General features: G+C 48.9%; 45 protein-coding genes, 1 tRNA gene, 1 rRNA gene and 1 pseudogene. 43 read left to right on the top strand and 5 right to left on the bottom strand.

Annotation, left to right across the window (positions count from 1 at the left end):
* From rrf to rsmI, 12 genes are all read left to right on the top strand, one after another.
* A 5S ribosomal RNA gene (gene rrf, locus AC4EHJ_RS16645) occupies positions 1-69 on the top strand; the annotation flags it as partial.
* A gap of 154 nt (positions 70-223) precedes the next feature.
* Positions 224-1,654 carry an aminotransferase class I/II-fold pyridoxal phosphate-dependent enzyme gene (locus tag AC4EHJ_RS16650; protein ID WP_490976701.1) on the top strand — a complete coding sequence of 477 codons (1,431 nt, stop codon included), beginning with the start codon at positions 224-226 and terminating at the stop codon, positions 1,652-1,654.
* Positions 1,655-1,718: 64 nt separating this feature from the next.
* Positions 1,719-3,251: an exopolyphosphatase gene (gene ppx / locus AC4EHJ_RS16655; protein WP_490976738.1), complete on the top strand. Its 1,533-nt coding sequence runs from the start codon at positions 1,719-1,721 to the stop codon at positions 3,249-3,251.
* A 70-nt stretch (positions 3,252-3,321) separates the two neighbouring features.
* The gene (locus AC4EHJ_RS16660; protein WP_490976702.1) at positions 3,322-5,433 is read left to right on the top strand and encodes an RNA degradosome polyphosphate kinase; all 2,112 of its coding nucleotides are present in this window, start codon (positions 3,322-3,324) and stop codon (positions 5,431-5,433) included.
* A gap of 113 nt (positions 5,434-5,546) precedes the next feature.
* A complete protein-coding gene (tmk, locus tag AC4EHJ_RS16665) occupies positions 5,547-6,182 on the top strand; it encodes a dTMP kinase (protein WP_490976703.1) in 636 nt (211 codons plus the stop codon).
* Positions 6,183-6,269: 87 nt separating this feature from the next.
* Complete coding sequence (gene darA, locus AC4EHJ_RS16670; RefSeq protein WP_135502387.1) at positions 6,270-6,599, top strand: cyclic di-AMP receptor DarA; 330 nt, start codon at positions 6,270-6,272, stop codon at positions 6,597-6,599.
* 105 nt (positions 6,600-6,704) lie between these two features.
* The gene (gene holB / locus AC4EHJ_RS16675; protein ID WP_490976704.1) at positions 6,705-7,697 is read left to right on the top strand and encodes a DNA polymerase III subunit delta'; all 993 of its coding nucleotides are present in this window, start codon (positions 6,705-6,707) and stop codon (positions 7,695-7,697) included.
* Between the two features lie 4 nt (positions 7,698-7,701).
* Positions 7,702-8,514 (top strand): PSP1 domain-containing protein, encoded by an 813-nt coding sequence (locus tag AC4EHJ_RS16680; RefSeq protein WP_490976705.1) that lies wholly within the window; start codon positions 7,702-7,704, stop codon positions 8,512-8,514.
* A 10-nt stretch (positions 8,515-8,524) separates the two neighbouring features.
* Positions 8,525-8,881: a DNA replication initiation control protein YabA gene (gene yabA / locus AC4EHJ_RS16685; RefSeq protein ID WP_416143808.1), complete on the top strand. Its 357-nt coding sequence runs from the start codon at positions 8,525-8,527 to the stop codon at positions 8,879-8,881.
* Positions 8,882-8,988: 107 nt separating this feature from the next.
* Complete coding sequence (locus AC4EHJ_RS16690) at positions 8,989-9,726, top strand: tRNA1(Val) (adenine(37)-N6)-methyltransferase (RefSeq protein WP_490976706.1); 738 nt, start codon at positions 8,989-8,991, stop codon at positions 9,724-9,726.
* On the top strand, positions 9,713-9,982 hold the full coding sequence (locus tag AC4EHJ_RS16695; protein WP_490976707.1) for a GIY-YIG nuclease family protein: 270 nt from the start codon (positions 9,713-9,715) through the stop codon (positions 9,980-9,982). Before AC4EHJ_RS16690 ends, AC4EHJ_RS16695 begins: the two co-directional genes overlap by 14 nt.
* Positions 9,979-10,848: a 16S rRNA (cytidine(1402)-2'-O)-methyltransferase gene (gene rsmI / locus AC4EHJ_RS16700; RefSeq protein WP_490976708.1), complete on the top strand. Its 870-nt coding sequence runs from the start codon at positions 9,979-9,981 to the stop codon at positions 10,846-10,848. The genes AC4EHJ_RS16695 and rsmI overlap by 4 nt, the downstream gene beginning before the upstream one ends.
* Positions 10,849-10,898: 50 nt before the next feature.
* On the opposite strand, the gene abrB is transcribed toward rsmI, so the two are convergent.
* Entirely contained in the window at positions 10,899-11,177 is a 279-nt protein-coding gene (gene abrB / locus AC4EHJ_RS16705) for a transition state genes transcriptional regulator AbrB (RefSeq protein ID WP_135502400.1), read from the bottom strand.
* Between the two features lie 332 nt (positions 11,178-11,509).
* Here abrB and metG point away from each other — a divergent pair, with 332 nt between their 5' ends.
* The 18 genes from metG (at position 11,510) to AC4EHJ_RS16795 (ending at position 31,647) form a co-directional block, all read left to right on the top strand.
* Positions 11,510-13,471 (top strand): methionine--tRNA ligase, encoded by a 1,962-nt coding sequence (gene metG, locus AC4EHJ_RS16710; protein ID WP_490976709.1) that lies wholly within the window; start codon positions 11,510-11,512, stop codon positions 13,469-13,471.
* 180 nt (positions 13,472-13,651) lie between these two features.
* The gene (locus tag AC4EHJ_RS16715; protein ID WP_490976710.1) at positions 13,652-14,419 is read left to right on the top strand and encodes a TatD family hydrolase; all 768 of its coding nucleotides are present in this window, start codon (positions 13,652-13,654) and stop codon (positions 14,417-14,419) included.
* An 89-nt stretch (positions 14,420-14,508) separates the two neighbouring features.
* Positions 14,509-15,828, top strand: a complete 1,320-nt coding sequence (locus tag AC4EHJ_RS16720; RefSeq protein ID WP_490976711.1) for a ubiquitin-like domain-containing protein — start codon at positions 14,509-14,511, stop codon at positions 15,826-15,828.
* Positions 15,829-15,982: 154 nt separating this feature from the next.
* A complete protein-coding gene (gene rnmV, locus AC4EHJ_RS16725) occupies positions 15,983-16,543 on the top strand; it encodes a ribonuclease M5 (protein WP_490976712.1) in 561 nt (186 codons plus the stop codon).
* Positions 16,540-17,421 carry a 16S rRNA (adenine(1518)-N(6)/adenine(1519)-N(6))-dimethyltransferase RsmA gene (gene rsmA / locus AC4EHJ_RS16730; protein WP_490976713.1) on the top strand — a complete coding sequence of 294 codons (882 nt, stop codon included), beginning with the start codon at positions 16,540-16,542 and terminating at the stop codon, positions 17,419-17,421. The genes rnmV and rsmA overlap by 4 nt, the downstream gene beginning before the upstream one ends.
* Before the next feature lie 159 nt (positions 17,422-17,580).
* Positions 17,581-17,844 (top strand): biofilm formation stimulator Veg, encoded by a 264-nt coding sequence (veg, locus tag AC4EHJ_RS16735; RefSeq protein WP_071152415.1) that lies wholly within the window; start codon positions 17,581-17,583, stop codon positions 17,842-17,844.
* A gap of 148 nt (positions 17,845-17,992) precedes the next feature.
* A complete protein-coding gene (ispE, locus tag AC4EHJ_RS16740; protein WP_490976714.1) occupies positions 17,993-18,856 on the top strand; it encodes a 4-(cytidine 5'-diphospho)-2-C-methyl-D-erythritol kinase in 864 nt (287 codons plus the stop codon).
* 56 nt (positions 18,857-18,912) lie between these two features.
* Positions 18,913-19,740, top strand: a complete 828-nt coding sequence (gene purR, locus AC4EHJ_RS16745; protein WP_490976715.1) for a pur operon repressor — start codon at positions 18,913-18,915, stop codon at positions 19,738-19,740.
* A 1-nt stretch (position 19,741) separates the two neighbouring features.
* Positions 19,742-20,119: a RidA family protein gene (locus AC4EHJ_RS16750; RefSeq protein WP_490976716.1), complete on the top strand. Its 378-nt coding sequence runs from the start codon at positions 19,742-19,744 to the stop codon at positions 20,117-20,119.
* Between the two features lie 241 nt (positions 20,120-20,360).
* Positions 20,361-20,645, top strand: a complete 285-nt coding sequence (spoVG, locus tag AC4EHJ_RS16755; RefSeq protein ID WP_135502416.1) for a septation regulator SpoVG — start codon at positions 20,361-20,363, stop codon at positions 20,643-20,645.
* A 193-nt stretch (positions 20,646-20,838) separates the two neighbouring features.
* Positions 20,839-22,212, top strand: a complete 1,374-nt coding sequence (gene glmU / locus AC4EHJ_RS16760; protein WP_490976717.1) for a bifunctional UDP-N-acetylglucosamine diphosphorylase/glucosamine-1-phosphate N-acetyltransferase GlmU — start codon at positions 20,839-20,841, stop codon at positions 22,210-22,212.
* Between the two features lie 15 nt (positions 22,213-22,227).
* The gene (locus AC4EHJ_RS16765) at positions 22,228-23,196 is read left to right on the top strand and encodes a ribose-phosphate diphosphokinase (RefSeq protein WP_135502420.1); all 969 of its coding nucleotides are present in this window, start codon (positions 22,228-22,230) and stop codon (positions 23,194-23,196) included.
* A 120-nt stretch (positions 23,197-23,316) separates the two neighbouring features.
* On the top strand, positions 23,317-23,964 hold the full coding sequence (locus tag AC4EHJ_RS16770) for a 50S ribosomal protein L25/general stress protein Ctc (RefSeq protein WP_490976718.1): 648 nt from the start codon (positions 23,317-23,319) through the stop codon (positions 23,962-23,964).
* A 114-nt stretch (positions 23,965-24,078) separates the two neighbouring features.
* Positions 24,079-24,642, top strand: coding sequence for an aminoacyl-tRNA hydrolase (pth, locus tag AC4EHJ_RS16775; RefSeq protein WP_490976719.1), 564 nt, complete (start codon positions 24,079-24,081; stop codon positions 24,640-24,642).
* Positions 24,643-24,718: 76 nt separating this feature from the next.
* A complete protein-coding gene (mfd, locus tag AC4EHJ_RS16780; RefSeq protein WP_490976720.1) occupies positions 24,719-28,252 on the top strand; it encodes a transcription-repair coupling factor in 3,534 nt (1,177 codons plus the stop codon).
* 39 nt (positions 28,253-28,291) lie between these two features.
* Positions 28,292-29,884: a putative polysaccharide biosynthesis protein gene (locus AC4EHJ_RS16785; RefSeq protein ID WP_490976721.1), complete on the top strand. Its 1,593-nt coding sequence runs from the start codon at positions 28,292-28,294 to the stop codon at positions 29,882-29,884.
* A gap of 6 nt (positions 29,885-29,890) precedes the next feature.
* A complete protein-coding gene (gene yabN / locus AC4EHJ_RS16790; protein WP_490976722.1) occupies positions 29,891-31,354 on the top strand; it encodes a bifunctional methyltransferase/pyrophosphohydrolase YabN in 1,464 nt (487 codons plus the stop codon).
* Positions 31,355-31,356: 2 nt separating this feature from the next.
* Entirely contained in the window at positions 31,357-31,647 is a 291-nt protein-coding gene (locus tag AC4EHJ_RS16795) for an RNA-binding S4 domain-containing protein (protein ID WP_490976723.1), read from the top strand.
* Between the two features lie 99 nt (positions 31,648-31,746).
* Here the strand turns inward: AC4EHJ_RS16795 and argF are convergent, their stop codons facing one another.
* Genes argF through AC4EHJ_RS16810 form a run of 3 tightly spaced genes read right to left on the bottom strand, consistent with a single transcriptional unit; the run spans position 31,747 to position 36,852 of the window.
* On the bottom strand, positions 31,747-32,691 hold the full coding sequence (gene argF / locus AC4EHJ_RS16800) for an ornithine carbamoyltransferase (RefSeq protein WP_490976739.1): 945 nt from the start codon (positions 32,689-32,691) through the stop codon (positions 31,747-31,749).
* Between the two features lie 2 nt (positions 32,692-32,693).
* Positions 32,694-35,789 (bottom strand): carbamoyl-phosphate synthase (glutamine-hydrolyzing) large subunit, encoded by a 3,096-nt coding sequence (carB, locus tag AC4EHJ_RS16805; protein WP_490976724.1) that lies wholly within the window; start codon positions 35,787-35,789, stop codon positions 32,694-32,696.
* Entirely contained in the window at positions 35,782-36,852 is a 1,071-nt protein-coding gene (locus AC4EHJ_RS16810) for a carbamoyl phosphate synthase small subunit (protein ID WP_490976725.1), read from the bottom strand. The genes carB and AC4EHJ_RS16810 overlap by 8 nt, the downstream gene beginning before the upstream one ends.
* A 279-nt stretch (positions 36,853-37,131) precedes the next feature.
* On the opposite strand from AC4EHJ_RS16810, the gene AC4EHJ_RS16815 reads away from it, so the two are divergent.
* Together AC4EHJ_RS16815 and AC4EHJ_RS16820 are read left to right on the top strand one after the other, a co-directional pair.
* The gene (locus AC4EHJ_RS16815; RefSeq protein WP_490976726.1) at positions 37,132-37,554 is read left to right on the top strand and encodes an FtsB family cell division protein; all 423 of its coding nucleotides are present in this window, start codon (positions 37,132-37,134) and stop codon (positions 37,552-37,554) included.
* 131 nt (positions 37,555-37,685) lie between these two features.
* Entirely contained in the window at positions 37,686-38,117 is a 432-nt protein-coding gene (locus AC4EHJ_RS16820; protein WP_490976727.1) for a S1 domain-containing RNA-binding protein, read from the top strand.
* Positions 38,118-38,283: 166 nt separating this feature from the next.
* On the opposite strand, the gene AC4EHJ_RS16825 is transcribed toward AC4EHJ_RS16820, so the two are convergent.
* Positions 38,284-38,357, bottom strand: a tRNA-Met gene (locus tag AC4EHJ_RS16825).
* Positions 38,358-38,479: 122 nt separating this feature from the next.
* On the opposite strand from AC4EHJ_RS16825, the gene tilS reads away from it, so the two are divergent.
* From tilS to lysS, 11 genes and pseudogenes are all read left to right on the top strand, one after another.
* On the top strand, positions 38,480-39,889 hold the full coding sequence (gene tilS / locus AC4EHJ_RS16830) for a tRNA lysidine(34) synthetase TilS (RefSeq protein WP_490976728.1): 1,410 nt from the start codon (positions 38,480-38,482) through the stop codon (positions 39,887-39,889).
* Between the two features lie 14 nt (positions 39,890-39,903).
* Positions 39,904-40,455 (top strand): hypoxanthine phosphoribosyltransferase, encoded by a 552-nt coding sequence (gene hpt, locus AC4EHJ_RS16835; protein ID WP_490976729.1) that lies wholly within the window; start codon positions 39,904-39,906, stop codon positions 40,453-40,455.
* Positions 40,456-40,575: 120 nt separating this feature from the next.
* Positions 40,576-42,585, top strand: coding sequence for an ATP-dependent zinc metalloprotease FtsH (gene ftsH, locus AC4EHJ_RS16840; RefSeq protein ID WP_490976730.1), 2,010 nt, complete (start codon positions 40,576-40,578; stop codon positions 42,583-42,585).
* A 114-nt stretch (positions 42,586-42,699) separates the two neighbouring features.
* Positions 42,700-43,479 (top strand): annotated as a pseudogene (locus AC4EHJ_RS16845) (type III pantothenate kinase).
* A 1-nt stretch (position 43,480) separates the two neighbouring features.
* Positions 43,481-44,362, top strand: a complete 882-nt coding sequence (gene hslO, locus AC4EHJ_RS16850; protein ID WP_490976731.1) for an Hsp33 family molecular chaperone HslO — start codon at positions 43,481-43,483, stop codon at positions 44,360-44,362.
* Complete coding sequence (locus AC4EHJ_RS16855) at positions 44,346-45,293, top strand: peptidyl-prolyl cis-trans isomerase (RefSeq protein ID WP_490976732.1); 948 nt, start codon at positions 44,346-44,348, stop codon at positions 45,291-45,293. Before hslO ends, AC4EHJ_RS16855 begins: the two co-directional genes overlap by 17 nt.
* Positions 45,294-45,421: 128 nt before the next feature.
* Positions 45,422-46,360 (top strand): cysteine synthase A, encoded by a 939-nt coding sequence (gene cysK, locus AC4EHJ_RS16860; protein ID WP_490976733.1) that lies wholly within the window; start codon positions 45,422-45,424, stop codon positions 46,358-46,360.
* A gap of 126 nt (positions 46,361-46,486) precedes the next feature.
* Positions 46,487-47,293, top strand: a complete 807-nt coding sequence (folP, locus tag AC4EHJ_RS16865) for a dihydropteroate synthase (protein ID WP_490976734.1) — start codon at positions 46,487-46,489, stop codon at positions 47,291-47,293.
* Positions 47,293-47,658, top strand: a complete 366-nt coding sequence (gene folB / locus AC4EHJ_RS16870) for a dihydroneopterin aldolase (protein ID WP_490976735.1) — start codon at positions 47,293-47,295, stop codon at positions 47,656-47,658. Before folP ends, folB begins: the two co-directional genes overlap by 1 nt.
* Positions 47,655-48,143: a 2-amino-4-hydroxy-6-hydroxymethyldihydropteridine diphosphokinase gene (folK, locus tag AC4EHJ_RS16875; RefSeq protein WP_490976736.1), complete on the top strand. Its 489-nt coding sequence runs from the start codon at positions 47,655-47,657 to the stop codon at positions 48,141-48,143. Before folB ends, folK begins: the two co-directional genes overlap by 4 nt.
* Positions 48,144-48,281: 138 nt before the next feature.
* The gene (lysS, locus tag AC4EHJ_RS16880) at positions 48,282-49,766 is read left to right on the top strand and encodes a lysine--tRNA ligase (RefSeq protein WP_490976737.1); all 1,485 of its coding nucleotides are present in this window, start codon (positions 48,282-48,284) and stop codon (positions 49,764-49,766) included.
* Positions 49,767-50,095: the final 329 nt, after the last annotated feature.

Genomic DNA, 50,095 nt, shown 5'->3' on the forward strand with positions numbered 1-50,095 from the left:
GGCAGTTAAGCTCTTTTGCGCCGATGGTAGTTGGGGGTTTCCCCCTGTGAGAGTAGGACGTCGCTGGTCTAGAGAAAGAAAACCGTTGCCTTAACCGGCAGCGGTTTTTTTGTGCGTCCGGATATCATCCGGATCACTGAGCGCCTAACGGTCCGCTGCATTAGTGAAAAATATGTGGATTCGATATAATGGACATATTCTTAACCACAGAAGGATGAAACCTATGACACAGCGAAGACCTTTAGTTGATGCTTTGGTGAATTTTCAGCAGCAGCATCCGATTTCCTTTCACGTGCCGGGCCATAAGAACGGCACGCTTTCTGGACTTCCCGACGCGTTCAAGTCTGCGCTTGCATATGACTTTACGGAACTTACGGGTCTGGACGATCTCCATTATCCCGAAGAAGCGATAGATGAGGCACAGAAGCTCCTGGCAGAGGCTTATGGGGCACAACAGAGTTTTTTCCTGGTTAATGGATCGACCGTCGGCAATTTCGCGATGGTCTTTGCGGTATGCGAAAAAGGGGACATGCTCCTCGTCCAGCGAAATTCGCATAAATCCGTATTCCATGCACTTGAATTGGCTGGCGTCGAGCCAGTTTATCTGGCCCCGGAATGGAACGCCGATTCCTTGTCAGCGGGCTCTCTGCGACTGGAAGACGTGAAGAAAGCAGTAGAAGCCTATCCAAAGGCGAAAGCCCTTATGCTAGCGCATCCCGATTATTACGGCATGGCAGCGGCAGACCTGGGCGCGATCATCCTGTATTGCCACGGGAAAGGCATGCCAGTATTGGTTGACGAGGCGCATGGCGCCCATTTCCTGGCGGGTCAGCCTTTTCCAGAATCTGCGTTAACTCTCGGAGCTGATGCTGTCGTCCAGTCAGCCCATAAGACCCTGCCGGCAATGACGATGGGGTCATTTTTGCATGTGCAGGGGAACTTGGTGGCAAGCCGGAAAATCAAAAAGTATTTGCGGATGCTGCAGTCAAGCAGCCCTTCCTATCTCATAATGGCATCGCTTGACGATGCGCGGGCATACATCGAAAATTATTCGCAGCCCGACATGCGCAGCTTTTTAGAAAAACGTAAGCTATTTGTGGAAGCGCTAAAAAGCATTCCGCAACTTGAAGTGTATGAACCTGACGATCCGCTAAAGTTGATGCTAAGGGTTGCGCACCACAGCGGATTTCAGCTGAAAGAGCAGCTTGAAGAAATGGACATCCACCCGGAATTGGCGGATCCGTACCAAGTGCTGCTGATTTTGCCTTTATTGAAACAAGTGCATTCGTATCCTTTTGCGGAAATACGGAGCCGTGTGAAAGAGGCGGTCCGGGCTGTACTGCAAGAAGAGCGGAAAACAGTAGGCATGGCAGTGCCAGAATTGCCGAAAATCAGCATACCGGATATGCCGTTCGGCGCTCTCGATATGGAAGAGACGGAATGGATTCCTTATGCAAAAGGGCTTGGACGGATTTCAGCGGAGATGGTTGTGCCTTATCCGCCCGGAATTCCACTGGTGCTGCCAGGAGAACGATGGACGCTTGATAAATTGGAAATCTTGGCTGATTATTTGGCAGCGAGCGCTCAAATTCAAGGTGAACACCGCCTTGAAGAAAAATTAATCTGTGTACTGACGGCTGAGAAAGGCCGCTAAACCTGTAAATTCGGGTAAAGTAAGGTATATCGAAATTTCAACAGGTCAGGATGTGGGGAACATGATGGATAAGGATAAATACGCAATCGTCGATATCGGCTCCAATACAATGCGTCTGGTTATTTACACGCGTGACAAAAGCGGACGGCTGACAGAAACAGAAAACGTCAAAGCGGTGGCCCGCCTGCGCAGCTACCTGTCAGAATCAGGCAGTATGGAAGACGAAGGAATTGATGTACTGGTGGATACATTGAAAAGTTTCCAAGAAGTGACGAGGCACCATAATTTGGATGAAGTTAAATGCGTCGCGACAGCGGCCGTTCGGCAGGCCAATAACCAGCAGGACATAGTGGCGCGTGTCAAAAAAGAGACGGATTTCGACATTCGGGTGTTGTCTGAGTATGAAGAGGCCAATTACGGCTTTTTGGCTGTCGTCAACTCGACGCCGTTTGAAAGTGGAGTTACCGTGGATATCGGGGGAGGCAGTACAGAGCTGACGTTCTTTGATAACCGCAAATTAATTTATTTTTATAGTTTTCCGTTCGGCGCATTGTCGTTGAAAGAGCAGTTTGTCAAAGGCGATATGCCGACAGGGGATGAGCTTAAAAAGCTGCGTGCTTTTTTGAAAGAACAGTTCCAGACCTTGCCATGGCTGAAAGATAAAAAACTGCCGCTTATCGGCATTGGGGGAAGTGCGCGGAATATGGCGCAGGTCCACCAGGAATACATTGAATATCCGCTCGCAGGCGTCCATCAATACAAGATGTCAGCTGCCGACGTTAAAATGGTCAATAAGATGCTGCTGTCGATGGATTTTCAGGAGATCCAGCGCGTGGAAGGATTGTCGAAAGACCGTGCCGATATCATCATTCCGGCTATTGAAGTGTTTACGTACTTGATGGATTACATCAAGGCGGATGTGTTTGCTTTAAGCCGCAAGGGGCTGCGGGACGGCGTCTTCTACGAGCAGCTGACAAAAGATTTCGAGATGCCGATTTTCCCGAATGTCGTTGAGGAAAGTTTTTATGAGCTGGCCATCGATTACGACATCAATTTAAAGCATGCCTCGCAAGTTAGTACGAATGCGATGATGATGCTGCATGAACTGGAAAAGCACGGAATCGGTCCGATGAGCCAAAAAGATGAAAAGTTTATCCGGTTAGGCAGTTCGCTGTACAATCTCGGTTCTTATATCGATGCAGAAGCGAGCCATCAGCACACATTTTATCTGCTTGCGAATCGTACGATTGACGGATTATTGCATAAAGAACGCCTGACGGTAGCGCTGATCGCCTCGTTCAAGAACAAGGAACTCTTCAAGCGCAATGCGACGCTTTACCAGGATTGGTTCGGGAAAGATGAGCTTTCGAAATACAGCTTGTTCGGCTCGATTGTCAAATTGGCCTATAGCTTGAATGCCACTAAACGTGACATCATCCAATCGATTTCCGTAGAGCCCGAAGGCGGCGATTTGGTATTCCAGATCCTATGTGACAACGATTGGGGACCGGAGCAATACCAGGCGGAAAAACAGAAAAAGCATTTGGAAAAACAGCTGAAGAAATCCATTGAACTGAAATTCATCCGGAAAAACTAGCCGTACCGCCCGGTCAGGATTGATTGATGGGAAGAACGATGGAAATTTCAAATAAAAGGTGGTGGAATTTGTGGGTACGACCAATAAACAGGCTGTCGACTTGAACGATCCTTCCTATTACAATAACCGCGAACTTAGCTGGTTGGCGTTCAATGAACGCGTGCTGCAAGAAGCGCTGGATGAGCGGAATCCTTTGCTGGAACGAATGAAATTTTTGGCGATTTTCAGTTCGAACCTTGATGAATTCTTCATGGTGCGTGTGGCAGGGCTGCAGGATCAAGTGAAGGTTGGATTCAACAAGCCGGAAAACAAGGCGGGTATGACGCCTCAGCATCAATTGAAGGACATCGCCAATACGACTCACCAGTTAGTGGATGTGCAATATGAGACATGGAACAATGTGCTGCTTTCGCAATTGAAGGAACAGGGAGTCAGGTTTCTGAAAATCGCTGAATTGAGTTCCAAAGAACTGAAAGATGCGGAAGCTTATTTTGACGAACAGATTTTCCCGGTGCTTACGCCTATGGCAATTGACGCTTACCGGCCATTCCCCATGCTGCTCAATAAAAGCATAAACTTGGCGATTGTGCTGAAAGATAATGACCATGAGGCGGAAATGCGCTTTAAAACCGCCATTGTCCAAATGCCTGCTGTATTGGACCGGCTGGTGATTTTGGGAGGGAAAGCGGGAAAAGAGCGCATCGTCTTGCTTGAAGACATCATCGGCCATTTCATCGGCAAGCTGTTTCACGGCTTTTCGGTTTTTTCCGTATCGGTATTCCGGATCACCCGCAACGCTGACATGGCCATTCATGAGGAAGGCGCGCGGGATTTGCTGAAAGAAATCGAGAAAGAGCTGCGGAAACGAAAATGGGGCGCTGCAGCGCGGCTTGAAATACAAAAAGAGGGCTTTGATCCTGAAGTGCTTGCTTACCTTATCGACGAACTGGAAATAGACCAAAAAGATGTCTATGAAGCCAAAGGACCGATCGATTTGACGCTGTTTTTTAATTTTTATAAGAAAATGGCTAAAACCCATGGCAAGCTTGTGTTTGAAAATCGGATATCCCAGCCTTCCCGCGACTTGGAGTCTGACGAAAACATTTTTGACAAAATAATGGAACAGGACATCTTTCTCCACCATCCGTACATATCGTTTGAACCGGTCGTGGAGTTTGTTTCCGGGGCTGCAGATGATCCGGACGTCTTGGCGATTAAGCAGACGCTGTACCGTGTCAGCGGGGATTCCCCGATCATCAAGGCGCTGAAAAGAGCGGCGGAAAACGGCAAGCAAGTGACCGTGCTTGTGGAGCTGAAAGCCCGCTTTGACGAGGAGAACAACGTCCAATGGGCGAAAGAGCTCGAACAGGCCGGCTGTCATGTCATTTATGGCATGACGCATTTGAAAACACATAGCAAAATCACCTTGGTGGTGCGCAAGAAAAACGATCAAATCGAGCGCTTTGTACATCTAGGCACTGGCAATTACAACGATCAGACAGCGAAAGTCTATACCGATATGAGCTTGTTCACGTCAAAAAGAGAGTTTGGGGTCGATGCCACGAACTTCTTCAACTTTTTGAGCGGCTATACCGAAAAGCCGGAATTCCACCATTTATCGGTTGCGCCGTTCACAATACGAAAAGATTTTGTGCGCCTGATAGCGGAAGAAATCGATTACCACAATAAATACGGCAACGGCCGCATCATCCTGAAGATGAATTCATTGACGGATAAAACATTGATCAAGCGCTTGTACGAAGCTTCGATAGCAGGCGTCCAAATCGATTTGATTGTACGGGGCATCTGCTGCTTGCGCCCAGGGATCAAAGGCATCAGCGACAATATCCGTGTGCGCAGCATTGTGGGCCGTCTGCTCGAACATAGCAGGGTCTTTTATTTCTATCACAACGGCGAAGAAAAGACCTATTTGTCATCCGCGGATATGATGACGCGCAATATGGAAAACCGTATCGAAATTCTATTCCCTGTCTATGACGCCAAGATTAAAGCGGAAGTGAAGCACATCCTGATCATTTCTCTGAAAGACAATGTCAAAGCGCGTGAACAAGACAATAAAGGGCAATACCAGTACGTCAAACGCAAAGGCGGAGAAAAAGAGATCAACTCCCAGGTGATCCTATACAACGAAGCCTATCAAGTCGCGGAAGATGAAGAATAATGCTGGGGAAGGGCGCCTAATTGGCGCTTTTTTATTGCAGGCGGGCGAAAAAAAACGGCAATTGCTGTATAGTTGAAAGAGTTTAGAACAACAGGAAAACAGGTGAAGACAGAATGGGTTATTTGATCACACTGGAAGGCGGAGAAGGTTCCGGCAAAACCAGTATTTTAAAATTAATGGCGGACATTCTCGCACAGCAAGGGCATCAAATTGTCTGTACGCGGGAACCGGGCGGCATTGAAATTGCCGAACAGATCCGCCGGGTCATCCTTGACCGCAATAATTCAAGCATGGATCCGCGCACCGAAGCGCTGCTTTATGCAGCGGCGCGCCGCCAGCATCTTATAGAAAAAGTCATACCGGCGCTGGAAGCCGGGAAAATCGTTTTATGCGACCGCTATATCGACAGCAGCCTCGCCTATCAAGGGTATGCTAGAGGCCTTGGCATCGAGGAAATCTATACGGTCAATAAATTTGCCATCGATGACTACATGCCGGATTTGACGCTGTATTTTGACGTCGAACCGCAGGTGGGGCTAGCGCGGATTGAAAAAGATGCGGGGCGTGAAATCAATCGGCTGGATGTGGAATCGATGAAATTTCACGAAACCGTGCGGGAGGGCTATCAAATTCTGGTCGGCCAATATCCAGAGCGCATCCAGGTCATTGATGCCGGCAACAGCATCGGAAAAGTCCTCGAAGATGCCCTCGCCGTTGTAGCGGATTTTATGGGCAGCCGGAAGAACTGATAACACGCCGGAAAGATATACAGCGTAAGTATTTGTTCATGTTATAATAGAGAAAGTAGAAAACATTTCTTAAGGGAGTGAGTGCTGATGAAACTCGTCGTAGCAGTCGTGCAGGATCAAGATAGCAACCGTCTATCCAATGCGTTAACAAAAAATGATTTCCGGGCTACCAAACTTGCCAGTACGGGAGGTTTTTTACGCTCAGGAAATACGACTTTCCTAATTGGTGTCGATGACGGGCTCGTGCCGAAATTGATGGATTTGATCCGCGATAATTGCCGTGCGCGCGAGCAGATGGTAGCACCTGTTTCTCCGATGGGCGGCAACGCCGATTCGTATATTCCGTACCCGGTGGAAGTGGAAGTTGGCGGAGCGACGATTTTCGTCTTGCCAATCGAGCAATTCCATCATTTCTAAACTTTGCAACCACACATCACCGGCCCTTTTCAAGCCGGTTCATGACACGCCCGTGCTCCATTTGGAACACGGGATTTTTTACAACGTAAGGATGAAGGTGACATTGTGCAAAAAACGATAGAAGAGCTGCAAGAAATTCAGCCCGTGGTCATGAAGAGGCTGCAAGGCGCTTTTGAAAAAGACCGCCTTGCCCATGCATTTCTTTTCGAAGGCCCCGCCGGCTCCGGCTTAACGGAAATTACACACTTTTTCGTTAAACTCCTGCTGTGCGAAACGCCTTCGCAAAATGTTCCATGTGAAACATGTCGAAGCTGCCATTTATATAATACAGGAAACCATCCGAACATCGTTTTCATCAAACCGGATGGCCAGAACATCAAAATCGACCAGATTCGTGAGTTGATTTTTAGCATGAATAAGACGGGCTTTAGTTCGGGCCGTAAAATATATGTCATCGAAGAAGCGGATCGCATGAACAACGCGTCCGCTAACGCACTGCTGAAATTTTTAGAGGAGCCGGAATTCAATGTGACGGCAATCCTACTGACGGAGCGGGTCAATGCCATCATGTCGACGATCCGTTCGCGCTGCCAGCTCGTGTCATTCCAGCCGTTATCGAGGCCGAAGCTGATTGAGCAATTGCTCGCAGGCGGCATGACGGGTTCAATGGCGGCGACGGTGAGTATGCTGACACAGAGCGAAGAAGAGGCCGTTGAGCTAAGCTTGGATGAAGCATTCATCCAGCAGCGCAAGACTGTGTTAAAATTAGTGGAAACCGTCAATGGCAATGTCCACGAAGCTCTTTTATTGCTGCAGTCGGAATGGCTTCCGCTGTTTAAGGAAAAAGAAGATGCCGAAAGAGGGCTGGACATGTTATTATTTGCATATCGGGACATCGCTTCGGCAAAAGCGGATCTTGAAACCGCTCGGACGTATCCGGATATGGAACAAACTTGGAAGCAGATGGCGCTTCAGCGTTCTTTTGCGGTATTGTCCAAGCAATTGCAGGCCATTTTATGGGCCAAGCAGCAATTGCCGCGCAATATGAATCGGACGCTGCTGATGGAGCAATTGATGCTGAATCTGCAGGAGGGGTAAGCGAGTGTATAATGTCATAGGTGTCCGCTTTAAAAAAGCGGGTAAAATATATTATTTTGACCCAGGTGAATTTGCGATTGAAAAAGACGATTACGTCATCGTTGAAACGGCTCGGGGAGTGGAATACGGCAAAGTGGTCGTACCGATGAAAGCAGTCGGGGAAAACGATGTGGTATTGCCGCTTAAGCAAGTGGTGCGCGTAGCAAGCGGCCGCGACCGCCAGCAGGTGGAAGAAAACCGCCTGGAAGCGGGGCGCGCTTTTGAAATGGGAACGGACAAGATTGAAGAGCATAAGCTGGACATGAAGCTCGTGGATGTTGAATATACATTCGACCGCAATAAAGTGATCTTTTACTTTACTGCTGAAGGGCGCGTCGATTTCCGCAACTTGGTGAAGGATTTAGCGTCGATTTTCCGGACGCGCATCGAGCTTCGCCAAATCGGCGTGCGCGATGAAGCGAAAATGCTTGGCGGCATCGGCCCTTGCGGACGCATGCTTTGCTGTTCGACATTCCTCGGCGATTTTGAGCCGGTGTCGATCAAAATGGCAAAAGACCAGAACTTATCGCTGAACCCGTCCAAAATTTCGGGTCTATGCGGCAGGCTTATGTGCTGTTTGAAATACGAAAACGATGAATATGAATTAGCGAAAAAAGAAATGCCGGATGTCGGCAGCCGTGTGGGGACACCGGATGGCGACGGCCGCGTGGTCAGCATGAACATTTTGGAACGTGTATTGAAAGTTCGCCTGGCTGAGCAGGAACAGACACTTGAATACGCATTAAGTGAGATAATGGACCAAGGAACGAGAGCGTGAGGTGGTTTAAGTGAAAGATAAGAATTTTTTAGATACGGTCATGGAATTCGAGCAGCAATTGGAATCGATGCAAGAGCAGTTCCGGGAATTGAAATCGGTCGTGGCGCATACGATGGAAGAGCATCATGCGCTGCAGCTGGAAAATCATCACCTGCGTGCTCGTCTAGATGAACTTCATCAGGCGGTGCCGGAAGCTGTTGCAGATCCGGTGAAGTTGAAAAAAGCGGTCATGGATATCGGCGAAGGCTATGATAACCTGGCGCGCCTGTACCATGAAGGCTACCACGTCTGCAATGTACATTTCGGCAGCTCGAGAAAAGGCGACGATTGCCTGTTTTGTTTATCTTTTTTAAACAAGCAAAATTAAGGCTGGATTTGCTGCGTGCTTTAAGCACCAGCACGGCTGACCAATAAGAAAGGCTTCCGACACCTTGCGTGGCGGCAGCCTTTTGTTATGTAAGAGGAGTTGGAAAGATGTTATTGGACGACGAAAGGCTCGATTATTTATTGGCGGAAGATTTGCGGATTATTCAAAGCCCCTCGGTCTTTTCCTTTTCGCTTGATGCGGTGCTGCTGGCGCGGTTTGCGTATGTGCCGCTGAAGCGCGGGGCGATTGTGGATTTGTGCACTGGCAATGGCGCCATTCCGCTGTTTCTCAGTGCACGGACGGAAATGCCGATTATCGGGGTGGAGCTGCAGGAGCGCTTGGCCAATATGGCAAAGCGCAGCATCGACTATAACGGGCTCAGCCACCGCATCGACATCATCCAAGGCGACGTCAAAGAAATACCAGCGCAGTTGGGCATTGAAAAATTTGATGTAGTGACTTGCAACCCTCCGTATTTCCCGGCGCATGAAATGAGCGACAAGAACATCAGCGAGCATATGGCGATTGCGCGCCACGAACTGCACCTGACACTCGATGAATCGGTTGCTGCCGCGAGCAAGCTGCTGAAGCAGGGAGGCAAAGCGGCATTTGTCCACCGTGCGGGGCGTCTTATTGACATCATCACAGCAATGCGCGCCAATCGGCTGGAGCCGAAGCGGGTTCGGCTGGTTTACCCGAAAGCCGGAAAAGAGGCGAATACGCTACTGATTGAAGGCATTAAAGACGGCAAGCCGGATTTGAAAATTCTGCCGCCGCTGATTGTCTACGGCGATGATGGGGAATACACAGAAGAAGTGAGAGCGTTGCTATATGGAAGCCAATAAGCATTATTTTTACGTGCTGGAATGCGCGGATGGTTCCTATTACGCCGGGTACACCAAAGATTTGGAGAAGCGCCTGGAAGCCCACAATTCGGGCAAAGGCGCAAAATACACACGGGCGAGAGGGCCTGCTGCTTTGATTTACCAGGAGCAGTTTGAAACGAAGCCGGCCGCGATGAAAGCGGAGTATGCATTCAAGCAATTGCCGAAACCGAAAAAAATCCGCTATATCGCGGACAGAAAGGAAGACGGCCAATGAAATCGCAAAAAAGTTTCCAGGAAGACCAAGCGACCTTGTATCTCGTAGCAACGCCGATCGGCAATCTCGAAGATATGACCGTGCGTGCTATCCGGATTTTGAACGAAGTCGCAGTTATCGCGGCGGAAGATACACGCAATACAAAAAACCTCTGCAATTATTTCGATATCCAGACAAAGCTCGTCAGCTACCACGAACACAACCAGGAAAGCGGCGGCTATAAGATCCTGTCGTACTTGCGGGAAGGGAAGTCGGTGGCATTGGTCAGCGACGCTGGCATGCCATGCATTTCAGACCCCGGAGAAGACATCGTCAAGCGTGTACTTGAGGAAGATTACCCGGTCGTGCCGGTACCGGGTGCAAATGCAGCACTCAGTGCGTTGATTGCTTCCGGCATTGCGCCCCAGCCGTTTCTGTTCTACGGATTCTTGTCCCGCGGAAAAAAAGACCGCCTCACTGAATTAGAGGCATTGAATCAGAAATCGGAGACCCTGATTTTCTATGAAGCGCCGCACCGCTTGAAAGACAGTTTGAAGAGCATGCAAAAAGCATTTGGCGATGAACGGCGAATCGTGCTGGCACGCGAAGTGACGAAGAAATTCGAAGAATTCCTGCGCGGCACGGTCGGCGAAGCGGTGGAATGGGCGGATGAAAATACAGTCCGCGGTGAATTTTGCGTCGTTGTCGAAGGCAATGCTGAGCCTGATGTGGTGGAAACTGAGAAATGGTGGACGCATCTGCCGATTGCGGAGCATGTTGCCGAAGTGATGGAGAAAAAGGATGTCTCATCGAAAGAAGCGATCAAAGAAGTGTCAGTTGAGCGGGGCCTCTCCAAAAGGGAAGTGTACCAAGCGTATCACATATGAAAAAACCGGAGTGCACAGGCACTCCGGTTTTTTACGATAATAGCTGGGTTTTATTTTTTTAAGTGGCCTTGAATTTCTTTGACAAGCATTTCTGCGCCTTCAGGGCTTAAAATCAATTTTCCGCCTACAAGTTGCATGTTTTCATCTGACACTTCGCCAGTAACTGCACAAGTCATATTCGGCAAATACTTTTTCAAAATAATTTTATCGTCATCTACATAAATCTCCAAAGCGTCTTTTTCAGCGATTCCTAGCGTGCGTCGCAATTCGATTGGAATTACCACTCGTCCTAGTTCGTCTACTTTACGTACAATACCTGTTGATTTCATATCATTCTCTCCCCTCAAATTTGTCGGATGTTTTCGCCAAAATTCGACAATTACCACTTCCTGTCATAAATCATACCAAGTAATGGCAATTGGGTCAATAAAAAACTATCGCTCTCATAATAAATTTTACAAAAATGTGACGCTAAATTGATAAAAAGACTTTTTATCTACTATTAATTTCCAAAATAACTAAATTTGCTCTTTATTTAACAGAAAAATAAATAATCTGAAATATGAGATATTGTCGAATTGACATTCTGATATGAAATATTGTACAAAATTGGCTCTTTCGTTAAAATAAGAACTATACCAAAAAACTGGAGGAATTTTTCGTGACTGCTAAAAACAATACTTTTTATATAACGACCCCGATTTATTATCCAAGCGGAAAATTCCACATCGGTACGGCTTATACAACCGTCGCTTCTGATGCAATGGCTCGCTATAAACGCTTGAAAGGTTTCGATGTCCGGTTTCTTACCGGAATGGATGAACATGGCCAGAAGATTGAGGAGAAGGCAAAGGAAGCCGGCAAAGCGCCTCAGGCTTATGTTGACGAAATGGCGGAAGCTGCAAAAAAAGTATGGTCAATCATGGACATCAGCTATGATGACTTTATCTGCACGACCGAAGAGCGCCATAAAAAAAGCGTCGAAAAAATCTTCCAAACGTTCTTGGACAACGGCGACATCTATAAAGGGGAATATGAAGGCTGGTATTGTACGCCGTGTGAGTCTTTCTATACAGAAGCTCAGCTTGTCGACGGCAATTGTCCGGATTGCGGGCGCCCGGTCCATAAAGTGAAAGAAGAATCGTATTTCTTCAATATGAAGAAGTATGCAGGCCGTTTGCTGGATTATTATGAAAACCATGCAGAATTCATCGAACCGGAATCGCGCAAAAATGAAATGATCAATAATTTCATCAAGCCGGGCCTTGAAGATCTATCGGTATCCCGCACGTCGTTCGACTGGGGCATTCCGGTTCCTGGAGATCCGAAGCACGTTATCTATGTGTGGGTCGATGCGCTATCGAATTACATTACGGCGCTTGGCTACGGTTCCGAAGATAACACGCTGTTCAATAAATACTGGCCGGCAGATGTCCACGTGGTCGGCAAAGACATCGTCCGTTTCCATACAATTTATTGGCCGATTTTCTTGATGGCACTTGATCTTCCATTGCCGAAGAAAGTTTTTGCCCATGGTTTTATCATGATGAAAGACGGCAAAATGTCGAAATCAAAAGGCAATGTCGTATATCCGGAAATGCTTGTGGAGCGTTACGGTTTGGATGCGACGCGTTATTTCCTCTTGCGTGAGCTGCCATTTGGTTCGGACGGCGTGTTCTCGCCGGAATCATTTGTGGAACGCACAAACTACGATTTGGCGAACGATCTCGGAAACTTGTTGAACCGCACCGTCTCGATGATCAATAAATACTTCGACGGCGAAGTGCCGCAAATTAAAGGGCATGTCACTGAATTTGATGCAACGCTTCAGCAAGTGGCGAAGCGCACGGTCGGCGTCTACGAAGAACATATGGAAAAAATGCAGTTCAGCATCGTGCTAAGCGAAGTGTGGACATTGATTTCGCGCACCAATAAATATATAGATGAAACGCAGCCGTGGGTTTTGGCGAAAGATGAAAGTTTGAAAGCGGAATTGGCTTCTTCGATGGCTCATTTGGCGGAGAGCCTGCGTATGGCAGCCGTTATGCTGCAGCCGTTCCTGCCGAACGCACCGAAGCAGATTGCAGAGCAGCTTGGTTTGTCCCAAGACGCGCTGGCATGGGAGACATTGGAGCATTTCGGCTTTATCCCCGAAGGCATCAAAGTTGTTTCCAAAGGGACGCCGATTTTCCCGCGCCTTGAAGTAGAGCCGGAAGTGGCGTATATCCGCGATCAAATGCGCGGGGATATAACACCTGCAGAACCGGAGCAAGCAGCAGAAGAACTGCCGGAGCAAGAGCCGGAGATCAGCATTGATGACTTTATGAAAGTGGATCTTCGCGCAGCGACGGTAATCGCTTGTGAAGCGGTGCCGAAAACGTCGAAATTGCTGAAATTGCAGCTCGATATGGGGTATGAACAACGCCAAGTGGTGTCGGGCATTGCCGAGCATTACAAACCGGCCGAATTGGTCGGCAAAAAAGTGGTGGTGGTCGCTAATTTGAAGCCGGTGAAATTGCGCGGCGAATTGTCTCAAGGGATGATTTTAGCAGGTCAAAAAGACGGGTTCTTAACGCTGGCGGCAGTGGATGCAAACCTGCCAAATGGCGCGAAAATAAAATAAACATTATATTGGTTGCTCTTCTTTTTACTAGGAGAGCGCCTTTTTTATTTGTATTTTATTAGGCGAATATTAGTAAAATGATATATAAAAAACATGTTTTGTTATACAAATGTAATGTTGGTGTGAAGAAAGACACGGAAAAAACAATTAAAATAAGGTTTAATGTGAGGAGAATGCTTGATGTTCGTTGATACCCATGTACATTTGAATGCAGACCAATACGATGAGGATTTACAAGAAGTCATCGATAGAGCTTTAGAAAATAATGTTACTAAAATGATTGTGATTGGGTTTGATCGCAAGACGATCGAACGAGCCATAACGCTTGCTGAGCAATACGATTTTATATATGCAGTTGTCGGCTGGCATCCAGTTGACGCAATCGACTGCACCGAAGAAGATTTGCGCTGGATCGAAGAGCTGGCGGCACACGGCAAGGTTGTCGGAATCGGAGAGACTGGCCTGGATTACCATTGGGACAAATCACCGAGAGACATTCAGCAAGAAGTGTTCCGAAAGCAGATTCGCCTCGCGAAAAAAGTGAAGTTGCCGATTATCATACATAATCGAGAAGCTACGGAAGATGTACTCCGGATATTGAAAGAAGAAGGCGCCGAAGAAGTCGGAGGCGTTATGCATTGTTTCGGAGGCAGCGTAGAAACTGCGCGTGAAAGCATTGCAATGAACTTTATGATCTCGCTCGGAGGGCCGGTAACGTTCAAGAACGCTAAAAAGCCGAAAGAAGTGGCGGAAGCGATTTCTTTGGACCATCTGCTGATTGAAACAGATGCGCCTTATCTGGCTCCCCATCCATATCGCGGAAAACGCAATGAACCATCTTATGTCCCACTTGTCGCGGAAGAAATCGCTCGGCTGAAAGGCATTTCAATTGAAGAAGTGGCAGCCGCCACAACCAAAAATGCCGAACAGTTTTTCAAACTGGCATAGAAAATCATCCAAGAGGTTCAGAATTGCTTGGATTTGCGCCTTGAATTCGGGTCTTTACAATCACTCAAGTGAAAGAGGAGGAGTTATTTTTGACGAAGTCATCAACTAATGGGAAGTCTGTAAATGCGTTAAAGGGTAAATCAATTGTTGTCGCCATTGCTACGGTTTTGATGTTTGCAGCTGTTTTAACGTTCGCGATTTATGAAGGAACTAAAAACACGGTGTCCATCACGGCTAATGGTGAAACGACAGAAGTGAAGACCCACGCAGAAACAGTTGGGGCTTTCCTGAAAGAGCAGGAAATCAAAGTTTCCGAACATGATTATTTGAGCCATACTGCCGATACGGCAATTGAGAAAGATATCGCGCTCGAATTTGAGCAGGCGAAAGAATACACAGTAAATGTTGATGGCAAAAAAGCTGCGGCATGGACAACAAACAATACCGTAAGAGAGATCTTGAAGAAAGCGGCTATTGAAATTACCGAACATGATAAAGTGTCACCTGAATTAGATGAAGAAATAGATGCGGATACAGCTGTTTCTGTAGAAAAAGCTTACGAGGTTACAGTCCTTGATGGTTTGGAAGAGAAAAAAGTATGGTCCACTTCGACTACTGTCGCTGACTTTTTAAAGCAAAACAAGATTTCTTTAAGCGAACTTGATCGAGTTGAAAACGGAATGGATGAAATGGTTCTTCCGAATTCAGAAGTTAAAGTTGTTCGTGTAGAAAAGGTCACCGATGTAGTTGAGGATTCTGTAAAGTTTGCTGTTGAATCGAAGAAAGATTCTTCAATTCTTAAAGGCAAAGAAAAAGTTGTCCAAAAAGGCCAAAACGGCGTTGTTTCAAAAACTTATGAAGTTATCAAAGAAAACGGCAAAGAAGTAAAACGTGAACTTAAAAACAAAAAAATAGTAAAAGAGCCGAAAAAACAGCTGACGGCTGTCGGCACTAAAGTTATTGTTGCAAGCGTGTCGCGTGGAGCAAGAACAAAAGCTGAGGCGCCAGCGCCAAAAGCAGCGGCGCCAAAAGCAGCGGCACCAAAAGCATCCGCGCCAAAAACAGCGGCACCAAAAGCGGCAGCACCGAAAACAGCTTCAGCACCTGCTGAGCCGGCTGGCAGAACTTTGATCGTTTCTGCAACAGCTTATACAGCTAGCTGCACAGGATGCTCGGGCATTACAGCTACAGGCATCAACTTGAAAGCGAACCCTGGATTGAAAGTCATCGCTGTAGACCCTAACGTAATTCCCTTAGGCTCTAAAGTATATGTGGAAGGCTACGGCTATGCTGTCGCTGGAGACACAGGCGGCGCAATCAAAGGAAATAAAATCGATTTGTTCATGGCGAAGCAATCTTCGGCAATCGCCTTCGGACGCCAACAAGTAAAAGTAACAGTTTTAAATTAATTCAAAAACACCAAAGGCTTTCCCGGGTGCTCCCCGGGAAAGCCTTTTACATGTTTAGCAGCGCAGGTGTAAAATAGAAGGAAACTTCAGTGGAAAGCCTCTTGCCGGGAAATCGGAAGGTGGCGAAATACGATGCTTGAAATGAGGAAAATAGATGAAGATCAAAGAAATAATCGTGGTGGAAGGCAAAGATGATACAGTAGCTGTCAAAAGGGCAGTGCATGCCGACACCATTGAGACGAACGGTTCGGCCATTTCGAAATCGACGCTTGAGCAAATTGCGCATGCCCAGAAAAAACGGGGAGTCATTGTTTTTACCGATCCGGATTATCCGGGCCGTCGGATCCGTGCTATTATTGAAGAACATGTGCCGGCGGTCAAGCATGCTTTTTTAGCGAAAGAAAAGACCATAGCGAAAAATGGCAAAGGTCTTGGCATCGAGCATGCAGCGGATGAAGACATCCGCGAAGCCTTGTCAGCGGTCTACACAACGATTCAAAATGGCGAAGCACCGGAAATCACCATGGAAGATTTGATTGAAGCGGCGCTGGTTGCGCACCCGCGTGCTAAAATGCGGAGAACACAGCTCGGGGAGATGCTGCAGATTGGTTATACCAATGGCAAGCAGCTGCAGAAAAGGCTCCACATGTTCGGCATCACGAAACAGCAATTCATCGAAGCGGTAATCGCTTTAAACCAGGAGGAACACGAATGAACAAAGATATAGCAACACCGATCCGTACCCAGCAAATAATGGCCAAACATGGTTTGACGGTCAAAAAGAGCCTGGGGCAGAATTTTTTGATCGATCCTAATATCCTGCGCAATATTGTCGGCAAAGCGGAGCTGACGAAAGAATCGGCGGCTATTGAAATCGGCCCAGGCATCGGCGCGCTAACGGAACATTTAGCGCGTGCCGCAGGCAAAGTCCTGGCGTTTGAAATCGATCAACGGCTCTTGCCAGTTCTGGAGGATACGCTATCGCCTTACGATAACATCTCCATCATCCATTCCGACATCCTTAAAGCTGATGTGGAAGCGGCCATAGAGAAAGAGCTGGCGGGTTATAAAGACATCGTGGTGGTAGCCAATCTGCCTTATTACGTGACGACGCCGATCATTATGAAATTATTGCTGGAAAAATTGCCGATCCGCGGCTTGGTGGTCATGCTTCAAAAAGAAGTCGCTGAACGCATAACGGCAAAGCCAGGAACAAAAGCGTACGGTTCGCTGTCGATTGCCATCCAATACTATACCGATGCGGAAATGGCGCTGACTGTACCGAAAACGGTGTTCATGCCACAGCCTAACGTAGACTCTGCTGTCATTCGTATGGCGAAGCTGCCTGAGCCCCGCGTGAAAGTCATCGATGAGGATTTTTTCTTCACCGTAACGCGAGGATCATTTGTCCAGCGCCGCAAAACCATTTTAAACAACCTTCAAAGCGCTATGCCGAATGGCAAAGAAAAGAAAGAGTTGGTTTTAAAAGCGTTGGAAGAGGCAGGAATCGAGCCTTCACGCCGCGGAGAGACATTATCGATTGCGGAATTTGGGCTGTTGGCGGATAAATTGTATCCTTATTTCGCGCAATAAGGGAGAATCTGTTACAAAAATGGCACATATAACCCGTTTTTTGAGATATTTCGGATAAAAAAATATTGACATTATCAGTAGAACGCTGATAAAATTAGAAATTTGCTTGACTAAAGGGTCGAATTCTGTTAAACTTTGTCTATAGTGAGGTGTAGACAAATGCCCAAAACTTTGGCGGATATTAAAAAATCGTTAGACCTGCATTTAGGGAAGCGATTGCTTTTAAAGGCAAACGGAGGACGCAAGAAAACGGTCGAACGCGCCGGAATCCTGCGCGAAACGTACCACTCCGTGTTCGTAATTGAGCTTGATCAAGATGAGCATGCATTTGAACGCGTGTCTTACAGCTACGCAGACATCTTAACAGAAGCAGTAGAAATTACTGTGTATGAAGGAACAGAAGACGCACTCGTTGTTAAATAATGAACTATATCCATAATTTTCTTTAAAAAACTCACCGCCTGTTGCACTCAATAGGCGGTGAGTTTTTTTGTTTATTTGCCCCAACCCTCCCGAAGCGTGCCCCGTGTGTTAAAATAGTTTTCATTAGACTATAAAAGGAGGCAGTGGGATGCTCTACGTAAAGGCACCTGCCAAAATCAACTTAACCTTGGACGTTTTATACAAGCGGCCAGACAATTACCACGAAATTGAAATGATCATGACCACAGTCGACTTGGCTGACCGGATTGGCCTAAAAGCGACCGAAAGCGGCATACATATTGAATCCGCCGACCGTTTCGTGCCGAACGACTCGCGCAATTTAGCGTATCAGGCTGCCCAATTATTGAAAGATACATTCAACATCAAATCGGGCGTCATCATTTCGCTCGATAAGCAGATTCCGGTAGCTGCAGGCCTTGCAGGCGGCAGCAGCGACGCCGCGGCGACATTAAAAGGCCTTAACCAGCTCTGGCAGTTGAACTTGTCGTTGGATGAGCTGGCGGAACTCGGCGCTAAAATCGGTTCGGACGTTTCGTTCTGCGTTTATGGCGGCACGGCCCTGGCGAAAGGCCGCGGCGAAATCATTGAACACCTTCCCGCTCCGCCGCATTGCTGGGTCGTCTTGGCAAAACCGACGATCGGCGTTTCCACAGCAGACGTTTACGGTGCGTTCAAGCCTGCCAATGCAGAACATCCGGACACAGGCAAAATGATCGAAGCGCTGGAGCAAGGCGATTACCAGGCAATGTGCGATCATTTGGGCAATGCGTTGGAAAGCGTAACGCTGGAAATGCATCCCGAAGTGGCACAAATCAAAGAACAGATGAAAAAATTCGGTGCAGACGCTGTATTGATGAGCGGCAGCGGACCAACCGTCTTCGGACTGGTACAGCAGGAAGCACGGATCCCTCGCATCTATAACGGCTTGCGCGGCTTTTGCGGCGAAGTCTATGTGGTGCGCTTGATCGGTGAACGGGAGACACTTGCCTAAAGACGTACATTTATGGTAAGTTTTCTATAAATTATTCGTGTTTAGGAGAGTGCAAAATGAAGTGGAAGCGCAGTGAACGGTTAGTTGATATGACACATTACCTTTTAGACCATCCGCACAAGCTCATCCCGCTGACTTATTTTTCAGACCTCTACGATTCCGCTAAATCCTCGATCAGCGAGGATTTGGGAATCATCAAAGAGACGTTTGAAGAACGCGGGATCGGCTTGTTGATGACAGTGCCGGGAGCGGCTGGAGGCGTTAAATACGTTCCGAAGCTTCAGGCAGACGAAATCAAAGGCATTATGGCTGAATTGATAGAAGAACTGGGCCATTCCGATCGGCTGTTGCCAGGCGGCTATCTTTACATGACAGACGTTTTGGGCAATCCGGGCATCATGAACCGGGTAGGGAAAGTGTTCGCTACGGCATTTGCTAATGAGAAAATCGATGTCATCATGACGGTGGCGACAAAAGGCATCCCGATTGCACATGCGATTGCCCGCCATTTGAACGTGCCAGTCGTTATCGTCCGCAGAGACAGCAAGGTGACAGAAGGATCCACCGTCAGCATCAACTACGTCTCAGGCTCTTCCCGCCGCATCCAGACGATGGTACTGTCCAAACGCAGCATGAAAAGCGGCCAGCGTGTGCTGATCACCGATGACTTCATGAAAGTCGGCGGAACGATGAACGGCATGAAAAATCTGCTGGAAGAATTCGATTGCACACTGGCTGGCGTAGCAGTGCTCGTCGAGGCGCAGCATTCCGATGAACAGCTTGTAGAGAAATACCTGTCACTCGTCAAATTGCACGAGGTCAGCGAAAAAGAACGGACCATCGCATTGGAAGAAGGAAACTATTTTACTAATGGAGGTTTTTGATATGGAATTTGTAGCAACGGATAAAGCAGCGGCAGCCATTGGACCTTATTCGCAAGGGGTCATTGCGGGAGATATGTTTTACAGCTCAGGCCAGATCCCATTGACGCCAGAGGGCAGCATGGTCGAAGGTGCTATCGGCGAACAAGCGCATCAAGTGTTTGCCAATCTGCAGGCAGTTTTGGCGGAAGCAGGTTCTTCGCTAGGGCAAGTGGTGAAAACGACGGTCTTTATCAAAGACATGAACGATTTTGCTGAATTAAACAAAGTGTATGCTTCTTATTTCGGCAGCCACAAGCCGGCGCGCTCAACTGTAGAAGTGGCGCGCTTGCCAAAGGACGCAAAAGTTGAAATCGAAGTCATCGCGTTGATCGCGAAGTAAATCTAATCGAGTACAAGAAGCTGCCGAGAAAATTCTCGGCAGCTTTTTTCGTCTAAATATATTGAATAACTTGAACTAGAGAAGTTGATGTTACGTGCAACTCCGGACGCTCTATCCCAATTAATTAATTTTTCTAATAAATTATGTAATTTTTAAAGGAGTTTAGTCCTTGAAAGCGAATTAGTTAATTAGCAATAAAAAAGGCAATAGAAAAGCATCTTAGACGAAAGGTGGTGAGAAAATGGAAGTAACTGATGTCAGGCTCCGCCGGGTCCAAACCGACGGCCGCATGCGGGCGATCGCTTCCATCACGCTGGACAACGAGTTCGTCGTGCATGATATCCGGGTGATTGACGGCAACGAAGGGCTTTTTGTAGCAATGCCGAGCAAACGCACACCGGATGGAGAATTCCGGGACATTGCGCATCCGATCAATTCGGGTACCCGCAATAAATTGCAGGAAGCGATTTTGGCTGCATATGAACAAAGTGAAAATGAGCCGGTTTTTGAGGAAGCTGGCGTATAAATGTGAGACCTCTAGAGCCTTCTGTTATTAGAATAGGCTCTTTTTTTATTGGACAGCTTTTTGTCATTGTATTGTCATGCTCTGAAACCTTGAAAAATCAAGGTTTTTCCGCTATAGTCAAGAAGGAAATAGTGACAAGATCTACTATAGAGAGAAAATAGATAATACATTTCACGTTAGGAGGAGCACCCAGATGACCAATACATATGCAGTGATTTTAGCAGCAGGGCAAGGGACGCGCATGAAATCGAAGCTTTATAAAGTGCTTCACCCTGTCTGCGGCATGCCGATGGTGGAACATGTCGCAAATAACGTCAGCCGGTTGGGCGTAGAAAAAATCGTCACGATTGTCGGCCACGGCGCTGAAAAAGTACAGGAACAGCTCGGCGCGAAAAGTGAATACGCGCTTCAGGAGGAACAGCTTGGAACGGCGCATGCCGTGCAGCAGGCCGCTTCCATGATTGAAGGGCTGCCAGGGACGACATTGGTTGTTTGTGGGGACACACCGTTGATCCGCACTGAAACGATGGAAGCTTTGCTAGCACACCATAAAGAACAACAAGCAAAAGCGACAATTTTGACAGCGATTGCAGACAATCCGTCAGGCTACGGCCGCATTATCCGTGGCGAAGCGGGCGAAGTTGCGAAGATTGTTGAGCAAAAAGACGCTTCTGCGGAAGAACAGCAAGTAAAAGAAATCAATACAGGAACTTATTGCTTCGATAACGAAGCGCTTTTTGAAGCGTTGAAATTGGTATCGAATAACAATGCCCAAGGCGAATATTATTTGCCGGACGTTATTGAAATCCTTCAAAAACAAGGTGAAGTTGTCGCTGCCTACGCAACGGACAGCTTCGATGAAACACTCGGCGTCAATGACCGCGTCGCGTTGAGCGAAGCGGAACGCTTTATGCGTGCACGCATCAACGAAAAGCATATGAGAAACGGCGTGTCGATCATCGATCCCGCAACAGCCTATATCGGCGCTGAAGTAGAAATCGGGCGCGACACCGTGCTTCAGCCGAACGTCATCCTTGAAGGCCGTACGGTCATCGGAGAAGATTGCTTTATTTCTTCGGGGACCACGATCTCCAATAGCGCAGTCGGCGACCGTACAAGCATCCGTTCATCGCATGTCTATGACAGCTCGATTGGACAAGACGCGGCAGTCGGTCCATTCGCGCATCTGCGTCCGGAAACGGAACTCGGCAACGAAGTGAAAATCGGCAATTTCGTCGAAGTGAAGAAAGCGACACTCGGCAATAAAAGCAAAGTCTCCCACCTGAGCTATATCGGAGACGCGAAAGTCGGAACCAACGTCAATATTGGCTGCGGCACCATTACAGTCAATTACGATGGCCAAAATAAATTCCTCACTACTATTGAAGATGACTCGTTTATCGGGTGCAACTCGAACCTAATTGCGCCCGTAACAATAGGCCAAGGCTCTTATGTCGCTGCGGGATCTACAATTTCCAAAGATGTGCCAAGCGAAGCGCTTGCCATCGCACGTGCCCGCCAGGAAAACAAAGAAGGCTATGTTAACAAACTACACCTTAAAAAATAGGAGGCTACACACAAGATGAGTTATCAAATTGATCCAGCAACTACAAAAATGAAAATTTTTGCTTTGAATTCCAACCAGGAACTAGCGGAGGAGATTGCCAAAGAAGTTGGCTTGCCGCTTGGAAAAAGCTCGGTAACCCATTTCAGCGACGGCGAAATCCAGATCAATATTGAAGAAAGCATCCGCGGCTATGACGTCTTTATCGTCCAATCGACTTCACAGCCAGTAAATGAAAACTTGATGGAGCTTTTGATCATGATTGATGCGGTCAAACGCGCTTCTGCGCGGACTGTTAATGTGGTTATGCCTTATTACGGCTATGCCCGCCAAGACCGCAAAGCGCGTTCACGCGAGCCGATCACTGCTAAACTCGTGGCAAACCTGTTGGAAACTGCTGGCGCTACACGCGTCATTGCACTGGATCTTCATGCACCTCAAATTCAAGGGTTCTTTGATATCTTGATTGACCATTTGTTGGCCGTTCCTCTTATTTCGGATTATTTCCTGAAAGAAAGCGGCATCGACCTTGCCAATGTCATTGTCGTATCGCCAGATCATGGCGGAGTGACACGCGCGCGCAAAATGGCAGACCGCCTGAAAGCGCCGATTGCCATCATCGACAAACGCCGTCCACGGCCGAATGTGGCTGAAGTCATGAACATCGTCGGAAATGTTGAAGGCAAGACGGCCATCATCATCGATGACATTATCGATACAGCTGGAACAATATCCATCGCTGCCAGCGCTTTGATCGAAAGCGGTGCGAAAGAAGTCTACGCTTGCTGTACGCATCCTGTACTTTCAGGTCCTGCAGTCCAGCGCATCAATGATTCTGTCATCAAGGAATTGATCGTAACGAACTCGATCGCGCTTCCGGAAGAAAAGCGTTCACCTAAAATCAAGCAGCTTTCCGTAGCGAAATTATTGGCGGAAACGATTGTCCGCGTACACGAGCAGAAATCCGTCAGCACGCTCTTCGACTGATAGCTGGACGGCATCTGGAACTTCCAAAGGTTTGAATTAGCAGCTGGAAGGGTACTTCACTATATATGACTATATAATGGTATACTGAACATGAACAATATAACTGGAGGATGAGAACATATGGGTACAAAATTATCAGCACAACAAAGAGAAAGCAAAACACCAAATTCACAATTAACGGAACTTCGCGGTAAAGGCGATGTGCCGGGCGTAGTATACGGATACCAGACTGAAACACTTTCGGTTTCTGTATCTGAAGCTGATTTGATCAAAACATTGCGTGAATCAGGACGCAACGGCGTTATCAACTTGGAATTAGGCGGAAAAACTTTGAATGTCGTATTAAGCGATTTCCAACGCGATGCTTTGAAAGGCAGCTTCAAGCACGTTGACTTTTTAGCGGTTAACATGAGCGAAGAGCTTGAAGTAGCAGTAGCAGTCCACACAACTGGCGAAGCAGCTGGCGAAAAAGAAGGCGGCGTTGTGAACCAGCCAAATCGTGAAGTTAATGTAAAAGTGAAGCCTTCGGATATTCCGGATTCACTTGAAGTTGATGTATCGGCACTTGAAATCGGCGACCATTTATCTGTCGGCGACATCCGCGACAAAGTATCTTATGAAATTTTAGATGAAGACGACTTCCTATTGGTTTCTGTTACAGCACCGACTGTAGAAGCAGAGCCTGAAGAAACGGAAGAAGGCGCTGAAGGTGAAGCTGGAACTGAAGCAGCTGAAGGCGAATCTACTGACGAGTCAAAAGAAGCGTAAGCGAATCTGCATCATTGAAAACAAGGGGCTGTCATCTGACAGTCCCTATTTTTCTGCTTTAAAGCGCCTTTATGGTAAAATGGTAGACAGCGAAAAAGCAAAGGAAGATTAATGATGAAATTAATTATCGGCTTGGGCAATCCAGGCAAGGCATATGAACAGACGCGCCACAACATCGGGTTCAAAGTGATCGATTACTTGGCAATGAAATGGAACGCTCCGCTCACGCAGTCGAAATTCAAGGGCATGTATTCCGTCATTCATCGGCCTGAAGGCAAAGTGATGCTGTTGAAGCCGCTGACGTTCATGAACCTGTCCGGTGAAAGTGTCAGCGCCTTGATGGATTATTATAATATAGATATAGACGACATTGTCGTCATTTACGATGACCTGGATTTGCCGACGGGGCAATTACGGCTGCGCCAAAAAGGCAGCGCTGGTGGCCATAATGGCATCAAGTCGCTGATTCAGCATCTCGGATCGCAGCAATTCAACCGGATGCGCATCGGCATCAGCCGTCCGCCAACCGGCATGAAAGTGCCCGATTACGTGTTATCGCGGTTTTCTGACGCCGAAATTCCTGAGATGGTGCAAGCCGTGGAAAAAAGTGCGGACGCTTGCGAATTGTGGCTGTCCAAACCTTATGTAGAAGTCATGAACCAGTTTAACGGCTCATAAAATTGCTTTGGCGCAAAATGCGTACAGAGCTTTTTGTTGTTTGCCGACCAATTGCATGTTGAAAGGAGGAATCTTCATGGATCCGATATTGCAGGTGTTTTCAGAGGATTCTCATACGCAGAAATTCATTACGGACTTGCAGAATGACCAAGACCATCAGCTAATTTCCGGACTTTCCGGCAGCGCACGTCCGGTATTTTACCAGACGGTCTGGGCGCAGACCCAAGCGCCGCTGCTGATTGTCACACCGAACTTGCTGCATGCGCAGCGCGTCTATGACGATTTGACGAAATTGATGGGCGACGAAATGGTGCACCTTTATCCGGCAGATGAATTGATTGCAGCGGATGTATCATTTTCAGGACCGGAATTGCGTGCCCACCGCATAGATACGCTTGACCACATGGCGAGCAACGGCAAAGGCATTTACATCACACCAGTAGCAGGCATGCGCAAATTGATGCCATCGCATAAGCAGTGGGCAGATTCCACATTGCGCGTCAAAGAAGGCGAAGAGCTTGATACGGAACAATGGATGCTCAAACTGGTGGCAATGGGCTACTCGCGCACGCCAATGGTGACGACACCTGGAGAGTTTGCGCTGCGCGGCGGAATCCTCGATATCTACCCGTTGAACTTTGAGCATCCGGTACGCATTGAATTGTTCGACACGGAAGTCGATTCAATCCGCTCATTCTCTGCGGAAGACCAGCGTTCGCTCAAAAAGGTCAAGTCGCTGTGCATCCTGCCGGCGTCTGAATTGGTCTTATCGAAGCCGCAGCGTTTGCAGCTTGCCGACAAGATTGAAGCGCAGCTCGCGAAATCGCTGAAAACAATCAAAGCAGAAGATACGAAAGAAGCATTGCTGCTGCATATCCAGCATGATATCGCAATGCTGCGGGAAGGCAATGTGCCCGACCAGGTAGCGAAATATGCGGCGCTTGTGGAAACGCAATCGGCCTTTTTGGCGGATTATTTCCCGGCAGACGGCTTTATCTTTTTTGATGAGCTCGGACGCATCCAGGAAATGACCGAAACGCTGGAACGCGAAGAAGGCGACTGGATCGTATCGCTGCTGGAAGAAGGCAAATTCCTGCATGACCTGAGGCTGTCTTACACGTTCCGGGAAGTGCTCCAAAAAACCAAGCAAAAAGTGACGTTCCTTTCGCTGTTTGTCCGGACATTCCCATCCGTTCAGGTCAAAAAGTCAATCGTCTTTTCGTGCAAACCGATGCAGTCGTTCCATGGCCAGATGAATTTATTGAAAGCGGAAATGGAACGCTGGCAGCTCGCGAAATTCCAGACCTTCATCATTGCGGAAGGCAGTGAACGTTTGGAAAAAGTGCGTTCGGTGCTCGAAGATTATGGTATGGAAGCGGAAATTTTCAATCTGCAGACAGAAGTGCAGGGCGGCCATATTTATTTGGTCGACGGTGATTTGTCGTCTGGTTTTGAAATGCCGCTGCAGCGGATTGCGGTCATTACAGACGCAGAGATGTTCAAGCAGCAGGCGAAGAAAAAGAGCCGTCCGCAAAAGCTGACGAATGCTGAGCGCATTAAAAGCTATTCGGAAATAAAACCAGGAGATTACATTGTCCATGTCCACCATGGCATTGGGCGCTATGTTGGCATCGAGACGCTTGAAATCGGGGGCACCCACAAAGATTACTTACACATCATTTACAAAGCCGATGATAAATTATTTGTTCCGGTCGACCAGATCGACCTGATTCAGAAATACATCGCTTCGGAAGAAAAAGAGCCGAAGCTCCATAAGATGGGCGGGGCGGAATGGCAGAAGACGCGCAGGAAAGTATCGGCTGCCGTCCAGGACATTGCGGATGACCTCATCAAATTATACGCGGAACGCGAAGCCCAGAAAGGCTACGCGTTTGCCGAAGAGCAGGACATGCAGCGCCAATTCGAGGCAGAATTCCCATATGAGGAAACTGTCGACCAGCAGCGCTCAATCAATGAAGTAAAGCGCGACATGGAAAACGAACGGCCGATGGACCGGCTTGTCTGCGGCGATGTCGGCTATGGCAAGACCGAAGTGGCGATCCGCGCGGCATTCAAAGCCGTGCTTGACGGCAAGCAAGTGGCCTTCTTGGTGCCGACGACGATTCTTGCGCAGCAGCATTTCGAGACAATGACTGAACGCTTCAAGGATTATCCGATCACGGTAGGGCTCATGAGCCGCTTCCGTTCGAAAAAACAGCAGGCGGAGACGTCTAAGGGCTTGAAGAACGGCACTGTCGATGTCGTAGTCGGGACGCACCGGATCTTATCGAAAGACATTGCCTACAAAGACCTAGGCCTCTTGATTGTCGATGAAGAGCAGCGTTTTGGCGTAACCCATAAAGAAAAGATCAAACAAATGAAAACCAATGTCGATGTGTTGACGCTGACGGCAACACCGATTCCGCGCACGCTTCACATGTCGATGATCGGTGTCCGTGATTTGTCTGTCATTGAAACGCCGCCGGCAAATCGCTTCCCTGTGCAGAGCTATGTCATGGAGCATAACGGTGCATTGGTGCGCGAAGCCATTGAACGCGAAATGGCGCGCGGCGGCCAGGTGTTTTATTTGTATAACCGCGTTGATGATATGACCCGTAAAGTGGAGGAAATCCAGGCGCTCGTGCCGGAAGCGCGTGTTGGCTATGCGCACGGGCAGATGTCGGAATCGGAACTGGAATCGACGATTCTCAGCTTCCTGGACGGCGAATATGACGTCTTGGTGACGACGACGATCATTGAGACGGGCATCGATATTCCGAACGTCAATACGCTCATCGTCTACAACGCCGACCGCATGGGCTTGTCGCAATTGTACCAATTGCGCGGCCGCGTTGGCCGTTCGAACCGTGTTGCGTATGCGTATTTCATGTACCAGCGCGATAAAGTGCTGACGGACGTCGCTGAAAAAAGGCTGATGGCCATCAAGGAGTTCACAGAACTGGGCTCCGGCTTTAAAATCGCCATGCGCGATTTGTCGATCCGCGGAGCGGGCAATCTGCTCGGTTCGCAGCAGCATGGCTTTATCGATTCGGTCGGCTTTGACCTTTATTCGCAGATGCTTGAACAAGCGATTGAAGAGCGCCGCACGGGCAATAAGAAGGAAGTGGTACCGGAAATTGAGATTTCACTCGATGTTGATGCCTATATTCCGGACAGCTATATCGGCGACGGCTACCAGAAAATCCAGATGTACAAGCGCGTAAAAGGCATTACCGACGTCGAAGAAGTGGCGGAGCTGCAGGATGAGCTCATTGACCGTTTCGGCGACATGCCGATCGAAACGGACCGCCTGCTGCGCGTCGCCCGCATGAAAGTATGGGCACGTGTTGCGGGAGTAGAATCGATTAAGCGCACTAGCACAATCACGACGGTCAAACTGACCGAAACCGGCACGACTTCGATCAACGGCGGCAAATTGGTGGAACAATCCGCTGTATTTGGCCGCGCCGTCGGCTTCAGAATGGCGGGCCAGCAATTGGCGATGTCGATTGATGACGCGAAGACCGGCAAAATACATCCATTCGATGTTCTTGAAGGCATGATCAAGCTGCTTCCAGAATCATTGAAAGAAGAAAAACCAGTCGGTTAATTCGAATGAATGTTAAAACGAAGGAATGGGTGGAGCCCGTTGAACAATGAAGGAACGATGAAAACATTCATGAAAGGCGCTGTGCTGCTGACGCTAGCGGGCTTCGTCGTCAAGTTGCTCAGTGCGGTCTACCGGGTGCCGTTCCAGAACATGGTCGGCGATCAAGGCTTCTATATTTATCAGCAAGTGTATCCGTTCATCGGAATTTTCGCGGCTTGGACATCGTACGGTTTTGCTGTCGCGGTGTCGAAAGTGCTGGCAGATGCATCTGACGGCGACCAAGGCGGGATTTTACGCATCGCGTTCGGCTTTATCGCGGCCGTTTCGATCCTGGTGTTCGGAGGGCTGTATTTCGGCGCTGGCCGCTTGGCAGACTGGATGGGCGATCCCTTGCTTGCACCGCTTCTGGAAGCTGGTGCTTTCGCCGTGCTGCTGATGCCTGTGCTCGCCGTGCTGAAGGGGCTCTTCCAGTCGCGCAACGACATGGCGCCAGTCGCCTATGCGCAAGTGGCGGAACAGGCGGCCCGTGTGTCGGTGATTCTGATCGGTACATGGATTGTAGTCGCAAACGGCTTTTCGCTGTATGTCGCCGGCCAGACAGCAATGTTCGGAGCGGCAGCCGGCGGTATTGCCGGTGCACTCTTGCTGGCCGTCTTTTTCAGAAAAAGGCTCATTCCTTTCCCGCGGGCGTCCGCTTTAAAAAAATGGCCGATCATCAAAGCTTTAGTGGCTGTATCGCTCAGTGTCAGCATGAGTTCACTGATTTTATTGTTTTTTCAGCTCGCGGATTCATTTATGGTATTCCGTTTATTGACGGAAAACGGCATGGGGCGCATGGCGGCGATGGAACAAAAAGGGGTTTACGACCGCGGCCAGCCGCTCGTCCAATTCGGCTTGCTGATTGCGTCGTCGCTGGCGCTCGCAATCGTGCCGCTCGTCGCCCATATGGCGAAAAAGCAAGGCGGCCGTTCGGCGGAAGTCTATGCGCAGCTCGCATTCCGCATTTCGTTTCTGTTTGCGGTGGCCTCAGCGGCAGGCTTGGCATTTGTTATGCCTTATGTTAATGAAATGCTGTTTCAGACGCGTGACGGCTCGGCGGCATTGATTGTTTTCAGCTGGCAAATCGTCTGGATGTCGCTCATCCTCGTCATGGCCGCCATGCTGCATGGACTCGGTAAAGTGAAAGTGCCGGCCCTGCTATTGGCAGGTGGCCTGGCGGTGAAAGTTATTGGCAACGCCTTGCTGGTGCCGTTATGGGGAGTGTCCGGTGCAGCGCTGGCGGGTAATATCGGCTTAGCGGCAATTGTTGCAGGCTTGTTCTGGTATTTTAAGCGGGTCTGGCCGATCCGTTTTGCGCCGCGCCGCTATTACGGCTGGATTTTTCTGGCTTCAGCTGCGATGGGAGTGATTGTCACAGGCTGGGCTTTGTTTGCGGACTTGGTTCTGTTTGAGGCTTTTTCCAGCCGCATGCAAGCGCTTTGTACGGCATTGACAGCAGTGGCCCTCGGTGCAGCCGTATTCATGGCGTTGATTGCGAAAAGCCGCATCATCACGGAAAAGCAATGGTACATCATGCCATTCGGCCGTAAAATAGCGGGGCTCCAGTTACTGATCAGAAAACAGAAAAGGTGATGACAAATGAACACCATACATGTAATCGGCCTCGGCGCTGGAGATTTGGACCAGCTGCCATTCGGCGTTTATAAAAAATTAAAGCAAGCAACGGAATTATATGTACGGACTGCGGACCATCCTGTCTTGGGCGAATTAGCGCAAGAAGGCGTCAGTTGGACATCGTTTGACGAGGTCTACGAAAAGCATGATGCGTTTGAGCCGGTTTATCAAGAAATTGCCGATACGCTCATCGCGCTCGCGCAGCAAGGGACGGTCATGTATGCAGTCCCTGGCCACCCGCTCGTTGCGGAGCAGACGGTGCAGCATTTGATCACAGCAGAAAAAGAAGGGCGCTGCCGCTTGTCAATCGAAGGAGGGCAAAGTTTCCTCGACGCCATATTTGGGGCATTGCGCATCGATCCGATCGAAGGCTTTCAATTGCTGGACGGCACAGCGATGCACAGTGATGACGTCAATATGGCGCAGCATGTGCTGATCGCCCAAGTCTACGATTCCTTCAGCGCTTCAGAAGTGAAGCTCGCGCTGATGGAGAAATACCCGGAAGATTATCCGGTGACCATCGTCACTGCAGCGGGTTCAGCGGATGAAGTGTTGAAGACGGTCGCGCTGTATGAACTTGATCGTTCGACGGAAGTGAACAACTTGACGACGATCTACGTGCCGCCGGTAAAAGCGCAGTTGGACCGCATCAAGGAATGGCAGACATTCCGGGCAATTATCGCCACATTGCGTGGTCCCGATGGCTGTCCGTGGGATCGTGAGCAGACGCATGAGTCGCTGCGGCCGTATTTATTGGAAGAAGCGCACGAATTGCTGCAGGCGATCGATGAACAAGACGATGAAGCGATTGCTGAAGAACTCGGCGACGTTCTGCTACAAGTTTTTCTGCACGCGCAAATCGGACAAGACAACGGTTATTTCCAGCTTGAAGATGTCCTGGCGTCGATCAGCAGCAAGATGATCCGCCGTCACCCGCATGTTTTCGGCGACGTAAAAGTCGGCGGTGCGGATGATGTGGTCGCGAACTGGGAAAGCATTAAGGCACAGGAAAAGCCGGCAACGGCATCGCTTTTGGATGGCCAGCAGCGTTTCAGTTCAGCCTTGGAAACCTCATACAATTACCAGAAAAAAGCGGCGGAAGCCGGCTTTACCTGGCCCGATGCAGACGGTGCGTGGAATAAATTCAATGAAGAATGGCAGGAATTCCAGCAAGAAGCGGCGAAAGGGACAAAAGAGCGCCAACTCGATGAATTGGGTGACTTGCTGTTTACATTGGTCAACATCGCGCGCTTTTATGGCTTGTCTCCGGAACAGGCGATGATCCAGGCCAATAGCAAATTCCGCAAGCGCTTCGGGCACGTTGAAAAACGCGTTACGGAAGGAACCGGAAAATTCAGCGACTACACGCTCGAGCAGCTCGATCAATTTTGGAACGAAGCCAAAGCATTGGCAAGAAGGGAAGACTGACTATGCGCCTCGATAAATTTTTGAAAGTCTCACGTTTGATCAAGCGCCGCACGCTGGCGAAAGAAGTGGCCGACCAAGGCCGCATCACCGTAAACGGTTCGAAAGCCAAAGCGAGCTCCGTCATCAAAGAAAGCGATGAACTGCAAATCCGTTTTGGCCAAAAAGTGGTCACTGTGCGCGTCGACCAAATCAAAGAAAACGCCAAGAAAGATGAAACGGCGAATATGTATACGATCTTAAAAGAAGAAAAGCTGGATAAAGTCGAACCCCAGTTTATCGATGACGAAGCGTAAGAGTTAAAAGCACAACACATGAAAAAGCTGCACCAGAGCCTATTGCTCCGGTGCAGCTTTTTCTATTGGAGGAATCAATGAATGCGTATGGTGAAGCAATCACTTGCCCATAAGCGCAACAAGCAACGCCTTTTGTGTATGCAGGCGGTTTTCCGCCTCTTGGAACACTACCGAGTTCGGTCCTTCGAGAATGCCAGTGGTGACTTCTTCTTCACGGTGGGCCGGGAGGCAATGCATGAAGATATAATGGCTGTTGGCATGCTGGACCAGCTCTTCGTTGACCTGGAAATGCTTGAAGTGCTCTATGCGCTCAAGCGCTTCCGCTTCTTGGCCCATGCTGGCCCAGACATCCGTATAGATGATATCGCAGCCGGTCACTGCTTCAACAGGGTCTGTCGTTACGTGAATGTTCGCGCCGGTTTCCAGCGCGATGCTTTGCGCCAATGCTACCATGTCCGGTTTCGGTGCATAGGCGGCAGGCGAAGCGATGGTGATGTCCATGCCGACTTTCGCTGCGCCGATCATCAATGAATTCGACATATTGTTGGCGTCGCCGATATAGGCCATTTTCTTGCCGGCAAGAACGCCGAAATGTTCCTGGACCGTTAACAGGTCGGCGAGCACCTGGCATGGATGGAAATCATCCGTTAAACCGTTGATGACCGGCACTTTGCTATTGGCGGCAAATTCCTCGACCGTCGCCTGGTGGAATGTGCGGATCATGATGCCGTCCAAGTAGCCGGATAGGACTTGGGCTGTGTCAGCGATGGTTTCGCCGCGGCCCATCTGGATGTCGCGTGTGCTCAGGTGCATTGCGTGCCCGCCGAGCTGCAGCATGCCCGCCTCGAAGGATACGCGCGTGCGCGTCGATGATTTCTCGAAAATCATTCCGAGCACTTTGCCTTGCAGCAAGGGCAGGTGTTTGTTTTCAGGCTTTTTCAAATCCGCTGCAAGCGCCAGCAACTCCAAGATTTCTTCGGTGCTGTAATCTTTCAGCGACAATAAATGATTCTGGGTCAGTTGTGTAGCGGACGTCAATGTCATCGTCATTTCGCAAGCACTCCTTTCGTAGGTCCGTTGATGAGTTTCACAGCTTCTTGGAACGCAGCAATGGTTTCGCGGCGCGTCCAGACGTGAAGGCGGCGGAGGGCTGCTTGGGCCGCCTGTGCTTTGTCGGGTTCCAGTGTCAGGTCGATATAGGCTTTTTTATTATCCGTCGCCAGCCATTTTTCGAATGGCAGCGACTCTTCTGTATGGAAGGCGAAGCCGTGCTTCAGCCAAAAATCCAAGTCGATCAATGGCAACGATGCATCGGTGATGAAAATCGTGCCGCCGCCGTCTAAGTCCGCCAATTGCTGCGAAGCGCCAACGAGCGCTTTGTGCATCGCAACGGTGGCATCTGGGCTTTGGCCGATGACCTCGCCGGTCGACATCATTTCAGGCGACAATACCGGCGACAGGCCAGGCAGCTTGATATGGGAGAACACCGGGGCTTTTACCGTATATTCCGGCTGGCCGTTAAAGTCCTCCTCGATTCCCAGTTCTGCGTATGGAATGCCGAGCATGAGGGCAGTGGCATGCTTCACTAGGGGAACACCGGTTACTTTGGAGCTGATCGGTGCTGTGCGCGATGCCCGCGGGTTGATTTCCATGACGAACAAACGGCCTTGTTCATAGACGAACTGGATGTTGAACAATCCTTTATACGCCATATTGGCAGCAATGTGCTTCGCAGTGCTTGAAATCTCTTCAAGTTCGTGCGCAGACAGCGTGATCGGCGGCGTGATGGAAATGCTGTCGCCGGAATGGACGCCGGTGCCTTCGATGTGTTCAAAGATGGCGGATACCCAGACGTTTTCGCCGTCCGTCAAGATGTCGGCTTCGACTTCTTTGCCGGTGATGAAATGGTCGACCAATACCGGGAACACAGCTTTTGTCTGTGCCAGCCATTGCGCAAGCTCGGTTTCATTATGCAAAACGTTCATCCCTTTGCCGCCGATGACATAAGACGGTCGAAGGAGGACCGGGTAGCCGAGCTTTTTAGCGAATTGCGGGACTTGCTCAGGGGTTGCGGCCGTGTAGCTGGGGATAGCTGGAAGCCCGATCGACTCGAGAAACGCATAAAACCGGTCGCGGTCTTCCATCTGGTCCAGCAGATCGACGGTTGAACCGAGCACGGTGATGCCCGCTTGTTCCAATTCGGCCGCGACATTCAATGAAGTCTGCCCGCCGAACTGGACAATGACGTTAGTGATGCCTTCAAAGTCGAGGACATTCAGGATGTCTTCCGCTGCCATTGGTTCGAAATACAGCGCATCGGCGATTTCGTAATCCGTACTGACCGTTTCCGGGTTGTTGTTAATCATTACCGCTTCATAGCCGAGTTGCTGCAAAGCCACAACGCTGTGGACGCAGCAATAATCGAACTCGATGCCTTGGCCGATGCGGATAGGGCCAGAGCCGATAACTGCCACTTTTTTCGGATTGGCTGAACGCTCGTCGGAAGAACCGTTCCAAGTGGAATAAAAATAATTCGTCTGCGAGCGGAATTCCGCTGCGCACGTATCGATGACGCGGTAAGCGGGCGACATGTCCCAACTTTTGCGCTGCCCCCAGATTTCAGAAGGGGAGATGTCCCATAAATCGGCGAGCTGCCGGTCGCTGAAGCCGAGTGATTTCGCTTGCAGCAGACGCTGGTAGGTCATATCGTTCCATGACAGCAATTGAAGTGTACGCCATTCATCGACGATGCGTTTCAGCACATGGAGGAAATAAGGCGAGATCGCCGTCAGTTCGTGGAGGTGGGCCATGCTTTTATTGCGCACCAGCAATTCGAACAGCACGAACAAGCGGCGGTCATCTGGCGCGGCGGCGAGCTCTTCCAAGTGGGCTGTCGGCATTTCTGCCAAAGCTGGCAAGCGGAAGCCGTCGAGCGGAAGGTCAAGCGAGCGCATCGCTTTTTGGAATGCGGCTTCCATGCTGCGTTCGATCGCCATGACTTCGCCTGTCGCTTTCATCTGGGTGCCAAGTGAACGGTCGGCATCCTGGAACTGGTCGAATGGCCAGCGCGGAATTTTGACGACGGCGTAATCGAGCGCAGGCTCGAAGCTGGCGAACGTCGTGCCAGTCACCGGATTCTTCAATTCCGAGAGCAAATAGCCGAGTGCCAGCTTGGCGGCGATTTTGGCGATCGGATAGCCGGTCGCTTTTGATGCCAGTGCAGACGAACGGCTGACCCGCGGATTTACTTCAATCAAGTAATACGTGAAGTTTTCCGGATGGAGCGCAAATTGCACGTTGCAGGCGCCGATAATGCCGAGTGCCTCGATAATATGGATGGATGCGGTGCGCAGCAAATGGTATTCGCGGTCATTCATCGTTTGGCTCGGCGCCACTACGATGGAATCGCCAGTATGGACGCCAACCGGGTCCATGTTTTCCATATTGCAGATGGTGATACACGTTCCGGCAGCATCACGCATGACTTCGTATTCGATTTCCTTATAGCCCGCGATACTTTTTTCCACGAGGCATTGTTTGATCGGGCTCGCGCTCAGCCCTTGCTGGACGAGCGGGATGTAAGCCGCTTCATCCTGTGCGATGCCTCCGCCAAAGCCGCCTAATGTATAAGCAGGACGGACGATGAGCGGATAGCCGGTTTGTTCGGCGAATTGAAGGGCGCTGTCGGTCGAGTAGACGATGGCGCTCTGCGGCACAGGTTCATGGAGCTTGTGCATCAATGCGCGAAATTGTTCACGGTCCTCGGCTTGTTTGATCGATCTGATATTGGTGCCAAGCAGGCGTACGCCATACTCTGCGAGGACGCCGGCATCTGATAATGCCATCGCCAAGTTCAATCCGGTTTGTCCGCCGACTGTCGCTAATAAGCCGTCCGGGCGTTCTTTGGCGATGATGGCAGTGACGCTCTGGGGTGTCAGTGGTTCAAAATAAACTTTGTCCGACATGCTCTTGTCTGTCATGATGGTGGCCGGATTATTGTTGATGAGGATCACTTCGATGCCTTCCTCTTTGAGGGCCAGGCATGCCTGGGTGCCGGAATAATCGAATTCTGCAGCTTGGCCGATGACAATCGCGCCTGAGCCGATGACCAATACTTTTTTTATGTCGTGCTGCTTAGGCATGCATTTTCACCTTCTTTTTCTGTTGGGCTGTGGATAAGAAGTGGCTGAACAACGCCAGATGGTCAGCGGGGCCGGGAGCCGCTTCCGGATGGAATTGGACCGTCAGGAGCGGCAGCTCTTCATGGAACAGCCCTTCGATGCTGCCATCGTTGACGTTTTTATAGAGAATAGATAATGGCGTTTCGCGGATGCTCGCGTCTTCAACCACGTAGCTGTGATTCTGTGAGCTCATCGATACGTGCTGCGTTTTCACGTTGATGACGGGATGATTTGCACCGCGGTGGCCGAATGGCAATTTAGCAGTCTTGGCACCGAAACTGGAAGCTAGGACCTGATGGCCGAGGCAGATGCCAAATGTCGGATAGCGTTCTGCCCAGTCCCGGTAGACCGGAAACAGCGGGGCCAGCGCAGCCGGATCGCCAGGGCCGTTTGAAAACAGCAGGCCGTCAAGCCCGAGTCCATCCAGCCTCTCAGTCGGCAAGGTATGTGGAATAACGCTGACTTTGCAATTGTGCTGCAGCAATTCCGTTAAGATTGACGATTTATAATGGAAGTCGATCAAGCCGATGTGAAGGGGGCCTTCGCCAAACTCGACCACTTCAGTGGAGCTGTCCGATACCGCAAAAAAATCGGTTTGCACTGGCTGCCATTCGTCTGTCCCTGCGAAAGCGGAAGCCAAATGCGATTGCATCGTCCCCGATTCGCGCACCGCTTGGATGATAGAGCGAGTATCGGCTCCACTGAGTATCGGCACCTGCGCTTTCCGGGCGAACTCCGCAAGCGGCATCGCCCCTTTTTCGACAGGCCCGTCGTAAAGCTCGGCTACGATAATTCCTGCGGCTTGGATTTTTTCCGATTGGATATGCGCCGCCTGGACGCCGTACTGGCCGATCAATGGATAAGAAAACACGATGACTTGCCCTTTATAGGAAGGATCCGTCAATACTTCCTCGTATCCAGTCATTCCGGTAAAAAAGACGATTTCCCCTTGTACGTGCCCGGCATCACCATGCCAATGCCCTGAAAAGTCTGTGCCGTTTGCAAGTGACAACAATCCTGCCATAATTTCGCCTCCTATCGTTTATTCACTAATAATGTATATTTATTAACTCGAAAAAAGTAAATTTTAAATAAATACTAGTAAATTAACCTTTGTTAAGAGTTACTAATATTATAGACTGCATAAAAATTAAGTCAATAGTATTTTTATTAATAAATTTTCAGCTGTTTTCGAACAAAGTAGTGAAAATGCTGTAAAAACGGCAGGAAATGCAAAAAAATCTTATAAAATTTCCCAATATCGTGTATAATGGCATCAAAGTGAGTAGGAGGAGGAGAAGTCATGGCTTTGAAGACGAAGAAGAACGCAGGCAGTCCGGAAGTCGCTTCAATTCGAAATGACTATGTCCGCTCCGTTGAACGGCAGGAAAAACGCCAGCAGGCGCATAAAGTCCGCCTTTTCAGAAGGCTCTCGGTATTCGGGGTGCTCGTATTGCTGGCCACCATCTGGATTGGGACCACGATTTATGCGCAGTCGCAGAGCATTGCAGAGAAAGAAATGCAGCGCGCTGAAACGCTGGCGGAGCTTGAGGAAGTCGAAAAAGAACAAGCGCAGCTCGAAGAACAGATCATGCTGTTGAACGATGACGAGTACATAGACAAATTGGCACGCAAGGAATATTTCCTGTCGGATGAAGGCGATATCATTTTCACAATACCAAATGCGGACAATAAAAATGAAGAAGATGAAGATAAAGAAGAGTAGTCAGTTGACACTCTTTTTTTGCTGGTTATAATAAAAAGTGTTATACTAAAATTCGGGCAACGTCCCACATAAAAGAGTTTTTTGGCCCCGTATGGCGGTCATCTTAATTTTTAAGGAGGAGCATTTTTTTTATGTCGATTGAAGTAGGCAGCAAGTTAGAAGGTAAAGTAACAGGTATCACAAATTTCGGAGCATTCGTTCAGTTACCAACTGGTGCAACAGGCCTCGTGCATATCAGTGAAGTCGCAGACAATTACGTCAAAGATATTAACGATCATCTTAAAGTCGGCGAAATGGTGGAAGTCAAAGTGATGAATGTGGAAGCAGACGGCAAAATCGGTCTGTCCATCCGCAAAGCGAAACCACAGCCAGAAGGCGCACCAGTGCGTCCGGAACGCCCGCAGCGTCCACGTCCGAGCAATAACCGTTCGTTTGAACGCGCACCAAAAGAAAACTTCGAGACGAAAATGGCGAAGTTCTTGAAGGAAAGTGAAGAAAACGCAACTTCATTGAAACGCGCTACAGAATCCAAGCGCGGCGGCCGCGGTGCAAAAAGAGGCTAACTTGCTAGCTGTTTTAATAGCATAGGAAAATGCTTCATGACAGCTTAACAATTCATATCGAAACGCTTCTCCTTCGAGGGGAGCGTTTTTTTTATAAGGTGCAAAGTGCAACTGAACACAAAAAAAGCAGCATCCTTTGTCAGGATGCTGCTTTTAACAACGATGATGGCGGCAGAGGGGATCGAACCCCCGACCTCACGGGTATGAACCGTACGCTCTAGCCAGCTGAGCTACGCCGCCTTTGTTCAAACGAACATTTCAAATCATACTATCTAAACGGCGGAGTGTCAATTAGATTTGGAAAAAAGTTTCAGGGCTTTCTTTTTATATAGATGCAAAAATGGCCCGGGAGAGGTGAGCGCATGGAAACGTACGAAAAGAAAATGGCAGCCTATATCAAAAAACACCGGTTGCTGGCACCGGGAGACCGGATCCTCGTTGGCTGTTCCGGCGGCATTGATTCGCTCGTGCTGGTGCATTTCTTGAAAATGAACGAGCACGCTTTCGGGATTACGGTGTCGGCCGTGCACGTTGACCATATGCTGCGCGGCGAGGAATCCTGCAGGGACCGCAGCTTCACTGAAGAAACATGCCGGCATTGGGAAGTCGCTTGTTTCAGCCGATCCATACCAATCCCGGCGATTTTGGAAACGTCAGGCGGCAATAAACAGCAGGTGTGCCGCGATGAACGCTACGCTTATTTCAAAGATGTGATGGCAACCGAGGAGGCGGAGAAGTTTGCAACTGCCCACCACGCCGATGACCAGCTGGAGACGGTGCTGATGGCCGGCATGAGAGGGTCGTTGCAATCCGGCCTGTTCGGCATGCCTTTGCGCCGTCCGTTCGGCGAAGGGGAGCTCATACGACCACAGTTTGCGGTGACGAAAGATGAGATTGTGGATTATGCCCGGCGCCACGGCATTGTCCACCGGGAAGATTCCAGCAACGCGGAACCTTTTTACACCCGCAACCGCGTCCGTGAAGCGATCGTCCCTTTGCTGAAAAAAGAGGAGCCGTCCGTTTCGGCGCATTTCGTCGAACTCGCTGAAACAATCCAGGAAGACCAGCGCTTTCTGGAAGGGCTGGCTCATGAAAAAGTGCTTGGACTGGTTCATTGGACAGAGGGCCGGCTGTGCCTGTCGGCTGAAAGTTTCAGAAGCGGAGCACTTGCTTTACAAAAAAGAATGGTTCTAATACTATTAAACTATCTATATAATGGGCAGCAAGTGTCGATAACAAAACAATTGGCCGAACAGGTGCAAAACGCCATGCAAGGTTCAGCCGGCACTGTTTTTCTGCATTTGCCGCATAATTATATGATGACACGCCAATACGACGCGGTGTTCTTTAGCCGACAGCCGGTCCATCCGGCAACTGCAAAAGATGCAATGCCCATTACAGGTGACTGGTCTGAGGAAGTGAAAGGATTTCGTTATAAAAGTGTCCCTTTGCTGCAGGTTGAAAAAGAAGAGAATGCTGTATTTTGGTATTTCGCCGCATCTAAACACGACGGGATATTCATCAGAAACCGCAAACCGGGAGACCGGATCAAACTTGCGGGCATGCAGCAGCCGAAAAAAGTGGCGCGCTTGATGATTGATGAGAAAGTCCCTGTTTGTGAAAGAGAGAATTGGCCGGTCATTGCAACGGAAAAAGATGAGGTATTGCTGATTCCAGGACTGCGCCCCTCCAGTCTTTTCAGCCGCGAACCGCGTGCTGGCGACGACTGGGTATTGATAGAGCACCACGAGAAAACGCAAAAAGCGGATTAACTAGGAGGCCCACCATGCTACAAAAAGACATTGAAGAAATATTGATCACGGAAGAAAGTTTGCAAGAGAAAGCGCGGGAGCTTGGAGCAATCCTTACGCGCGACTATCAGGATAAATACCCATTGGCAATCGGAGTACTAAAAGGTGCGATGCCATTCATGGGCGATTTGATGAAACGCATCGACGGTTATGTGGAAATGGACTTCATGGACGTTTCAAGCTACGGCAATGCGACTGTTTCTTCAGGCGAAGTGAAAATCATCAAAGATTTGAACGCCAGCGTTGAAGGCCGCGATCTATTAATCATCGAAGACATCATCGACAGTGGTTTAACGCTCAGCTATTTAGTGGATTTATTCAAATACCGCAAAGCGAACTCGATCAAAATTGTCACGCTGTTGGATAAGCCATCTGGCCGTAAAGTGGATTTGAAAGCCGATTATATCGGATTTGAAGTTCCGGATGCGTTTGTTGTGGGCTATGGTTTGGACTATGCGGAAAAATACCGTAATCTTCCATATATTGGCGTCTTGAAACCTGCTGTTTACAGCGGAGATCAAGAATAGTCAAAGGAAGTTCACACAATACGGATTCACCCGCAAAGCTAAGGGCTTTTCGTTGTAAGCGGAAATGCTCGTATGGTAGTATTTAGTATAGTTTTTGGAAACTTTATGAGGAGGCTTGGGATGAATCGAATATTTCGGTACACCATATTTTATCTACTGATCTTCCTAGTTATTATCGGTATTTTGGGGACGTTCAATAACAGTAACCAACCGACTAACGAAATAGGATACAATGAATTCTTGGAAGCTGTCCAAGGCGGGACGATCGAAGAAATTACCATCCAGCCTGACGCAAATGTTTACGAAGTGACAGGGAAATTGGATGGTTATGGCGACGAGGAAACATTTGTCACCAATATTCCAGTGGAAAACGAAGCATTAATTACACAGATTGATGAAATTGCTACATCTGAGGGTGCCGAAGTTGATTTTTTGAAAGCCCCGCAGACAAGCGGATGGGTTCAATTCTTCACAGGCATCATTCCATTCATCATCATCTTCATCCTCTTCTTCTTCTTGCTTAACCAATCACAAGGTGGCGGAGGCGGCCGTGTGATGAACTTCGGTAAAAGCAAAGCGAAGCTGTATGATGATCAGAAACATAAAGTCCGCTTTAATGACGTTGCTGGAGCAGATGAAGAGAAACAGGAACTTGTGGAAGTTGTCGACTTCTTGAAAGATCCTCGCCGTTTCGCTGATATCGGCGCGCGCATTCCAAAAGGGATTTTGCTTGTCGGACCTCCGGGTACCGGTAAAACACTTTTGGCCCGTGCGGTTGCTGGAGAAGCGGGCGTTCCCTTCTTCTCAATCAGTGGTTCGGATTTCGTTGAAATGTTCGTCGGCGTCGGGGCTTCCCGTGTCCGTGACCTTTTCGAAAATGCGAAGAAAAATTCACCGTGTATCATCTTTATTGATGAGATTGATGCGGTTGGACGCCAGCGTGGCGCAGGCCTAGGCGGCGGACACGATGAGCGTGAACAGACATTGAACCAATTGCTTGTAGAAATGGATGGCTTTGGCGCAAACGAAGGCGTCATCATTATCGCAGCTACAAACCGTCCGGATATCTTGGATCCGGCACTTCTTCGCCCAGGCCGTTTCGATCGCCAGATTACAGTTGGCCGTCCGGACGTTAAAGGACGCGAAGAAGTCTTGAAAGTCCATGCACGCAACAAACCGCTTGAAGCGACGGTCGACCTTAAAGCGGTCGCCCAGCGCACCCCTGGATTCTCAGGAGCGGATTTGGAGAATTTATTGAACGAAGCAGCCCTGGTGGCGGCTCGCCGCAATAAACTCAAAATCGACATGTCCGATATTGATGAAGCAACGGACCGCGTCATTGCGGGACCAGCTAAAAAGAATCGCGTCATTTCGAAAAAAGAGCGCAATATCGTGGCATTCCATGAAGCCGGCCATACGGTTGTCGGATTGGTGCTTGATGATGCGGAAACCGTCCATAAAGTGACGATCGTCCCTCGCGGACAAGCTGGCGGCTATGCTGTCATGCTTCCGAAAGAAGATCGCTACTTCATGACGAAACCGGAATTGCTTGATAAGATTTCCGGCTTGCTCGGCGGGCGTGTTGCAGAAGATTTGAGTTTCGGTGAAGTTTCGACCGGGGCGCATAATGACTTCCAGCGTGCGACGGCCATTGCGAGAAGCATGGTCACTGAATACGGAATGAGCGATAAGATCGGGCCGATCCAATTCGGCCAGGCACAAGGCGGGAATGTCTTCCTTGGACGCGATTTCAACTCAGACCAGAATTATTCAGATGCCATCGCGTTTGAAATCGATCAGGAAATCCAGCGCATCATCAAAGAGCAGTACTTGCGCACGAAAGAGATCCTTACTGAAAAGAAAGATCTTCTATCGTTGATTGCGAATACTTTGCTTGAAGTGGAAACGCTGGATGCGGGCCAAATCCTTCACTTGAAAGATCATGGGACGCTTCCGGAACGTTCTTACGAAGCATTGAATGGCAATTTCGAAAAAGATGCTGTCGATTTGTCGAAAGACGATGAAGCAGGGGAAGCAACGGGTGCTCCGAGTGATCCTTCAGCTGGCGATTTGCCGAAAGAAGGCAGATCCGGTGAAGCCGTAGGACCGATTCAGGAAGACCGCAAATAAGACTTGTTAAGACCGATCGACCTTTCCTTTTTGGGAACGGCCGATCGGTTTTTTTATTTCTCTGAAAATATGGTATGATGTGTTGGAAAATCGTTGATAAGTGAGGGCTCAAATATGATTTTAGTAATGGATGTCGGAAACACGAATATTGTTTTGGGTGTCTACGGGGAGCAGCTGCTGCATCATTGGCGGCTTGAAACAGATCGCCACAAAACGGAAGATGAATACGGCATGCAAATCAAAATGCTGTTGAATGACGCCGGTCTCGAATTTGAAGCGATCGGCGGCATTATCATGTCTTCTGTCGTGCCGCCAATCATGTTTTCGCTGGAGCGGATGTGCCAGAAGTATTTTCACATCAAGCCGATGGTTGTCGGGCCGGGCGTAAAAACCGGCCTCAACATCAAGTACGATAACCCGCGTGAAGTCGGAGCGGACCGGATTGTCAATGCGGTCGCGGCCATCCATGAATACGGAACTCCACTAATCATTGTCGATTTCGGAACGGCGACTACATATTGTTATATTGACGAACGCCAGCAATACATGGGCGGGGCGATTGCGCCGGGCATTGGCATTTCCACTGAAGCGTTGTATAACCGAGCATCGAAACTGCCGCGCATCGAGATTGCGCGTCCAGCAAACGTCGTAGGAAAAAATACCGTATCAGCTATGCAGGCCGGTATCGTCTACGGCTATGTCGGGCAAGCGGAAGGCATCATTGCTCGTATGAAAGCGTAAAGCAAACAAAAGCCGACTGTCATCGCGACAGGAGGCATGGCTTCGCTGATTGCAGCAGAATCGTCTATGATCGACAAGGTGGATCCGTTTTTGACATTGAAGGGCCTTTATTTAATTTATAAACGCAATCAGGCGTTGGAAGGGAACGATTGACATGGGAGATTATTTAGTGCGCGGACTGGGCTTTAACGGCAGCGTCCGGGCGTTTGCCGCTGATGCGACAGAAACTGTAGGGGAAGCGCAGCGCCGCCATCAGACTTGGCCGACAGCGTCTGCTGCATTAGGGCGCGCCATGACAGCGGGTGTCATGCTTGGCGCCATGCTGAAAGGCGATGACAAAGTAACATTGAAAATTCAAGGGGGAGGCCCGATCGGTGCCATCTTGGTCGACAGCGATGCTGATGGCAAGGTGCGTGGATACGTAACGAATCCACAGACCCAAATCGATTCGTCAGTGAAAGGCAAGCTTGACGTCAAAGGAGCGGTTGGCACCGATGGCATGCTGTCAATCGTCAAAGATCTCGGTATGAAAGAGAATTTCACGGGCCAGACGCCAATCGTTTCCGGGGAAATCGCTGAAGACCTGACTTATTATTTCGCGATTTCTGAGCAGGTGCCGTCATCGGTCGGCTTAGGCGTCTTAGTGGATACCGACAACTCCATTCTTGCTGCAGGCGGGTTCATCATCCAGTTGATGCCCGATGCGGACGACGAAACAATCACAGCGATCGAAAAAAGATTGGCTCATATCGAACCCGTTTCCACGATGATTCAGCGCGGTTTGACGCCGGAAGAAATTTTGGAAGAAGTACTTGGAGAAGGAAATGTACAGATTTTGGATAAAATGCCGGTAAAATTTGAATGTAATTGCTCTAAAGAACGTTTTGCAGAAGGAATCTTGGGACTCGGTGAAAAAGAAATCCGTGAAATGATCGAAGAGCAAGGGATGGCTGAAACGCAATGCCATTTCTGTTTGGAAAAATACCATTATTCTAAAGCGGAATTGGAAGCGCTGATCGATGAGCTACATGCGTAATCCGCAACGTCCTGCCGCATCACCGGCGACTGCAGGGCGTCCGCCGAGAAGAAGATTGAAGACGGGTCCGCTGTTGGTCCTGTTATTATTGTTGTTTGTCGGAAATCTGCTGTGGTTTATTGCTTGGCTGATTCCGGACGAAGGAGGCAGCAGTGAAGAAGTCGCCGCTGTCCAAGGAGATCCGATTACGCGCCAGGAATGGATGGCTGCAATGGAAGAGCAGCATGGCCGCGATACCCTGCTCGGGTTGGTCAATCAAAAAGTCATGGCTACTGCAGCGAAAGAATACAATATAGAAGTCAACGATAAAGAAATCGATCTCGAACTGGCGATGCTTCGCACGGCGCAAGACGGCTCTGATATGGCGCTGTATGCAGAAAACGGGGCAAGCTTGCGCGAGCAAGTGAAATCGCAATTGATTCTGGAAAAAGTACTGACAAAAGATATTGTGGTTGAAGACCAAAAAATCGAAGCTTTTTATCAAGAAAATCAGGCGCTTTATGACGTCGAAGACGGTTATCGCACAAGCATGATGGTCGTTGAGTCAGCGAGTGAGGCCGAAGCAGCGCTGAAAGAACTTGAAAACGGTTCTTCCTTTGAAGCGTTGGCCCGGGAAAAATCTGTCGATACCGCATCTGCTAGCTTAGGTGGCGACATCGGCTACATTTCCCCGGACCAGCCGTCTGTCGATCCGGCCGTTGCAAAAGCGGTTCAATCTTTAGGTGCAGGCAAGTGGTCTGAGCCATTGGCATTGAAAGACGGTCGACTAGCGATTGTAGCAGTGGTCGATAAAGCGGAAGGCCGAAAGTTCTCCTTCGAAGAAGTCAAAGGCCATATTGGCCGCGAACTCGCGCTTGAGCAGCTGCCGCAATCGGTTACTCCAGAAGCTTTTTGGAAAGAATTCGACGCACACTGGTTTTACGGACAATAAAACAAAAAGGCATTTCTCATGAGGAATGCCTTTTTTGGTGTATACAATTTGACAGAAAATGAGAAACATTGATACGATAAGGAAAGATTAATGCTTACAAAACTACTAGGGATTAGGAGTGTTGAGAAATGGCGCGTATAGGAAATTCCGTTACCGAATTGATTGGCCAAACACCAATTGTCAGATTGAATCGCCTGACTGGCCCTGAAGATGCAGAGGTTTATTTGAAATTGGAATACTTCAACCCTGGCAGCAGCGTGAAAGACCGCATTGCTTTAGCAATGATTGAAGCTGCTGAAAAAGAAGGCGACTTAAAGCAAGGCGATACGATCATTGAACCGACAAGCGGCAATACGGGAATTGGCTTGGCGATGATTGCGGCTGCCAAAGGCTATAAATCCGTATTGGTTATGCCAGAAACGATGAGCATGGAGCGTCGCAACTTATTGCGCGCATATGGTGCAGAATTGGTTTTGACTCCAGGTCCTGATGGTATGAACGGTCCGAACGGCGCCATTAAAACAGCTGAAAAACTGGCAGCTGAAAATGGCTGGTTCATGCCACAGCAATTCAAGAACGAAGCGAATCCGGAAGTTCACCGGCTGACAACTGGCCCGGAAATCGTGGAATCGATGGGCGGCCAATTGGATGCGTTCATTTCCGGAATCGGTACAGGGGGCACCATCACTGGAGCAGGCCAAGTATTGAAAGAGCATTACCCAGGCATTCACATTGTTGCAGTGGAACCGACCGACTCTCCTGTATTATCAGGCGGCAAGCCGGGCCCTCATAAAATCCAGGGCATCGGCGCCGGATTTGTGCCAGAAGTCCTCAATACGAAAATTTACGATGAAATCATTCAAGTGACGAATGACCAGTCGTACGAAACAGCCCGCAAAGCGGCACGCGAAGAAGGCATCCTCGGAGGCGTTTCCTCTGGTGCAGCAATCTACGCGGCATTGCAAGTAGCCAAAAAGCTGGGCAAAGGCAAAAAAGTGCTGGCGATCATTCCGTCAAACGGCGAACGTTATTTGAGCACTCCACTTTACCAATTCGAAGAAAATTGAATCGTTTCAAAAAGAGTATGCACATGCATGCTCTTTTTTTATGGCGAAAATGCCGTTAATCGCGATAAGATGGAGAGAGTGAATATTTCCCGGGCAATAATACGGCACAGAACTGGAGTGTAATAGATGGATTTGAGCAGTAAAACATGGGTGATGGGCATATTGAATGTAACGCCGGATTCTTTTTCCGACGGCGGCAAATATACGACGGTCGAACAGGCAGAGTCGCGGGCCCGCCAAATGATCGAAGATGGAGTGGATATTATTGATGTAGGGGGTGAATCTACACGGCCGGGCTATACGATGATTTCCGATGATGCGGAAATCGCTCGTGTCGTTCCTGTCATCAAAGCGCTGAAAAAAGAATTTGACGTGTTGATATCCATTGATACATATAAAGCGGCAGTGGCAGAAGCGGCTATCGAGGCGGGTGCCGATATCATCAATGATATCTGGGGAGCGAAATATGAACCCGCCATTGCAGCGGTCGCCGCGAAATGGGATGTGCCCATTATTTTAATGCACAACCGTAACGATACGCCATACAAGAATTTTTGGCCGGATGTCCAGCAGGATATAAGCGACAGCGTCAAGATTGCGATTGATGCCGGCGTCCGCAAGGAACAGATTTGGCTCGACCCAGGCATTGGCTTCGCCAAGACAGCTGAGCAAAATATTGAAATGATGCAGCGTTTGGAAGAGTTTGTGGCACTCGGCTATCCGGTGCTGCTTGGAACTTCGCGCAAGTCGCTGATTGGAAAAGTGCTGGGGCTGCCTGTGGGTGAACGGCTTGAAGGTTCGCTTGCCACTGTCTGCTTCGGCGTTGACCGCGGCTGCCAGATTGTCCGCGTCCATGATGTAATAGAAACAAGCCGTGCGGTGCGCATGATGGATGTACTAACGGGGAAAACGAAATACAAGGAGGCGGAATAATGGATTTCATTCATGTGAACGATATGGAGTTTTACGGCTATCACGGTGTATTCCCAGAAGAAACCAAACTGGGCCAGCGTTTTCGTTTGACAGTATCGCTGGCGGTCGATTTGTCTATGGCTGGTGAAACGGACGATCTTGTACACACTGTCCATTACGGCGAAGTTTACGAAGCATGCCGGGAGATTGTTGAGGGACCGCCGAAAAAGCTCGTTGAAGCGGTAGCGGAAGAAGTCGCTTCCCGAATTTTATCGCAATTCCCGCTCGTCAAAGGCATCCGAGTCCAGATGGTCAAACCTGATCCGCCGATTCCTGGACATTACCGGTCGGTCGCGATTGAATTGTCGCGAGGAGAATTCATATGAACGACAGCTACCTGTCGTTCGGCTCGAATATGGGAGACCGATTGGAGATGCTGAAGCAGGCTGTCCATTTGCTGATGGAACATCCAGCGATAGAAATTGCGGCCATTTCTTCCTTATATGAAACAGAACCGGTCGGCTTTACAGCGCAAGACTCGTTTTTAAATATGGTCGTCCATGTCCGGACTGGTCTGTCGCCTCTGGAATTATTGGATTTCTGCCAGGAAGTTGAACAGTTGCTTCAGCGCAAGCGGGTCGTCAGATGGGGACCGCGGACAATAGATCTCGACATTTTGCTCTATAACCAAGAAAAAATTGCATCAGAGAGATTGGTCGTTCCGCATCCGCGGATGCACGAACGGGCTTTTGTGCTAATCCCGCTTTTGGAAGTGAACCCTTCTCTTGAAGGAATGCCGGAGCCGCCTGAGCAAGACGTCAGATTATGGAAAACCTATAGCGGACTTAAAGAATTTATTGGTAAAACCTAGACGAACGGTGCAGTTTAAGCTGGAATTAACAACTGCCACAACTTTGTGGCAGCTTTTTTTATGTAGCCTCAGAGGAAATTGTGTACAATAGAGAAATACATGAATGATCAAGGTGTTGAAAATAAAGGAGTGTAGAACATGTCAGAAGAGCTTAACGACCAAGTATTGGTGAGGCGCCAAAAGATGCAAGCGTTCCGTGATAACGGGATGGACCCTTTTGGTTCGCGTTTTGAACGTACTCACCTGTCAGAAGAAATCATTAACGAATACAGCGAGCTTTCAAAAGAGGAGCTTGAAGAAAACCCGCATGAAGTGATAATTGCAGGGCGCGTTATGACAAAGCGCGGAAAAGGCAAGGCTGGATTTGCGCATCTTCAGGATCTGAAAGGCCAAATCCAAATATATGTCCGCAAAGACGCAATCGGCGACGAAGCGTATGAATTTTTCAATACAGTTGATCTTGGCGATATCCTTGGAGTAAGAGGGACAATCTTCAAAACGAATGTTGGGGAACTCTCTGTTAAAGCGAAAGAAGTCTTCTTCTTGACGAAAGCTCTTCGTCCGCTGCCTGAGAAATTTCATGGCCTTAAGGATATTGAGCAGCGTTACCGCCAGCGTTATTTAGATTTGATTACAAGCGAAACAAGCAAAGAGACATTTATTCTGCGAAGCCGGATCATTCAATCGATGCGCCGTTACCTGGATGACCAAGGCTTCTTGGAAGTGGAAACGCCTATGTTGCATTCTATTGCTGGTGGAGCAACAGCGCGTCCATTCATCACTCACCATAATGCGCTCGACATGCAGATGTTTATCCGCATCGCCATCGAACTGCATTTGAAGCGTTTAATCGTCGGCGGTTTGGAAAAGGTCTATGAAGTAGGACGGGTATTCCGCAATGAAGGAGTTTCAACGCGGCACAATCCTGAGTTCACGATGCTTGAACTATACGAAGCTTATGCGGACTATAACGATGTCATGGAATTGACTGAAAATCTGATTGCGCATATCGCCCAGGATGTATTAGGTGCAACTACAGTCCAGTATGGGGAGGACCAGATAAACTTGGCACCGGGCTGGAAACGACTGCACATGGCTGACGCCGTGAAAGAACATACAGGAGTAGACTTCTGGGAGCAGATGACGAAAGATGAAGCGCATGCTTTAGCGAAAGAACATAACATTGAAGTTAAACCTACTATGGAAGTAGGCCATATCTTGAATGAGTTTTTCGAGCAGCGTGTAGAGGAAGAGTTGGTTCAGCCTACTTTCGTTTATGGCCATCCAGTGGAGATTTCTCCACTGGCTAAAAAGAATCCGGAAGACGGGCGTTTTACAGATCGCTTCGAATTGTTTATTGTTCGCAGAGAACATGCAAATGCCTTTACGGAATTAAATGATCCAATCGATCAACGCGAGCGTTTTGAAGCTCAGTTGATTGAAAAGGAAGCCGGCAACGACGAAGCGCATGAAATGGATGATGATTTCATCGAAGCGCTGGAATACGGCATGCCGCCTACGGGAGGTCTTGGAATTGGGATTGACCGTCTAGTTATGCTGTTAACTAATTCAGCTTCCATAAGAGACGTTCTACTATTCCCTCAGATGCGTTCACGCGACTGATAAGCATAGAAATGAATTAATTACTCAACCGGTTCGAGTGGAATACTCTCGAATCGGTTTTTTATTTCAAATAAGCCTTGCGCTCAGGCTAGAGGGGTGATATATTAATTGATGTCGTGTTTTTGGCATCTAAATCACACGAAGAAAATATGAAACTTATTATTGACTTCCAAAAAGGAAGCTGGTAATATTGAAAAGTCGCCAATTGAAGCGGCACAAACATGAACCTTGAAAACTGAACAGCAAAACGTCAACAACACGCAACGGCCGCGCAAAACGGCCCGCGCACAAACTACTGATCAGCATCACGCAGATCAAAAGCGAATCGT

It is taken from the genome of Planococcus sp. TJ-301, from assembly GCF_058268475.1.

Coding starts and splice junctions, on each gene's coding strand:
- yabN (WP_490976722.1), top strand. CDS start 29,891: ATGAACACCATACATGTAATCGGCCTCGGCGCTGGAGATTTGGACCAG.
- pth (WP_490976719.1), top strand. CDS start 24,079: ATGAAATTAATTATCGGCTTGGGCAATCCAGGCAAGGCATATGAACAG.
- AC4EHJ_RS16855 (WP_490976732.1), top strand. CDS start 44,346: ATGAGCTACATGCGTAATCCGCAACGTCCTGCCGCATCACCGGCGACT.
- AC4EHJ_RS16795 (WP_490976723.1), top strand. CDS start 31,357: ATGCGCCTCGATAAATTTTTGAAAGTCTCACGTTTGATCAAGCGCCGC.
- glmU (WP_490976717.1), top strand. CDS start 20,839: ATGACCAATACATATGCAGTGATTTTAGCAGCAGGGCAAGGGACGCGC.
- AC4EHJ_RS16810 (WP_490976725.1), bottom strand. CDS start 36,852: ATGGCAGGATTGTTGTCACTTGCAAACGGCACAGACTTTTCAGGGCAT.
- AC4EHJ_RS16765 (WP_135502420.1), top strand. CDS start 22,228: ATGAGTTATCAAATTGATCCAGCAACTACAAAAATGAAAATTTTTGCT.
- AC4EHJ_RS16750 (WP_490976716.1), top strand. CDS start 19,742: ATGGAATTTGTAGCAACGGATAAAGCAGCGGCAGCCATTGGACCTTAT.
- AC4EHJ_RS16770 (WP_490976718.1), top strand. CDS start 23,317: ATGGGTACAAAATTATCAGCACAACAAAGAGAAAGCAAAACACCAAAT.
- rnmV (WP_490976712.1), top strand. CDS start 15,983: ATGAAGATCAAAGAAATAATCGTGGTGGAAGGCAAAGATGATACAGTA.
- rsmI (WP_490976708.1), top strand. CDS start 9,979: ATGAAATCGCAAAAAAGTTTCCAGGAAGACCAAGCGACCTTGTATCTC.
- hslO (WP_490976731.1), top strand. CDS start 43,481: ATGGGAGATTATTTAGTGCGCGGACTGGGCTTTAACGGCAGCGTCCGG.
- AC4EHJ_RS16695 (WP_490976707.1), top strand. CDS start 9,713: ATGGAAGCCAATAAGCATTATTTTTACGTGCTGGAATGCGCGGATGGT.
- folB (WP_490976735.1), top strand. CDS start 47,293: ATGGATTTCATTCATGTGAACGATATGGAGTTTTACGGCTATCACGGT.
- mfd (WP_490976720.1), top strand. CDS start 24,719: ATGGATCCGATATTGCAGGTGTTTTCAGAGGATTCTCATACGCAGAAA.
- hpt (WP_490976729.1), top strand. CDS start 39,904: ATGCTACAAAAAGACATTGAAGAAATATTGATCACGGAAGAAAGTTTG.
- rsmA (WP_490976713.1), top strand. CDS start 16,540: ATGAACAAAGATATAGCAACACCGATCCGTACCCAGCAAATAATGGCC.
- folK (WP_490976736.1), top strand. CDS start 47,655: ATGAACGACAGCTACCTGTCGTTCGGCTCGAATATGGGAGACCGATTG.
- darA (WP_135502387.1), top strand. CDS start 6,270: ATGAAACTCGTCGTAGCAGTCGTGCAGGATCAAGATAGCAACCGTCTA.
- purR (WP_490976715.1), top strand. CDS start 18,913: ATGAAGTGGAAGCGCAGTGAACGGTTAGTTGATATGACACATTACCTT.
- veg (WP_071152415.1), top strand. CDS start 17,581: ATGCCCAAAACTTTGGCGGATATTAAAAAATCGTTAGACCTGCATTTA.
- AC4EHJ_RS16715 (WP_490976710.1), top strand. CDS start 13,652: ATGTTCGTTGATACCCATGTACATTTGAATGCAGACCAATACGATGAG.
- AC4EHJ_RS16820 (WP_490976727.1), top strand. CDS start 37,686: ATGTCGATTGAAGTAGGCAGCAAGTTAGAAGGTAAAGTAACAGGTATC.
- AC4EHJ_RS16815 (WP_490976726.1), top strand. CDS start 37,132: ATGGCTTTGAAGACGAAGAAGAACGCAGGCAGTCCGGAAGTCGCTTCA.
- tilS (WP_490976728.1), top strand. CDS start 38,480: ATGGAAACGTACGAAAAGAAAATGGCAGCCTATATCAAAAAACACCGG.
- carB (WP_490976724.1), bottom strand. CDS start 35,789: ATGCCTAAGCAGCACGACATAAAAAAAGTATTGGTCATCGGCTCAGGC.
- argF (WP_490976739.1), bottom strand. CDS start 32,691: ATGACATTGACGTCCGCTACACAACTGACCCAGAATCATTTATTGTCG.
- abrB (WP_135502400.1), bottom strand. CDS start 11,177: ATGAAATCAACAGGTATTGTACGTAAAGTAGACGAACTAGGACGAGTG.
- lysS (WP_490976737.1), top strand. CDS start 48,282: ATGTCAGAAGAGCTTAACGACCAAGTATTGGTGAGGCGCCAAAAGATG.
- cysK (WP_490976733.1), top strand. CDS start 45,422: ATGGCGCGTATAGGAAATTCCGTTACCGAATTGATTGGCCAAACACCA.
- ftsH (WP_490976730.1), top strand. CDS start 40,576: ATGAATCGAATATTTCGGTACACCATATTTTATCTACTGATCTTCCTA.
- ppx (WP_490976738.1), top strand. CDS start 1,719: ATGGATAAGGATAAATACGCAATCGTCGATATCGGCTCCAATACAATG.
- tmk (WP_490976703.1), top strand. CDS start 5,547: ATGGGTTATTTGATCACACTGGAAGGCGGAGAAGGTTCCGGCAAAACC.
- ispE (WP_490976714.1), top strand. CDS start 17,993: ATGCTCTACGTAAAGGCACCTGCCAAAATCAACTTAACCTTGGACGTT.
- folP (WP_490976734.1), top strand. CDS start 46,487: ATGGATTTGAGCAGTAAAACATGGGTGATGGGCATATTGAATGTAACG.
- spoVG (WP_135502416.1), top strand. CDS start 20,361: ATGGAAGTAACTGATGTCAGGCTCCGCCGGGTCCAAACCGACGGCCGC.
- AC4EHJ_RS16650 (WP_490976701.1), top strand. CDS start 224: ATGACACAGCGAAGACCTTTAGTTGATGCTTTGGTGAATTTTCAGCAG.
- AC4EHJ_RS16690 (WP_490976706.1), top strand. CDS start 8,989: ATGTTATTGGACGACGAAAGGCTCGATTATTTATTGGCGGAAGATTTG.